General features: G+C 54.7%; 47 protein-coding genes and 1 other RNA gene (1 of these 48 cut by a window edge). 33 read left to right on the top strand and 15 right to left on the bottom strand.

Annotated features, from left to right (window positions below; all coding sequences use genetic code 11):
- Nucleotides 1-216: 216 nt before the first annotated feature.
- Nucleotides 217-581, bottom strand: a transfer-messenger RNA (tmRNA) gene (gene ssrA, locus B880_RS26085).
- A gap of 45 nt (nucleotides 582-626) precedes the next feature.
- Complete coding sequence (gene smpB, locus B880_RS0112835) at nucleotides 627-1,109, bottom strand: SsrA-binding protein SmpB (protein WP_017347825.1); 483 nt, start codon at nucleotides 1,107-1,109, stop codon at nucleotides 627-629.
- Between the two features lie 159 nt (nucleotides 1,110-1,268).
- On the opposite strand from smpB, the gene B880_RS0112830 reads away from it, so the two are divergent.
- Entirely contained in the window at nucleotides 1,269-1,703 is a 435-nt protein-coding gene (locus B880_RS0112830; protein ID WP_017347824.1) for a type II toxin-antitoxin system RatA family toxin, read from the top strand.
- Nucleotides 1,696-1,989: an RnfH family protein gene (locus B880_RS0112825; RefSeq protein WP_017347823.1), complete on the top strand. Its 294-nt coding sequence runs from the start codon at nucleotides 1,696-1,698 to the stop codon at nucleotides 1,987-1,989. Before B880_RS0112830 ends, B880_RS0112825 begins: the two co-directional genes overlap by 8 nt.
- An 81-nt stretch (nucleotides 1,990-2,070) precedes the next feature.
- Here the strand turns inward: B880_RS0112825 and bamE are convergent, their stop codons facing one another.
- From bamE to nadK, 3 genes are all read right to left on the bottom strand, one after another.
- Nucleotides 2,071-2,418 (bottom strand): outer membrane protein assembly factor BamE, encoded by a 348-nt coding sequence (bamE, locus tag B880_RS0112820; protein ID WP_017347822.1) that lies wholly within the window; start codon nucleotides 2,416-2,418, stop codon nucleotides 2,071-2,073.
- 188 nt (nucleotides 2,419-2,606) lie between these two features.
- Nucleotides 2,607-4,268: a DNA repair protein RecN gene (gene recN / locus B880_RS0112815; protein ID WP_017347821.1), complete on the bottom strand. Its 1,662-nt coding sequence runs from the start codon at nucleotides 4,266-4,268 to the stop codon at nucleotides 2,607-2,609.
- 83 nt (nucleotides 4,269-4,351) lie between these two features.
- Nucleotides 4,352-5,230 carry an NAD(+) kinase gene (gene nadK, locus B880_RS0112810; RefSeq protein WP_017347820.1) on the bottom strand — a complete coding sequence of 293 codons (879 nt, stop codon included), beginning with the start codon at nucleotides 5,228-5,230 and terminating at the stop codon, nucleotides 4,352-4,354.
- Between the two features lie 122 nt (nucleotides 5,231-5,352).
- On the opposite strand from nadK, the gene grpE reads away from it, so the two are divergent.
- A complete protein-coding gene (gene grpE / locus B880_RS0112805; protein WP_017347819.1) occupies nucleotides 5,353-5,934 on the top strand; it encodes a nucleotide exchange factor GrpE in 582 nt (193 codons plus the stop codon).
- Nucleotides 5,935-5,985: 51 nt separating this feature from the next.
- Here the strand turns inward: grpE and ung are convergent, their stop codons facing one another.
- Together ung and srmB are read right to left on the bottom strand one after the other, a co-directional pair.
- Nucleotides 5,986-6,669, bottom strand: coding sequence for a uracil-DNA glycosylase (gene ung, locus B880_RS0112800; protein ID WP_017347818.1), 684 nt, complete (start codon nucleotides 6,667-6,669; stop codon nucleotides 5,986-5,988).
- A gap of 166 nt (nucleotides 6,670-6,835) precedes the next feature.
- A complete protein-coding gene (gene srmB / locus B880_RS0112795; protein ID WP_017347817.1) occupies nucleotides 6,836-8,164 on the bottom strand; it encodes an ATP-dependent RNA helicase SrmB in 1,329 nt (442 codons plus the stop codon).
- A 136-nt stretch (nucleotides 8,165-8,300) separates the two neighbouring features.
- On the opposite strand from srmB, the gene trmN reads away from it, so the two are divergent.
- Entirely contained in the window at nucleotides 8,301-9,050 is a 750-nt protein-coding gene (gene trmN, locus B880_RS0112790; RefSeq protein ID WP_017347816.1) for a tRNA(1)(Val) (adenine(37)-N(6))-methyltransferase TrmN, read from the top strand.
- Here the strand turns inward: trmN and nadB are convergent.
- Entirely contained in the window at nucleotides 9,047-10,693 is a 1,647-nt protein-coding gene (gene nadB / locus B880_RS0112785) for an L-aspartate oxidase (protein WP_017347815.1), read from the bottom strand. The genes trmN and nadB overlap by 4 nt on opposite strands.
- A 409-nt stretch (nucleotides 10,694-11,102) precedes the next feature.
- Here nadB and rpoE point away from each other — a divergent pair, with 409 nt between their 5' ends.
- The 11 genes from rpoE (at nucleotide 11,103) to acpS (ending at nucleotide 20,479) form a co-directional block, all read left to right on the top strand.
- A complete protein-coding gene (rpoE, locus tag B880_RS0112780; protein ID WP_010257669.1) occupies nucleotides 11,103-11,681 on the top strand; it encodes an RNA polymerase sigma factor RpoE in 579 nt (192 codons plus the stop codon).
- Between the two features lie 26 nt (nucleotides 11,682-11,707).
- Nucleotides 11,708-12,364, top strand: a complete 657-nt coding sequence (rseA, locus tag B880_RS0112775) for an anti-sigma-E factor RseA (protein ID WP_017347814.1) — start codon at nucleotides 11,708-11,710, stop codon at nucleotides 12,362-12,364.
- A gap of 5 nt (nucleotides 12,365-12,369) precedes the next feature.
- Nucleotides 12,370-13,347 carry a sigma-E factor regulatory protein RseB gene (gene rseB / locus B880_RS0112770; RefSeq protein WP_017347813.1) on the top strand — a complete coding sequence of 326 codons (978 nt, stop codon included), beginning with the start codon at nucleotides 12,370-12,372 and terminating at the stop codon, nucleotides 13,345-13,347.
- On the top strand, nucleotides 13,344-13,808 hold the full coding sequence (gene rseC, locus B880_RS0112765) for a SoxR-reducing system protein RseC (protein WP_017347812.1): 465 nt from the start codon (nucleotides 13,344-13,346) through the stop codon (nucleotides 13,806-13,808). Before rseB ends, rseC begins: the two co-directional genes overlap by 4 nt.
- Nucleotides 13,809-14,013: 205 nt before the next feature.
- Nucleotides 14,014-15,813, top strand: a complete 1,800-nt coding sequence (gene lepA / locus B880_RS0112760; protein WP_017347811.1) for a translation elongation factor 4 — start codon at nucleotides 14,014-14,016, stop codon at nucleotides 15,811-15,813.
- 9 nt (nucleotides 15,814-15,822) lie between these two features.
- Nucleotides 15,823-16,797 carry a signal peptidase I gene (lepB, locus tag B880_RS0112755; RefSeq protein WP_017347810.1) on the top strand — a complete coding sequence of 325 codons (975 nt, stop codon included), beginning with the start codon at nucleotides 15,823-15,825 and terminating at the stop codon, nucleotides 16,795-16,797.
- Nucleotides 16,798-16,930: 133 nt separating this feature from the next.
- A complete protein-coding gene (rnc, locus tag B880_RS0112750) occupies nucleotides 16,931-17,611 on the top strand; it encodes a ribonuclease III (protein ID WP_017347809.1) in 681 nt (226 codons plus the stop codon).
- A 45-nt stretch (nucleotides 17,612-17,656) separates the two neighbouring features.
- Complete coding sequence (gene era, locus B880_RS0112745) at nucleotides 17,657-18,565, top strand: GTPase Era (protein WP_017347808.1); 909 nt, start codon at nucleotides 17,657-17,659, stop codon at nucleotides 18,563-18,565.
- 3 nt (nucleotides 18,566-18,568) lie between these two features.
- The gene (gene recO / locus B880_RS0112740; protein WP_017347807.1) at nucleotides 18,569-19,300 is read left to right on the top strand and encodes a DNA repair protein RecO; all 732 of its coding nucleotides are present in this window, start codon (nucleotides 18,569-18,571) and stop codon (nucleotides 19,298-19,300) included.
- Nucleotides 19,301-19,367: 67 nt separating this feature from the next.
- Complete coding sequence (gene pdxJ, locus B880_RS0112735; RefSeq protein WP_017347806.1) at nucleotides 19,368-20,099, top strand: pyridoxine 5'-phosphate synthase; 732 nt, start codon at nucleotides 19,368-19,370, stop codon at nucleotides 20,097-20,099.
- Nucleotides 20,099-20,479, top strand: coding sequence for a holo-ACP synthase (gene acpS, locus B880_RS0112730; protein ID WP_017347805.1), 381 nt, complete (start codon nucleotides 20,099-20,101; stop codon nucleotides 20,477-20,479). Before pdxJ ends, acpS begins: the two co-directional genes overlap by 1 nt.
- A gap of 63 nt (nucleotides 20,480-20,542) precedes the next feature.
- On the opposite strand, the gene B880_RS0112725 is transcribed toward acpS, so the two are convergent.
- Complete coding sequence (locus B880_RS0112725; protein ID WP_017347804.1) at nucleotides 20,543-21,379, bottom strand: MurR/RpiR family transcriptional regulator; 837 nt, start codon at nucleotides 21,377-21,379, stop codon at nucleotides 20,543-20,545.
- Nucleotides 21,380-21,586: 207 nt separating this feature from the next.
- Here B880_RS0112725 and yfhb point away from each other — a divergent pair, with 207 nt between their 5' ends.
- A complete protein-coding gene (gene yfhb, locus B880_RS0112720) occupies nucleotides 21,587-22,225 on the top strand; it encodes a phosphatidylglycerophosphatase C (RefSeq protein ID WP_026042624.1) in 639 nt (212 codons plus the stop codon).
- A gap of 73 nt (nucleotides 22,226-22,298) precedes the next feature.
- Nucleotides 22,299-22,799, top strand: a complete 501-nt coding sequence (gene tadA, locus B880_RS0112715; protein WP_017347802.1) for a tRNA adenosine(34) deaminase TadA — start codon at nucleotides 22,299-22,301, stop codon at nucleotides 22,797-22,799.
- 49 nt (nucleotides 22,800-22,848) lie between these two features.
- On the opposite strand, the gene mltF is transcribed toward tadA, so the two are convergent.
- Complete coding sequence (gene mltF, locus B880_RS0112710; RefSeq protein ID WP_017347801.1) at nucleotides 22,849-24,306, bottom strand: membrane-bound lytic murein transglycosylase MltF; 1,458 nt, start codon at nucleotides 24,304-24,306, stop codon at nucleotides 22,849-22,851.
- A 268-nt stretch (nucleotides 24,307-24,574) separates the two neighbouring features.
- Between mltF and purL the strand changes: the two genes are divergently transcribed.
- From purL to glnB, 5 genes are all read left to right on the top strand, one after another.
- Nucleotides 24,575-28,465, top strand: coding sequence for a phosphoribosylformylglycinamidine synthase (gene purL / locus B880_RS0112705; protein WP_017347800.1), 3,891 nt, complete (start codon nucleotides 24,575-24,577; stop codon nucleotides 28,463-28,465).
- Nucleotides 28,466-29,055: 590 nt separating this feature from the next.
- Nucleotides 29,056-30,483 carry a sensor histidine kinase gene (locus tag B880_RS0112700; RefSeq protein ID WP_026042623.1) on the top strand — a complete coding sequence of 476 codons (1,428 nt, stop codon included), beginning with the start codon at nucleotides 29,056-29,058 and terminating at the stop codon, nucleotides 30,481-30,483.
- Nucleotides 30,484-30,486: 3 nt separating this feature from the next.
- Complete coding sequence (gene qseG / locus B880_RS0112695; RefSeq protein WP_026042622.1) at nucleotides 30,487-31,134, top strand: two-component system QseEF-associated lipoprotein QseG; 648 nt, start codon at nucleotides 30,487-30,489, stop codon at nucleotides 31,132-31,134.
- Complete coding sequence (gene glrR, locus B880_RS0112690; RefSeq protein ID WP_036645935.1) at nucleotides 31,121-32,467, top strand: two-component system response regulator GlrR; 1,347 nt, start codon at nucleotides 31,121-31,123, stop codon at nucleotides 32,465-32,467. Before qseG ends, glrR begins: the two co-directional genes overlap by 14 nt.
- A gap of 77 nt (nucleotides 32,468-32,544) precedes the next feature.
- Nucleotides 32,545-32,883, top strand: coding sequence for a nitrogen regulatory protein P-II (gene glnB / locus B880_RS0112685; RefSeq protein WP_017347796.1), 339 nt, complete (start codon nucleotides 32,545-32,547; stop codon nucleotides 32,881-32,883).
- Between the two features lie 38 nt (nucleotides 32,884-32,921).
- Here the strand turns inward: glnB and hmpA are convergent, their stop codons facing one another.
- Nucleotides 32,922-34,106: an NO-inducible flavohemoprotein gene (gene hmpA, locus B880_RS0112680; protein ID WP_036645949.1), complete on the bottom strand. Its 1,185-nt coding sequence runs from the start codon at nucleotides 34,104-34,106 to the stop codon at nucleotides 32,922-32,924.
- Nucleotides 34,107-34,436: 330 nt separating this feature from the next.
- Between hmpA and glyA the strand changes: the two genes are divergently transcribed.
- Nucleotides 34,437-35,690, top strand: a complete 1,254-nt coding sequence (gene glyA, locus B880_RS0112675) for a serine hydroxymethyltransferase (protein WP_017347794.1) — start codon at nucleotides 34,437-34,439, stop codon at nucleotides 35,688-35,690.
- 34 nt (nucleotides 35,691-35,724) lie between these two features.
- On the opposite strand, the gene B880_RS0112670 is transcribed toward glyA, so the two are convergent.
- Nucleotides 35,725-36,789, bottom strand: a complete 1,065-nt coding sequence (locus tag B880_RS0112670; RefSeq protein WP_017347793.1) for a glycosyltransferase — start codon at nucleotides 36,787-36,789, stop codon at nucleotides 35,725-35,727.
- A gap of 169 nt (nucleotides 36,790-36,958) precedes the next feature.
- On the opposite strand from B880_RS0112670, the gene B880_RS0112665 reads away from it, so the two are divergent.
- On the top strand, nucleotides 36,959-38,104 hold the full coding sequence (locus B880_RS0112665) for a 3-phenylpropionate MFS transporter (RefSeq protein ID WP_017347792.1): 1,146 nt from the start codon (nucleotides 36,959-36,961) through the stop codon (nucleotides 38,102-38,104).
- Here the strand turns inward: B880_RS0112665 and csiE are convergent.
- Complete coding sequence (gene csiE, locus B880_RS0112660; protein WP_017347791.1) at nucleotides 38,075-39,346, bottom strand: stationary phase inducible protein CsiE; 1,272 nt, start codon at nucleotides 39,344-39,346, stop codon at nucleotides 38,075-38,077. The genes B880_RS0112665 and csiE overlap by 30 nt on opposite strands.
- A gap of 156 nt (nucleotides 39,347-39,502) precedes the next feature.
- On the opposite strand from csiE, the gene B880_RS0112655 reads away from it, so the two are divergent.
- Nucleotides 39,503-40,129, top strand: coding sequence for a DUF1007 family protein (locus B880_RS0112655; protein WP_026042619.1), 627 nt, complete (start codon nucleotides 39,503-39,505; stop codon nucleotides 40,127-40,129).
- Nucleotides 40,120-41,103: a nickel/cobalt transporter gene (locus B880_RS0112650; protein ID WP_017347789.1), complete on the top strand. Its 984-nt coding sequence runs from the start codon at nucleotides 40,120-40,122 to the stop codon at nucleotides 41,101-41,103. Before B880_RS0112655 ends, B880_RS0112650 begins: the two co-directional genes overlap by 10 nt.
- 70 nt (nucleotides 41,104-41,173) lie before the next feature.
- On the opposite strand, the gene suhB is transcribed toward B880_RS0112650, so the two are convergent.
- The gene (suhB, locus tag B880_RS0112645) at nucleotides 41,174-41,977 is read right to left on the bottom strand and encodes an inositol-1-monophosphatase (RefSeq protein WP_017347788.1); all 804 of its coding nucleotides are present in this window, start codon (nucleotides 41,975-41,977) and stop codon (nucleotides 41,174-41,176) included.
- A 126-nt stretch (nucleotides 41,978-42,103) separates the two neighbouring features.
- On the opposite strand from suhB, the gene trmJ reads away from it, so the two are divergent.
- The 5 genes from trmJ to sseB all read left to right on the top strand — a co-directional run bounded on the left by trmJ (nucleotide 42,104) and on the right by sseB (nucleotide 46,875).
- Nucleotides 42,104-42,844: a tRNA (cytosine(32)/uridine(32)-2'-O)-methyltransferase TrmJ gene (gene trmJ / locus B880_RS0112640; RefSeq protein WP_017347787.1), complete on the top strand. Its 741-nt coding sequence runs from the start codon at nucleotides 42,104-42,106 to the stop codon at nucleotides 42,842-42,844.
- A 159-nt stretch (nucleotides 42,845-43,003) separates the two neighbouring features.
- A complete protein-coding gene (gene iscR / locus B880_RS0112635; protein WP_026042618.1) occupies nucleotides 43,004-43,501 on the top strand; it encodes a Fe-S cluster assembly transcriptional regulator IscR in 498 nt (165 codons plus the stop codon).
- Between the two features lie 93 nt (nucleotides 43,502-43,594).
- Complete coding sequence (locus tag B880_RS0112630; protein ID WP_017347785.1) at nucleotides 43,595-44,758, top strand: IscS subfamily cysteine desulfurase; 1,164 nt, start codon at nucleotides 43,595-43,597, stop codon at nucleotides 44,756-44,758.
- A 44-nt stretch (nucleotides 44,759-44,802) separates the two neighbouring features.
- Nucleotides 44,803-46,089 carry an aminopeptidase PepB gene (gene pepB / locus B880_RS0112625; RefSeq protein ID WP_017347784.1) on the top strand — a complete coding sequence of 429 codons (1,287 nt, stop codon included), beginning with the start codon at nucleotides 44,803-44,805 and terminating at the stop codon, nucleotides 46,087-46,089.
- 18 nt (nucleotides 46,090-46,107) lie between these two features.
- The gene (gene sseB, locus B880_RS0112620) at nucleotides 46,108-46,875 is read left to right on the top strand and encodes an enhanced serine sensitivity protein SseB (protein WP_017347783.1); all 768 of its coding nucleotides are present in this window, start codon (nucleotides 46,108-46,110) and stop codon (nucleotides 46,873-46,875) included.
- A gap of 32 nt (nucleotides 46,876-46,907) precedes the next feature.
- On the opposite strand, the gene sseA is transcribed toward sseB, so the two are convergent.
- Nucleotides 46,908-47,753: a 3-mercaptopyruvate sulfurtransferase gene (gene sseA / locus B880_RS0112615; RefSeq protein ID WP_017347782.1), complete on the bottom strand. Its 846-nt coding sequence runs from the start codon at nucleotides 47,751-47,753 to the stop codon at nucleotides 46,908-46,910.
- 188 nt (nucleotides 47,754-47,941) lie between these two features.
- Between sseA and B880_RS0112610 the strand changes: the two genes are divergently transcribed.
- Together B880_RS0112610 and pbpC are read left to right on the top strand one after the other, a co-directional pair.
- Entirely contained in the window at nucleotides 47,942-52,801 is a 4,860-nt protein-coding gene (locus B880_RS0112610) for an alpha-2-macroglobulin family protein (RefSeq protein ID WP_017347781.1), read from the top strand.
- A 15-nt stretch (nucleotides 52,802-52,816) separates the two neighbouring features.
- Nucleotides 52,817-53,641, top strand: partial view of a peptidoglycan glycosyltransferase PbpC gene (pbpC, locus tag B880_RS0112605; protein WP_017347780.1) — the start only. The gene runs 1,500 nt beyond the window's last position; only the first 825 of its 2,325 coding nucleotides appear in the window; its start codon is at nucleotides 52,817-52,819; its stop codon lies beyond the right edge, outside the window.

Raw genomic sequence — 53,641 nt, 5'->3', positions numbered from 1 at the left:
CAGAAAGCGCGTCCGGAACGCTGGTCAGGAAAAAACAGAAACTGGCAACCGGAAGGTCCGGTAATGGAATCCGGAACGGGAAAAACAGGCAGCATAAATTAACTAAGGGTGCCAACTACCTTGACACTTACCGGACACAAAAAAGCCCGCATGACTCACGCCGTGCGGGCTTTTAGGACTTCATCATGTGACTCTGGTGTCACCGATCAAGAATTTTGGTGGAGCTGGCGGGAGTTGAACCCGCGTCCGAAATTACTACACCGTCGGCACTACATGCTTAGTCTAATCTTTGCATTCGCCGGTTAGCTGCGGACAGACACGCCACTAACAAACTAGTCTGATTATTTTTAACGCTTCAACCCCAGACAAGGCATCCACGCGATCTCTTTTGGGTTTGACCTCTCTTTGATCCCCGTCTTAAGAGCGGAAGCTAGGGAGAGAGGGCTCTTGGCAGGTTATTAAGCTGCTAAAGCGTAGTTTTCGTCGTTTGCGACTATTTTTTTGCGGCTTTTTACGAGGCCAACCGCCCCTCGGCATGCTCCTAGGGCTTCGCAAATCCCGTCGAATCCAGAATCAGCCCCAAGTAATGAAACTATAACAGAAAAAGGTGATGCTTTACCAGCGACTTAGCGGTTTGCCTTCTTCATGATGCGCGCTTTGTCGAGTTTCCATTCGCGTTCTTTGATGTCATCGCGCTTGTCGTGCTCTTTTTTACCTTTGGCAACGCCGATTTTGAGCTTCGCCCAGGCGTTTTTCCAGTACAGGGAGAGGGCAACAACGGTGTAGCCTTCGCGATTGACGCGGCCAATGATGGAGTCCAGTTCGCGCTGCTTCAACAGCAGTTTACGGTTGCGCGTTGGGTCGCAGACCACGTGGGTCGATGCGCCAATCAATGGCTGAATGGTGGAACCGAACAGATAAGCTTCGCCATCGCGCAGCAAAATGTAGCTGTCGCTGAGGTTGGCCTTGCCGGCGCGCATGGATTTAACTTCCCAACCTTGCAGTGAGAGTCCCGCTTCGAATTCTTCTTCAATAAAGTATTCATGACGGGCACGCTTGTTCTGGGCAATGGTGGCAGATCCGGGTTTGTGTGCTTTTTTCTTTGTCATAATGCGGCGTACTCTACATCACTTGAGCGGTTATCGCACCCCCAGTCCAGCGGGGCGGGGAGAAACGCGGTATTCTAGCACAACTGAAAACCCGGGGAATTTTTGTTTGATCGCTGAGAATGCTATCATCCAGCGGTTGTATCTTGAACAGGAACCATTATGGCCCAGATTAGCCGTTCAGCGCTGGTCCCTTACAGCGCTGAGCAGATGTACCGGCTCGTAAACGATGTCGATGCCTATCCGCAGTTTTTACCAGGTTGCACCGGTAGCCGCGTCCTTGACGCGACGGAAACGCAAATGACAGCATCAGTCGATGTCTCCAAAGCCGGCATCAGCAAAACCTTCACCACGCGTAACACCCTGACCGATAATCAGAGCATCCATATGCAGCTGGTTGACGGCCCGTTCCGTCAGTTGACGGGCGGTTGGCGCTTTGTCTCACTGGGTGACGATGCCTGCAAAGTAGAACTCAGCCTCGAATTTGAATTCACCAATATGCTGGTTGAGATGGCATTTGGTCGCGTCTTCAAAGAGCTGGCCAGCAGCATGGTTCAGGCGTTTACCCAACGCGCGAAAGAGGTCTACAGTGCCTGATATCGCGGTGGAAGTGGTGTATGCCTTGCCAGAGAAGCAGTATCTGCAAAGCGTAAAGCTGGAGCAGGGCAGTACGGTTGAACAGGCGATTGTGGCTTCAGGCCTGTTACGTCTGCGCAAAGATATCGACTTGAGCGTCAATAAAGTGGGTATTTACAGCCGTCCGGTCAAGCTGAGTGATGTGGTTGAAGAGGGCGATCGGGTGGAAATTTACCGTCCCCTGATTGCCGATCCGAAAGAGTTGCGTCGTCAGCGTGCTGAACGCTCGGCTAGCGAGAAAAAGTAACACCGCTCGCTGTCTGGCTATTATCGCCAGCTTCCACAACAAAAAAGGCGCCTTGAGCGCCTTTTCTACTGTGAGGGGCTATTAGCCCTGCACGTCGGTCAGATTCGGTTTGTTATCAATATTGGTTAACACACCGTTACCGTCGAAGGTCAGGGTCAGCGTCTGCTGAGTCACCTTCTCATGGCCTGGTTCCTGACGGAACACGTAGTACCACACGTTGCTACCGAACGGATCTTTCATCATCGGCGTACCCAGAGTATACGCGACTTGCTGTTGCGTCATGCCGGTATGCAGTTTTGCCACATCATTGGCGACCAGATAGTTCCCCTGATTGATATCCGGGCGATACACCACACGTTCCAGAGTTGAACACCCGGCGGTCATCATCAACATTACCACTGCCGCAGCAGTCAGCATTTTACAACGCATCTATACATTCCTTTTTCGGGGCCAAACGCCTCTGTGTACAGGCTGTTTTTTGCCATCAAATTCTGAACTCTGCCTGCGGCAGGCTTAGTACTCAGGCGACATAAGTTGCCGATGATAATAAACCTTTGCGCCATTGGAAACCTCTACAGAGCAAGCTTATGACCACGAGGCTGCAAAAAAGTGCGCTGTCAGGCCGCCAAAAGTTCTTTGGCGTTGGCCAATGTGTTGCGAGTGACTTCGCTGCCGCCCAGTAAACGCGCCAGTTCCTGCAGGCGCGCACGCTTATCCAGCGGCTGCATATGGGTTTCTGTCATTGCGCCGTCGGTCTGTTTGCTGACGAAGAAATGTTGATGTCCACAGCCTGCAACCTGCGGTAAGTGCGTTACGCACATCACCTGGGTGGATTCGCCCAGCTGGCGTAACATTTTACCCACTACCGCAGCGGTTGGGCCGCTGATACCCACATCGACTTCATCGAAGATCATCGCAGGGGTTTCCATTTTTTGCGCGGTAATCACCTGAATCGCCAGGGCAATACGGGAAAGCTCGCCCCCGGAGGCCACTTTGCCCAGCGGCTGCAACGGCTGGCCTGGGTTGGTGGTGACGAGGAAATCAATTTTGCTCGCACCCTCGGCGGTGATCTGTTCCGGGTTAAAGGTCAGTTCAATCGCAAACTGGCCGTGCGGCATGGAGAGGGTGTGCATACTCTGCGTAATCAGCTGCTGTAGCTCTTCAGCGAACAGGACGCGCTGCTCATGCAGCAGTTCTGCACTGCTGAGTGCCGCCTGATAGTGCTCGCTCACCTGGTGATGCAGGCTCTCCTGGTCGCTCTCATGCTGCGAGAGCAGCTCTGCTTCGGCCAGCAACTGCTGATGGTGCTCCGGCAGGGCTTCCGGCGTGACGTGGTGCTTGCGCGCCAGGGCAATCTGCCGGGAAATGCGCTGTTCGACTTCATACAGGCGGTTTGGATCGAGATCGAGGCGGTCGCAGTAGTGGCGCAGTTCATCACTGGCTTCGGAAAGCTGAATCGAGGCCTCTTCCAGCAGGTTCCACACGCCACCCAGTTTGTCATCCATGCCGGTGAGCTCTGCCAGCATCTGGCGCACGCTGTAAAGCAGGCTGCTGATGTTGCTGTCATCGCCATCTGCCAGCATCTGGAGGGCCTGCTGGCTGGTGGAGAGCAGCTGTCCGCTGTTGGCTAAACGCTTGAACTCTTCGTCAATCTGCTCATATTCACCCGGCTGCGGGGAAAACTCGTTGAGTTCTTTCAACTGGTACTGCAACAGCTCACGGCGTGCAGCGCGTTCCTGCGCCAACTGCTGGTGCTGAGCCAGGTCACGGCAGCTCTGGTGCCAGCTTTGATACTGGGCACGCATAGTGAGCAGCAGGGCATCATGGCCGGAGTAGGCGTCCAGCAGGTGTTTTTGGTGATCGCCTTTTAGCAGCAACTGATGGGCGTGCTGACCGTGAATCTGAATCAGGAGCTGGCCGAGATCGCGCAGCTGTGACAGCGGGACCGACGTGCCGTTGATAAAGCCACGGGATCGTCCATCGCTGCTGATCACACGGCGCAGCAGGCATTCACTGCCTTCATCAAGATGATTTTCCTGCAACCAGCGTTGGGCTGAAGGGGAAGATTTGAGGTTAAAGCGAGCGCAAATATCGGCCCGGCTGGCTCCCTGACGCACCATATCTGCTTCAGCGCGACCGCCCAGGCACAACCCGAGCGCATCAATAGCGATGGATTTACCGGCCCCGGTCTCCCCGGTGATGGCGGTCATACCCTGTTGAAAATCAATTTCCAGTTCGCGAACGATAGCAAAGTTACTGATGGTCAGTTGTGCCAGCATAAGTCACCTGTATGTAAAAACAGATATGGTTTTACATACAGTATAAACTGGTTTTTTATCCAGTAAAGAGGGCGCGCTGGGTTTTAGAACAATTTTTTTGACCAGCCAAGCTTAGAGCTTAGCGTGTTGAAATAATTGTAATTTTTCGGATGTATCAGATCGAGATGATGCGAGCTGCGTCTGATCAATACATCTTCCCCTTCCTGAATCGGCAGGGCTATCTGGCTGTCACAGCTGATTTCCAGGTCGCTTCTGCGGGTCGGGAAGCGCAGGCGAATGGTGCTGCTGCTGTTGATGACCAGCGGGCGCGAGGAGAGCGTATGCGGGAACATCGGCACCAGGGCAATCGCTTCCAGTGAAGGGGTCAGAATCGGCCCGCCAGCGGAGAGTGAATAGGCGGTTGAGCCGGTCGGCGTGGAGATGATCAAACCATCTGAACGCTGAGAGAAGGCGAAATTCTCGTCAATGTAGACCTCAAACTCAATCATGTGCGCCACTTTGCCGGGGTGCAGCACCACTTCATTGATCGCTGTGGCTAAACGCGGCGAGCAGTTGTCGCTGCCGACCTGTGCTTCAAGCAGGAAACGGCTTTCGACAAAATAGTTGCCCTGTAAGACGTCATCCAGCTGCTGTTGGGCATTGTCTGGATCGAGGTCGGTCAGAAAACCCAGATTGCCACGGTTGATACCAATCACTTTGATATCGTAGCGAGAAAGCACGCGAGCAGCGCCCAGCATGTTGCCATCCCCACCGACCACCACCGCGAGATCGGCCTTTTCGCCTATCTCTGCCAGCGTGCCGGTTTGTGCATCGCGCAGCGCCAACTCTTTAGCGATCTGCTTTTCGACAATCACTTGATAACCTTTGGAGGTCAGCCAACGCCACATCATTTCGTGGGTGGTTAACGCCGTAGGATGGCGTGGATGGCCAACAATACCAATGCAGTTAAAGTGTGTATTCATGGAGCGGATAGTCCTCAAAAGCCAAAACGGCCAGGCAATGTGATGGGTTCCCTTGAAACCGCCAGAGTGATCCCCATAATAAGCCAACCAGCGAGATGAATGTGCAAAACGCGGAGAAATTCATGAGTAGTAAAGAACAGAACACCCCAAACGAGCAAGTCTCTGAAGAAATTCAACAGGAACAGCAGGCACAAGTGGAAACCGAGACAGCCCCAGAGGTGGATCCGCGTGATGAGCGTATCGCCCAGTTAGAGGCTGAGCTGGCTCAGGCGCAAGGCGGAGTGCGTGATGCACAACTGCGCGCCCAGGCGGAAATCGAGAACATTCGCCGTCGTACCGAAATGGATATCGAGAAGGCACACAAATTCGCATTGGAGAAATTCTCTAATGAACTGCTGCCAGTGATCGATAGCCTTGAGCGTGCGCTGGAAGTGGCTGATAAAGACAATGAGCAGTTGGCCTCCATGCTGGAAGGCATCGAGCTGACGCTGAAAGGCCTGCTGGGTGCAGTGCGTAAGTTTGGTGTTGAAGTTGTTGGTCAGCCAAATGAGCCATTCAACCCGGAAGTGCATCAGGCGATTTCGATGATCGAATCTGCTGATGTTGCGCCAAACCACGTGCTGTTTGTCATGCAGCGTGGCTACACCCTGAATGGTCGTCTGTTGCGTCCAGCCATGGTGACAGTGGCGAAAGCCAAAGCCTGAGTGGTGTAAGATTGGTGATGACGGCCGCGCTTAGTCGCGGCCGTTTGCTTTTCAGCTTTCCGGTAACACCGGTGTCCAGTCAATCGGCTGCTGACCGGCAGATTGCAACAGCGCGTTGGTCTGCGAGAAGTGCTTGCTGCCAAAGAAACCGCGATGTGCAGAGAGCGGAGAAGGGTGTGGCGCCTGTAAAACATGATGGCGCTGGCGATCGATAATGCTGCCCTTTTTCTGTGCGTGCGATCCCCACAGCAGGAAGATCACGCCCTCGCGATGCTGATTAATCGCCGCGATAACGTTATCCGTGAAGGTTTCCCAGCCGAAACGCGCGTGTGAGTGCGCTTTGCTGGCCTCAACGGTCAGAACCGTGTTCAGCAGCAACACGCCCTGACGTGCCCAACTCTCAAGGAAACCGTGCTGCGGACGCTCGAAACCAGGAATATCCTGCACCAGCTCTTTGTACATGTTCTGCAGCGAAGGGGGAACGGCGACGCCCGGCAACACAGAGAAAGCCAAACCATGCGCCTGATTCGGGCCGTGGTACGGGTCCTGGCCGAGGATCACCACTTTGATGTCGCCGAGTTCGGTCAGACGGAAGGCATTAAACACATCTTTTTGCGGCGGATAGACGGTAATTCCCGCCTCGCGCTCGCGTGCCACCTGCTTCAGCGTCTCATTGAAATAGGGTTTCTCTTTTTCCACCGCCAGCACGTCGTGCCAGGTTAACTTGTCGGCCATCTCATGCTCCTGCCTGAAATTATGCTGTCTGGCTTAGCTGCCAGCTTGTGATGAAAATGGATGAAATCACGACCTGAAGTGAGATTCCACCCTTAAAGCCTGAATTTTGCCGCTTAAAGGCAAAAAAAATCGCCCAACAGGGGGCGATTTTTTATCTGGTGCGGTTTTATTCCGCACCCTCGTTCGATGGCGTCGAGCTGCTAGGCTTGCGGCGCTTACCGACGTTTTTGGTGTCGCGGTGGCGTTTTTTCACACGCGGTTTTTCCGCTTCTTTCTCTTTTTGCTCTTTACGCTTCGCCAGCACTTTTTTCGACGGTTTGCCGGTGACTTTCGCACTCTGCGCACGGGTAGTTGGACGCAGTTCATCAATGACGCGCATTTTCAGCGGCTCGTCGATGTAGCGGCCAATTTTTTGCATCAGCAGGTGGTCATGGGCTTCAACCAGTGAAATAGCGGTGCCTTTTTTACCGGCGCGGCCGGTACGGCCAATGCGGTGCAGGTAGGTATCTGCGGTGCGTGGCATATCGAAGTTGATGACGTGGGTCACATCATCGATATCGATACCACGCGCGGCGACATCGGTCGCGACCAGCAGGTTCACGCGGCCATCGCTAATGCGTTTAATTGCTTCGTTACGTTTGGCCTGCACCATCTCACCTTCGAGATAGCAGCTACGAATACCCGCTTCATGCAGCCAACCTACCAGTTCGTGCAGGCGCTCACGTTTACGTACGAACACAATGGTACGTTCCATTTCTGGTTGATTCAGCAGGTGAACCAGCAGTTTGGTTTTGTGTTCTACGTCATCAGCACGGAAATAGTACTGATTGATTTTTTTACGTTCGCGGCGGCTTGGATCAGCATCTACCGGGACCGGATCTTCCAGCAGGCGCTCGGCGAAATCTTTGATGCTGTCGCCTTCCAGCGTGGCAGAGAACAGTAATGTCTGTTTACGCCAGCGGGTTTCTGCCGCGATGGTTTCGATATCCTGGGCAAAGCCCATGTCCAGCATGCGGTCAGCTTCATCAAGGATCAGCGTTTCAACGGCGCGGCAGTCGAAGTTCTCTTCTTTGATGTATTGCAGCAGGCGGCCAGTGGTCGCAACCACGATATCCTGGTTTTCGCTGAAGACTTCAGCGTGGTTCATAAAGGCAACGCCACCGGTGATGGTTGCGATGTCCAGATGCGTGTGTTGCGCCAGTTCACGTGCGTGATCGGCTACCTGCATCGCCAGCTCACGGGTTGGCGTCAGGATCAGAATACGGGGTGGGCCGGATTTTTTACGCGGAAAGTCGATCAGGTGTTGTAGCGCGGGCAGCAGATAGGCCGCGGTTTTCCCCGTTCCGGTTGGTGCCGAACCCAACACGTCACGGCCCTCTAGCGCGGGCGGGATTGCAACAGCCTGAATCGCTGTAGGGCGCGTGAAGCCTTTATCCTGCAGAGCTTTCAGCAGGCTTTCGTCGAGTTCGAGTTCGGAAAAAGTGGTTACGGTCATGGTCTACCTCAGTTTGGGGCGCTGATTATAGACAGTTCAGCCACAATCTTCATCTGTTTGTGTTCGCAGGTGAAGGTGAATTCCCGTCTTTACCACGTTACACTCGCGGCAGTAAAAAATTCAATGGTAGTTACGCATGTCTCAGGACCAGCCGCAATCGCGGGCAATTTTAAGAAAAGATGGTTTCACTTTTAAGCAATTTTTTGTCGCACACGATCGTTGCGCCATGAAAGTGGGCACCGATGGCGTGCTGCTCGGTGCCTGGGCTCCGGTAGCTGGTGTGCGCAGTGTGCTGGATATTGGCTGTGGCAGCGGCCTGATCGCACTGATGCTGGCACAGCGCACGCCAGAAGCGGTGACCATTGATGCGGTGGAACTGGAAGCGAATGCGGCGAGCCAGGCGCAAGATAATTTTACGGCGTCGCCTTGGGCTAACCGCATGCAGGTGTTTCCTCAGGACATTGTCAGCTGGAGTGAGCAGTGCGAAAAACGCTATTCATTGATTGTGAGTAATCCGCCGTTTTTCACCCCGGGCACGGCATCAAGCAGCGTTGAACGCGATGCCGCTCGCAGTACCACTACGTTAGACCATCCCACGCTGCTGCGTTGTGCCGCCCAGTTAATCGAGGAGGAGGGATTATTTTGTGTGGTGCTGCCGGAAGATTCAGGAGAAGCGTTAATTACCCTGGCGCAGGAAGAGGGATGGCATCTGCGTTATCGCCTCGATGTTTCCCCCTATGTGCAGCGTCCGCCAAACCGCCTGGTGTTGGGCTTTTCACCCACGGCGGGCGAAACGTTGCTGGAACGTCTCGCCATTCGTGATGAAGATAAAAGCTATGCGGCAGACTGGTTGAGCCTGGTGCAGGACTTCTATCTGTTCCGTTAATGCTGCGGTTGCAAAATCGTCGGCAGCGCTTCGGGCAGCAAATCTGGATAGTCGCGGGTGTAGTGCAGCCCCCGACTCTCCTTACGATCCAGGGCCGAACGTACCATCAGCTCGGCCACCTGCACCAGATTGCGTAACTCCAGCAGGTTATTCGACAGACGGAAGTGCGCGTAGTACTCATCGATCTCCTGTTGCAGCAGCAAAATACGCCGCAGCGCTCGCTCCAGGCGCTTAGTGGTGCGCACAATCCCGACATAATCCCACATCAGCAGACGTAGCTCGTGCCAGTTATGCTGAATCACCACGCGCTCATCGGCATCATCGACCTGGCTTTCATCCCACGCCGGTAGCTGATCAACTTTGCTAACGTTGGGCAGCGTGCGCAGCAGGTCTTCTGCCGCTGACCAGCCATACACCAGACACTCCAGCAGCGAGTTGGACGCCATGCGATTCGCACCGTGCAGCCCGGTATAACTCACTTCGCCAATGGCATATAAGCCAGCGACATCCGTCGCGCCGTTCTGATCCACCATCACGCCGCCGCAGGTGTAGTGGGCGGCAGGCACCACGGGAATGGCATCACGGGTTAAATCAAAGCCAAAGCTCAGCAGCTTGTCGTAGATCATCGGGAAGTGGCTGCGCACAAACGCCTCGGGCTGGTGGCTGATATCCAGGTACATGCAGTCCACGCCGAGCCGTTTCATTTCATGATCGATAGCGCGAGCCACCACGTCACGCGGCGCGAGTTCACCGCGCGCATCAAAGTCTGGCATGAAGCGGCTGCCGTCCGGGCGTAACAGGCGTGCACCTTCACCACGCAGGGCTTCGGTCAGCAAAAAGCTCTGCGCCTGGGGATGGAACAGGCAGGTTGGGTGGAACTGATTAAATTCCAGATTGGCGACGCGGCATCCGGCGCGCCAGGCCATCGCAATCCCGTCGCCTGAAGCGACATCGGGGTTGGTGGTGTACTGATACACTTTGGCGGCACCGCCAGTGGCCAGCACCACAGAACGCGCACGGCAGGTCTCTACCTGTTCACGGTTGCGGTTCCAGATCCACGCCCCCACCGCGCGGCGCGGCCCCGGCAAGCCTAGCTTGTCAGAGAGGATTAAGTCGACGGCGTTAGTGCGTTCCAGAATACGGATGTTGGGATGGCTCAGCGCCTGCCCAACCAATGTGGTTTCGACCTCGCGCCCGGTGGCATCGGCGTTATGCAGAATGCGACGATGACTGTGGCCCCCTTCCTGAGCAAGGTGGTAGCGCATATCGCCACCGGCCTGGGGATCAAGGTCAAAAGAGACGCCGTTGTCGATCAACCACTGCACGCACTCCCGCGCGTGGCTGGCAATGAAAGAGACCGCCTGACGGTCACACAGGCCAGCCCCGGCGATCAGCGTATCTTCAATGTGCGATTCGATACTGTCAGTTTCATCAAACACCGCAGCAATGCCGCCCTGTGCATACAACGTCGAACCTTCGTTGATCTCTGCTTTGCTCAGCAGTAAAACCTGATAGTTAGCCGCCAGACGCAGGGCCAGAGAGAGGCCTGCTGCGCCACTGCCAACAATCAAAACGTCACAATCATAATCAGGATGAGTAGTCATAATGGTGTTTAATTTACTAAACAGTGATAGGGCGAGCATAAGCGTACTGGCGGGGGATGTGAAGTGCTTAGCGCACATTGTCAGCAAAAAGAAGCGCAATTCATGCCGCTACTGCCGTTATTCAGAAAGTTAATGTCATCTTTCATTCATCAGGGTTTTTTATATCAAACACTTTGAGTCAAAAGGGGATTTTGTGATGAAAAATTGCCCCGCATAAGGTACTCTGCCAGCAATTTGATGCTCAGGCCTGGCGCCCCTGATCGCGCACGGTGAAGTACAATGTAAGAGAATCAACAACAAGTTGTGCATCAACGTGAAACAGCAAAAAAAGGACGGAATTGAACTTTAGGCCAAAGGGCTACTCAAAGCGGATGCTTGCTCAGAAGTATCTGGATGTGCTGGCAGTTCAATTACGCGTAAAAAAGAGTTTGGGGAGACATTACCTCGGATGAGCGAGCAGTTAACGGATCAGGTTCTCGTTGAACGTGTGCAGAAAGGCGATCAGAAAGCGTTCAATCTTCTGGTCATTCGCTATCAACATAAAGTAGCAAGCCTGGTTTCACGTTATGTCCCGTCTGGCGATGTGCCAGATGTGGTGCAGGAATCTTTCATTAAGGCGTATCGCGCACTGGATTCATTCCGTGGCGATAGCGCGTTTTATACATGGCTGTACCGGATTGCTGTTAACACAGCAAAAAACTATCTGGTGGCCCAGGGGCGTCGTCCTCCTTCGAGCGATGTGGACGCGATCGACGCAGAAAATTTCGAGAGTGCGGGTGCGCTCAAAGAAATTTCGAACCCTGAGAATTTAATGTTGTCAGAAGAATTGAAACAAATTGTCTTTCGTACCATTGAGGCACTGCCGGAAGATTTACGCATGGCGATTACCCTGCGTGAGTTGGATGGACTAAGTTACGAAGAGATCGCCGTCATAATGGATTGCCCGGTAGGCACTGTACGTTCACGTATTTTCCGGGCACGAGAGGCTATTGATAATAAAGTTCAACCGCTTATCCAACGTCAGTGATAACGGCTACTGGAAGGGTTTAAGGCATGCAGAAAGAACAACTTTCCGCTCTAATGGATGGTGAAACTTTAGATAACGAGCTGATTTCAACGTTATCGAGGGATGTAGAGCTGCAACAGCAATGGCAGCGCTACCATCTGGTCCGCGATACAATGCGCGGCGATGTAGGTGAAGTTCTGCATTTTGATATCAGTGCGCGCGTGGCAGCAGCTATTGAGCTTGAGCCGGCACGCTCCAACGTGACCCCGTTGCTGCCCGAAGCACAACCGGAACCGTCACGCTGGGAAAAAATGCCATTCTGGCGCAAAGCACGTCCGTGGGCCGCACAGTTGACCCAGGTGGGTGTGGCTGCTTGTGTTTCACTGGCCGTGATTGTGGGTGTACAGCAGTACAACCAGCACGGTAGCACTCCAGGCACGGAATCTTCTGATTCCCCGGTGTTTAACACGCTGCCGATGATGGGCAAAGCATCGCCTGTTAGCCTGGGTGTTCCTTCTGCCGATGTTTTTGACACCAGCGGTACCACTCAGCAGGTGCAGGAACAGCGTCGTCGCGTGAATGCGATGTTGCAGGACTATGAACTGCAACGCCGTTTACATGCCGATCGTACGCAGATCGATCAGAATGCACCTCAGCAGGCACAAGCTGAAGTCCCTGGTAACCAGACCTTAGGTATACAGTAGCGGTAATGAAGCAACTTTGGTGCGCCGTAAGCCTGTTGGCAGGCAGCTTGTTGTGGTCCACTACCGCTTTGGCTCAGACGCCGCCGCCTGTTAGCGCGGCGCCTGATACCTCTGTGTTACTGCAACAGATGGAACAGGCGAGCCTGAATCTCAATTATGAGTTCGCCTACATCAACGTTAGCCGCGTTGGCATTGAATCCCTGCGTTATCGCCATGCGGTTATCAATCACCAGTCTTACGTTCAGTTACTGCAAATGGATGGGCCTCGACGCGAGGTGATTCAGCGCGGTAATGAAATCAGCTATTTTGAACCCGGCCTCGATCCCTTCTCACTGCCTGGCGATCATATTATCGATGCGTTGCCGTCTCTGGTCTTCGCGGATTTTAAACAGCTCTCCGCTAACTACGATTTCATCGCAGTGGGTCGCGCACGCGTTGCCGATCAAATGTGTGAAGTGGTGCGAGTGGTATCGCGTGATGGTACGCGCTACAGCTACGTCGCGTGGCTGGATATGGATACTAAGCTGCCGCTGCGCATCGATCTGCTCGATCACGACGGCGAAACGCTGGAGCAGTTCCGTGTCACCAGTTTCGCGGTGGATGAAGGCGTGCGCACTGTGATGCAGGGGCTGCAAAAAGCCAATCTTCCCCCGGTGCTCTCCGTCCCGCAGGGCGACAAAGTGTCGCTGGCGTGGCAGCCAGAATGGTTGCCTGCGGGGATGAAACTGGTGGCACAGAACCGCCGTGAAATTCCTGCGCTGAGTAAAACCGTGGAGTCGCGGCTCTACAGCGATGGCCTGTTTAGCTTCACCATTAATGTGACACCCGCCGATAAAAACAGTGTGACGCAGATATTGCGCACTGGACGTCGTACGGTGCAAACCGAAGTGCGCGATAATAGTGAGATTACCGTGGTGGGCGAATTACCACCCGCTACGGCCAAACATATTGCGGACAGCGTGAATTTGGGGTCACAACAATGATGAGAGAATGGGCCACCGTAGTGGCATGGCAGGATGGCGTAGCAACGTTACATTCGGAGGCGAAAACCTCCTGTAACAGCTGCTCGGCGCGCAAAGGTTGCGGCAGCGCGATGCTGAACAAGATGGGCCCCAAAGATGCGCATGTGATGACCATCAACAGCGATAAGCCGTTGCAGCCAGGACAGCGCATTGAAATCGGCATCCGTGAAAGCAGCCTGTTAGGTTCTGCGCTGCTGGTCTACATGACGCCGCTCATCGGCCTGTTTGTGGTTGCTGGCCTGTTTCAACTGCTGTTCCAGAGCGATCTGGCTGCTGCCTGTGGTGCCCTGTTGGGAGGCGTTGGCGGCTTTATTATCGCCAAAGGGTTATCCACACTTTTGGGTGATCGGGAAGCCTTTCAGCCGGTGATTCTCAACATCACCTTGCCGCCGGATGCACTCCGCATCGAGCCAGTCGAGTAGATTGCCAACAGGCCGCGAACTTCGCGGCCTTTTTCCTGCTGTAACCGGAAAAATCCATTGTGTTCCATTCTTTTATGCGCGGCGCTAACAGTGTAATATGCGTCGTCATTAATGGGCTGACAGGATTGTGGGTTAAGAGCGATCTTCCTGAATGTGTCTGTGCTCAGGTTTTTAACTGATAGTCTACGTGAAGATATTCATATAAATGAAGCACATACGAAATTTCTCCATCATCGCACACATCGACCACGGCAAATCCACGCTCTCAGACCGACTGATTCAAATTTGTGGTGGCTTGAGCGATCGTGAGATGGCTGCGCAGGTTCTGGACTCCATGGATCTGGAACGTGAACGCGGTATTACCATCAAAGCGCAGAGCGTAACCCTCGATTACAAAGCGTTGAACGGTGAAACTTACCAGCTCAATTTTATCGATACTCCCGGCCACGTTGACTTCTCCTATGAAGTTTCGCGTTCTCTGGCTGCCTGTGAAGGGGCACTGCTGGTGGTTGACGCAGGGCAGGGCGTAGAAGCACAGACCCTGGCAAACTGCTACACCGCCATGGAAATGGATCTGGAAGTTGTACCGGTACTGAACAAAATCGACCTGCCAGCCGCCGATCCTGAGCGCGTAGCCGAAGAGATTGAAGATATCGTCGGCATCGACGCGGCTGATGCTGTGCGCTGCTCGGCTAAAACCGGCGTAGGCGTGCCTGATGTGCTTGAGCGCCTGGTGCGTGATATCCCACCACCGGAAGGCGATCCAGAAGGCCCACTGCAGGCGCTGATCATCGACTCCTGGTTTGATAACTACCTCGGCGTCGTGTCTCTGATCCGTATTAAAAACGGTACGCTGCGTAAAGGCGACAAAGTCAAAGTCATGAGTACCGGTCAGACTTATAACGCTGACCGTCTGGGTATCTTCACGCCGAAGCAGGTTGATCGCAATGAACTGAATTGCGGTGAAGTAGGCTGGCTGGTTTGCGCCATCAAAGATATCCTCGGCGCCCCGGTGGGCGATACGCTGACGCTGCAACGCAATCCAGCGGATAAAGTTCTGCCTGGCTTTAAGAAAGTGAAGCCGCAGGTTTATGCGGGCCTGTTCCCGATCAGCTCTGATGATTATGAAGCATTCCGTGATGCGCTGGGCAAACTGAGCCTGAACGATGCCTCGCTGTTCTATGAGCCAGAGAGCTCAACGGCGCTGGGCTTCGGTTTCCGCATCGGCTTCCTGGGTCTGCTGCACATGGAGATCATTCAGGAGCGTCTGGAGCGTGAATACGATCTCGACCTGATCACCACAGCGCCAACGGTTGTCTATGAAGTGCTGACCACTGATGGTCAAACCGTGTACGTAGACAGCCCGTCCAAGCTGCCACCATTGAATAATATTGAAGAACTGCGTGAGCCAATCGCTGAGTGTCACATGCTGTTGCCACAGGAATATCTGGGCAATGTCATCACACTGTGCATTGAGAAACGTGGTGTTCAGACCAACATGGTTTACCACGGCAAGCAGGTTGCACTGACCTATGAAATTCCGATGGCAGAAGTGGTTCTCGACTTCTTCGACCGTCTGAAATCAACGTCACGCGGCTATGCTTCGCTCGATTATAATTTCAAACGTTTCCAGGCCTCTGACATGGTGCGCGTCGACGTAATGATTAACTCAGAACGTGTTGATGCGCTGGCGCTGATCACCCACCGCGATAACTCACAGTACCGTGGCCGCGACTTAGTGGAGAAGATGAAAGATCTGATCCCTCGTCAGCAGTTCGATATTGCGATTCAGGCGGCGATCGGCAACCACATTATTGCTCGCTCAACAGTGAAGCAGCTGCGTAAAAACGTCCTGGCGAAATGCTATGGCGGTGACGTCAGCCGTAAGAAAAAGCTGTTGCAGAAGCAGAAAGACGGTAAGAAGCGCATGAAGCAGGTAGGAAACGTTGAACTGCCGCAGGAAGCCTTCCTTGCCATTCTGCATGTCGGTAAAGACAGCAAATAAGGAATTGTAATGGCTAATATGTTCGCACTGTTACTGGCGTTAGCTACGCTGATCACAGGGATTATCTGGTGTCTTGATCGCTTTAAGTGGGCACCTAAGCGTCGTGCTAAACAGGCTGCTGCTCAGGCGCAGACGGGGAATAGCATTGACAGCAAAACCCTGGCAAAAGTCTCTGCTCAGCCTGGCTGGGTAGAGACAGCCGCTTCGGTGTTTCCGGTGCTGTTGGTGGTGTTCGTCGTGCGTTCGTTTATCGTTGAACCCTTCCAGATCCCATCGGGTTCAATGATGCCAACGCTGTTAATCGGTGATTTCATCCTGGTCGAGAAGTTTGCTTACGGCATTAAAGACCCGATCACACAAACCACGCTGATCCCTACCGGGCATCCACAGCGTGGCGATGTGGCGGTATTTAAGTACCCGAAAGATCCAAGCGTGGACTACATTAAGCGCGTTATCGGCCTGCCGGGCGATAAAGTGGTGTTTGACCCTATCAGCAAGACGCTGACGGTGAATCCAGGTTGTGGTGAAGGCCAGTCTTGCACCAGCGCGTTGCCAGTGACCTACACAAATATCGAGCCAAGTAACTTTGTGCAGACTTTCAGTGGCTTTGACGGCAATGAAAGCGGCAGCGGTTTTTATCAGTTACCACAAGGCGAAACCCTGCGCGGTGGTCTACGGTTAGGTACACGCAAAGAGACTTTAGGCACTGTTACTCATGACATCCTGCTGGTGAATGAAGCACCAAGCCAGCCAGGCATGTACTACCAGCAGCCAGGCCAGCCACAGTCAACGTGGGTGGTGCCGCAAGGTCAGTACTTCATGATGGGCGATAACCGTGACAACAGCGCAGACAGCCGTTATTGGGGCTTTGTGCCAGAGAAGAACCTGGTGGGCAAAGCGGTAGCGATCTGGATGAGCTTTGAGAAACAAGAAGGTAAGTGGCCAACCGGCGTACGACTGAGTCGTATCGGTGGTATTCACTAACAGCAATCCCGCTGCGGCGGGGTTAATCGGCTGGCTCCCTACGGGGAGCCACTGCACACTAAACAGCATGAGTTGGAAGGTCAGCCCTGTTTCGTATGCAGAGTAACAGACGTACAAAAAGAACTGGAATCGCATGAATCCCATCCTGATTAATAAGCTTCAGCGTAAACTGGGCTACACTTTTACTCATCCGGAATTGCTTCAGCAGGCTCTGACTCACCGCAGTGCCAGCAGTAAACATAACGAGCGTCTCGAATTCCTGGGTGATTCCATTCTCAGCTATGTCATTGCCAATGCGCTCTATCATCGCTTCCCACGTGTGGACGAAGGGGATATGAGCCGTATGCGTGCCACTTTGGTGCGCGGGAATACCCTGGCGGAGATGGCACGAGAATTTGACCTTGGCGAATGTCTGCGCCTTGGCCCCGGTGAGCTGAAAAGCGGCGGTTTTCGTCGCGAGTCGATTCTGGCGGATACCGTTGAAGCACTGATTGGCGGTATTTTCCTCGACAGCAATATTCAGCAGGTCGAGCAGTTGATCCTCAACTGGTATCAAACTCGCCTTGATGAGATTAGCCCAGGCGATAAACAAAAAGATCCCAAAACCCGTCTGCAGGAGTTCCTGCAGGGGCGCCATTTGCCGCTGCCTTCTTATCTGGTGGTGCAGGTGCGTGGTGAAGCCCACGATCAGGAGTTCACCATTCACTGCCAGGTCAGTGGCATGGTTGAACCGGTAGTTGGCGTTGGTTCAAGCCGACGCAAAGCAGAGCAAGCCGCAGCGGAACAAGCGCTGATCAAACTTGGTCTCGAATAGCTAAATCGCAGCGCCTGAACAGGCGTTGAAAAAGTCAGGACTCGAATGAGCGAACAAGAAGTAACCTATAGCGGCTTTGTCGCGATTGTTGGCCGACCTAACGTTGGCAAATCCACTTTACTGAACCAGTTACTGGGGCAGAAAGTGTCGATCACATCGCGTAAACCGCAGACCACGCGTCACCGCATTATGGGTATTCACACGGAAGGGGCCTATCAGGCCATTTATGTGGATACACCAGGGCTGCACATGGAAGAGAAGCGCGCCATCAACCGTTTGATGAACCGTGCCGCCAGTAGCTCCATCGGTGATGTTGAACTGGTCGTATTTGTGGTAGAAGGCACGCGCTGGACACCCGATGATGAAATGGTGTTAAACAAGCTGCGTGGCGGCACCGTGCCGGTCATCCTGGCGATCAACAAAGTCGACAACATTCAGGATAAGAGCATCCTGTTGCCACATCTGCAGTTCCTTAGCCAGCAGATGGACTTCCTCGACATCGTGCCTATTTCTGCGGAAAGCGGCCAGAACGTGGATACCATTGCCCAGATCGCGCGTAAACATTTGCCGCAGTCCGAGCATCACTTCCCGGAAGACTACATCACCGATCGCTCTCAGCGCTTTATGGCTTCTGAGATCATCCGTGAAAAACTGATGCGCTTCCTCGGTGCAGAACTGCCGTATTCTGTCACGGTTGAGATTGAGCAGTTTGTCTCTAACGATCGCGGCGGTTACGACATCAATGGTCTGATTCTGGTGGAACGTGAAGGCCAGAAACGCATGGTGATTGGCAACAAAGGGGCCAAAATCAAAACCATCGGTATTGAAGCGCGTCGCGACATGGAAGACATGTTCGAAGCGAAAGTGCATCTTGAGCTGTGGGTCAAGGTCAAATCCGGCTGGGCCGACGATGAACGTGCGCTGCGCAGCCTGGGTTACTCTGACGAAGGCTAATTGATGGAAGGCTGGCAACGGGCGTTTGTGCTACACAGTCGCCCCTATAGTGAAACCAGCCTGCTGCTCGATCTGTTCAGCGAAAGCGACGGACGCGTGCGGGTGCTGGCCAAAGGTGCCCGGGCACGACGCTCTCAGCTTAAAGGTACGCTGCAACCGTTCACGCCGCTGCTTGTCCGTTGGGGTGGGCGCGGTGAAGTTAAAACCCTACGCAATGCCGAAGCGGTTTCCCTCGCACTGCCTCTCAGCGGCATCACTCTCTACTGCGGACTCTACGTCAACGAACTGCTCTCACGCGTGCTTGAGCAGGAGATCCCGTTTGGCGAACTGTTCTTCGACTATCTCCACTGCCTGCAAGGCCTTGCGTCCACCAGCGGATCGCCAGAACCGTCGCTACGGCGTTTTGAACTGGCGTTGCTCGGACACCTTGGCTACGGCGTCGATTTCCTGCACTGCGCCGGTAGCGGTGAGCCGGTTGCCGACAACATGACCTACAGCTACCGTGAAGAGAAAGGGTTTATTGCCAGCCTGGTCGTAGGGCAGCGCAGTTTTACCGGCAGTGAACTCCAGGCATTGGCCAGTCGTCAGTTTAACGACGTAGCCCAGCTACGCGCTGCTAAGCGCTTCACGCGTATGGCACTCAAACCCTATCTGGGCGGTAAGCCACTCAAAAGCCAGGAGCTGTTTCGCCAGTTCGTGCCGAAAAAAACGCCAGCCGGGCCGAAAACCTCCTGATCGCCATACCACCGCCAGACGTGTCGCGCTACACTGCGTGCAATACTGAACAATACAGAGGATTGTCATGGCTGAGTTGCTGTTAGGGATCAATATCGATCACATCGCTACTGTGCGTAACGCGCGTGGCACCAGTTATCCGGACCCGGTACAGGCGGCGTTTATCTCTGAGCAGGCCGGGGCTGATGGCATTACCGTACACCTGCGTGAAGATCGTCGTCACATCACCGATCGTGATGTTCGCATCCTGCGCGACACCATCCAGACGCGGATGAACCTCGAAATGGCAGTCACCGATGAGATGATTGCGATTGCCTGTGAAATCAAACCTCAGTTTGTCTGCCTGGTCCCTGAAAAGCGCGAAGAAGTGACCACCGAAGGTGGCCTCGACGTGGCGGGCCAGCAGGAAAAAATTAACGCCGCAGTGCAGCAGTTGAGCCGTGCGGGCATTTTGGTTTCTCTGTTCATTGATGCCGAAGAGCGTCAAATTGAAGCGGCAGTGACCAGCGGTGCGCCTTATATCGAAATCCATACCGGTGCCTATGCCGAAGCCGCCGAAGGGCTGGAACGTGACGCTGAACTGGCGCGCATTCGCCACGCAGCAACCTTTGCCGCCAGCCGCGGTTTAAAAGTGAATGCGGGCCACGGCCTGACCTATCACAATGTGCTGCCGATTGCCGCACTGCCGGAAATGCATGAACTGAACATTGGTCACGCCATTATTGGTCGTGCGGTGTTTAGCGGCCTGGCAGAGGCGGTGAAAGAGATGAAGCAGCTGTTACGGGAAGCGCGTCGCTAATGGCTATCCTTGGGCTGGGCACCGATATTGTTGAAATTGAACGTATCGCCGGAGTGATCGAACGTTCAGGCGATCGCCTGGCTCGAAGGGTCTTAAGTGATGCCGAGTGGCAGCAGTACCAGAGCCACCGGCAGCCACTGCGTTTTCTGGCGAAGCGTTTTGCCGTCAAAGAAGCGGCAGCCAAAGCGTTTGGCACCGGGATTCGCGGTGGTCTCGCCTTTAACCAGTTTGAAGTCTACAACGATGAGCTGGGTAAGCCCGGCCTGCGTTTCTTCCACCACGCTGCGGAAGTGGCCCAGCGCCTTGGCGTGAATCACGTCCATGTGACGCTGGCGGATGAGCGGCATTACGCCTGTGCCACGGTGATTATTGAGTCTTAATCACCGCATCTTGCCGTTATCTCCCACCTCCAGCCAAACGCCTTTGGCTGAAGGTTTATTTTTTTACAGGTTGTTCACCAGGTTTTGGCTGTGGCGAATATGGCTGGCGGCCCGTTCAGGATCTTGTTGCACCAGCGCCATAAACAGCAGATCGGTCAATGCCAACTGCGCGGTGGTGGATGAGATGGCGGCGCTGCGGTTGCTCTGCTCTTCTGCCACGGTATAGAGGCAGTGGCTGGCAATCTGTTGCAAGGAATTCGGCGTAAATCCCGTAAACGCCAGTACTGAAGCACCAATCTGTGCCGCTTCCTGCGCGGCCAGGTTAATCTCACGCCGTTCGCCGGTATAGGAGATGGTCAGCAACACATCGCCATGGCGCATCGCCTGCACGCTGGCAAGCAGGGCGTGCATATCTTGCTCGGCCACGGCATTGATGCCAATTTTCATCAGCTTCCACGAAAAGTCTTTCGCGACCAGGCCAGATCCGCCCATGCCCGTCAGTAAAATGCGGTGGGCATTCTTGAGCAGATCCAACACTTCCATCAGGCGCTCTTCGCTGTTGATATCCAGCGTCGCGCGAATGGCAGACAGTTTTTCTGTCAGTAATTTTTCTCCGACCACTTTTAACGGGTCGTCGCTCAGAATGTGGTTGTGTACCGTGATCGCGTCTTTATCCGCTAACGACTCGGTCAATGCCAGCTTCAATGCCGGGAAGCCGCGATAGCCTAACTTTTGCGCGAACTTAACCACGCTAGACTGACTCACGCCGGAAACCTCTGCCAGGCTTTGTGAGCTCAGATTACGCGCCTCATCGGGCTGCGACAGTAAGAAGTCCGCCAGACGTCGCTCATTCAGGGTCAGGCGGGGATAAAGCTGGCGTATACGCAGGAGTGAACTCATCAGAATCCTCATTCCAAAATGCCTCCATCATGGAGACAAGAGTAAAGCTGACTGGCCAGGCTGTGTAGATTCCTGGTCAGCCCAACCAGAAGAAAACGTGATGCCGGGTAATTCTAATCTCTGGAATAAAAAATGACAGGTTTCCTCTCTCTTTGTGATGGCTACACTGTGTAATGAAGGCATGAAAAGAGAAAAAAGAGGTGTTTTTTGACAAAAGGTACGCAACGACGCGTGGTGTTCTTCGATCTGGATGGCACCTTACACCAGCAGGACATGTTTGGCACTTACCTGCGCTATTTATTACGTCGCCAGCCATTAAATCTCCTGGTTCTGCTGCCATTGCTGCCCGTAATAGGAGCCGGACTGCTGCTGTGGGGGCGAGCCGCGCGCTGGCCAATGAGCCTGCTGCTGTGGGCGGTGACGTTTGCTCACAGCGAAAAGGCCCTGGTGCGAAAAGAGGCGGAGTTTGCCCGCTGGTTCCGCCAGCGCGTAACGGCGTTTCCCGTGGTGCAGCAACGGCTGATTGATTATCTGCGCAGCGAGGATGCGGATGTCTGGCTGATCACCGGCTCGCCGCAGTCTCTGGTGCAGCAGGTCTACTTCGACTCGGCGTTTTTACCTCAGGTCAACCTGATTGCCAGCCAAATGACGCGCTTTGCCGCGGGCCGGGTGCTGTCATTACGCTGCCTTGGACATGTAAAGGTGGCGCAGCTTGAAGCGCGGATTGGCACGCCACTCCAGCTTTACAGTGGCTACAGTGACAGTAAACAGGACAACCCGCTGCTGTTCTTCTGCCAACATCGCTGGCGCGTGACGCCGCTGGGTGAACTTCAGCAGCTAGAATAGTGCGGACAGGCTTCGATTCTGCGAACGGTATCGCTATAATGCGCCGCTTTTGACGGGCGAGAGAACGCACACTATGCAGCAACACGATGAACACTGGATGCGCCATGCGCTAAAACTTGCCCAGCGCGCCTGGGATGAGGGCGAAGTGCCAGTGGGCGCAGTGCTGGTGCAGGGCGATCGCGTTATTGGCGAAGGCTGGAACCGTCCTATTGGTCAGCACGATCCCACCGCCCATGCGGAGATTATGGCGCTGCGGCAGGGCGGCAAAATTCTGGAAAATTACCGCCTGCTGGATACCACGCTGTACGTCACGCTGGAACCCTGCATCATGTGCGCTGGCGCCATGGTGCACAGCCGCATAACCCGGTTGGTGTATGGTGCCAGTGATGAAAAAACCGGCGCTGCCGGTTCCCTGATCGACATTCTTGGTCACCCGGGCATGAACCATCAAATCGTGCTGGAAGGTGGCCTGCTGGCACCGGAGTGTGCCGGCATGCTGAGTGATTTCTTCCGCCAGCGGCGTGAACAGAAAAAGGCGCTGCGGAAACAGTTGCGCGAACAGGAAGACGAGTAAAACAAGACGTGTTAGTTAACAGAAGAGGGCATTACGCCCTCTTTTTTGATCAGTTCATTGCCAGCTTCGGCTCTACCGCAGGGTATCCCTGCGCCAGTTCAGCATCTTCCGCATTACGCTGCGCCAAACGCTTATCCTGCTCTTGCAGATAGCCCACCAGGCTTATCTGGTACTTACGGATGTTCTCTACATAATTGTAGGCTTCATGGCCGCGAGCATAGCCGTAGGAGGTCTGCGTGTAGTAGCGCTTCTGGCTTAGCATCGGCAGACGCAGTTTGACGTCCGCCCAGCTATCCGGGTTGCCACCCTGTTTTGCCGTCAGCTTGCGCGCATCCAACATATGGGCATACCCCATATTATAAGAGGCGAGGGCAAACCAGATGCGCTCATCATCCGGAATGGTGGAGGGCACTTTTGCCATCATCCGCTGCAAATACTCACTCCCGCCGCGAATGCTCTGCTCCGGGTCGAGGCGATCGCTCACCTGTAAGCTATCGGCGGTATTGCGCGTCAGCATCATCATGCCGCGCACCCCGGTGGGTGAGGTGGCCTGCGGGTTCCAGTGCGACTCCTGATAAGAGATAGCTGCCAGCAAGCGCCAGTCCAGACTGCTGGAGTACTTCTGGAACAGGGACTGAATATTAGGCAACGTATTGTCAATGGCACGCAGGAATGTGCGGGTATCGACGTAATCAAACGTACCAACGTGGCCTAAATACTTCTCATCCAACCGCGCCAGTGCGCCTTCTTCACCCATCTGGCTAAAGAAATCCAACATTGCGGCATTGAGGCTGTCATCACTGCGCTGCGGCAGATACCAGGTAACGGGTTCTTCATCACTGATATCAAAAGCCACCGCTAAGTTGGGATGAACCCGCTGCAGCAGTGCAATGGTGACAGAGTCGCCAACGGTATAGTCAAGCTTACCGTCCGCAACAGCTTCCAGCAGGGACTTCTGCCCCATATCGGTCGAAATGGCCCAATCCAGATCGGGATACTGCTTATCTTTCGCCTCTTTGAGGTTAGTAAGATAGGCCGAACCCGAAGGGACAATCAGCCGACCTTTGAGGTCGCCAAAGTTTTTCGGCCTGGCTTTATCAACGCGATAGACCAACTGCTGCGAGACCGAGTAGTAGCTCGGGCCACTTTGGTAGTGCGACAAACGCTCATTATTATAGATAAGCCCTGCCGCCAGCACGTCGGCCTTGCCGTGATCCAGGTCGTCAAACAGATCACCAATGTTCGGGCGCACGGTGACCTGGAGCTTGACCCCAAGATAATCAGCAAAGCGTTTTGCCAGTTCGTAATCCATACCCGCCGGAAGTTTATTCACGGTGTAGTAGGTCAGTGGCGAATTTATCGTGCTGACTCGCAGCACGCCTCGCGCACGTATTTGGGATATCGCATCTTTGCCGCCCCCGTACCACGGGATGGCAGGCCACAGTGCCAGCGCGAGCAGCACGGTGATCAGACCGATGATCAGATAGTTTAATTTCAGGCGTTTCAAATAGTTATCTCTCTATGGCGCTCAGGCCTCTGTCCTTTACAGGCAGTATTAGTCTTCTTTCGGCTCCCAGAGCGACGGGCATTTTGCGCAACAAAGCGGCATAGAGCAACTTTAAAAGCAAGAATTGTTCAATTTTCAGTCGAATCCGGATCGCAATTAAATGTGCGCAAACGGTTTCGTCGAGGCGGGTGATTCTCTATAATACTGCCCGTTTTCCCTGTTGCGCCCAATGAAGCGCCGCCCGGCGCTTCGAAGACGAGAGATCTTAATGATGGAAATTCTGCGTGGTTCGCCCGCTCTGTCAGCATTTCGTATTAATAAACTGCTGACCCGCTTTCAGGACGCTCACCTTCCGGTGAGTGATATTTACGCCGAGTACGTCCATTTTGCCGATGTCAGTGCACCGCTCAACGCTGACGAAAAAGCCCGACTACAGCGTCTGCTGAAGTATGGCCCCTCTCTCGCGGAACATGCCCCTCAAGGGCGTTTGCTGCTGGTAACGCCACGTCCTGGCACTATCTCACCCTGGTCTTCAAAAGCCACAGACATTGCCCACAACTGCGATTTACCGCAGGTTCGCCGCATTGAACGCGGTCTGGCGTTTTACGTCCAGGCACCGCAGCTGAGCGAAGCTCAGTGGCAGTCACTGGCGACACTGCTGCATGACCGCATGATGGAAGTGGTGTTCCACGACCTGGCTGATGCTGAAAAACTGTTTGCCCACCACGAACCCCAGCCGCTGAAAAGCGTGGATATCCTGGGCGGTGGCCGTCAGGCACTGGAGCAGGCGAACGTCGCGCTCGGCCTGGCACTGGCAGACGATGAGATCGATTACCTGCTGGCAGCCTTTGAAAAACTCGGGCGCAACCCGAACGATATCGAGCTCTACATGTTTGCCCAGGCAAACTCTGAGCACTGTCGTCATAAAATCTTCAACGCCGACTGGATCATCGACGGTGAAAAACAGCCGAAGTCGCTGTTTAAGATGATCAAAAACACCTTCGAGCAGACGCCAGACCACGTCCTGTCAGCGTATAAAGACAACGCTGCGGTCATGGAAGGTTCTGAAGTGGGCCGTTTCTACCCGGATGCGGCTAAAGGTGAATATGCGTTCCATCAGGAAGACGCACATATCCTGATGAAAGTAGAAACCCATAACCACCCGACCGCCATCTCCCCATGGCCAGGTGCCGCGACCGGTTCCGGTGGCGAAATCCGTGATGAAGGTGCAACCGGACGTGGCGCGAAACCAAAAGCCGGTCTGGTCGGTTTCTCCGTTTCTAACCTGCGCATCCCTGGTTTTGAACAGCCGTGGGAAGAAGATTTCGGCAAGCCAGATCGCATTGTAACCGCGCTGGATATCATGACCGAAGGCCCACTGGGCGGTGCAGCATTCAACAACGAATTTGGTCGTCCAGCCCTGAACGGCTACTTCCGTACCTATGAAGAGCGCGTAGAGAGCCATAACGGCGCTGAACTGCGTGGCTATCACAAGCCAATCATGCTGGCTGGCGGTATCGGTAATATCCGTGGCGATCACGTGCAGAAAGGTGAAATCACCGTTGGCGCGAAACTGATCGTGCTGGGTGGCCCGGCGATGAATATCGGTCTGGGCGGCGGTGCAGCCTCTTCAATGGCGTCTGGTCAGTCGGATGCAGATCTGGACTTCGCGTCAGTACAGCGTGATAACCCAGAAATGGAACGTCGCTGTCAGGAAGTGATCGACCGCTGTTGGCAGCTGGGCGAAGACAACCCAATCCTGTTCATTCACGATGTGGGTGCAGGCGGCTTGTCCAACGCGATGCCAGAGCTGGTGAGCGACGGTGGCCGTGGTGGTCGCTTCAATCTGCGTGACGTGCTGAGCGATGAGCCAGGCATGAGCCCGCTGGAAGTGTGGTGTAACGAATCTCAGGAACGTTACGTTCTGGCGGTTTCCCCAGAGAAACTGGCTGAGTTCGATGCACTGTGCCAGCGTGAGCGCGCACCTTATGCAGTTATCGGTGAAGCCACCGAAGAACTGCACCTGTCACTGGCTGACAGCCATTTCGACAACACCCCAATTGATATGCCGCTGGACGTGCTGCTGGGCAAAACGCCGAAGATGACCCGTGATGTGGTTACTCAGCAGGCGCAAGGCGCTGAGCTGAAGCGTGATGGCATCACCGTAGCGGATGCGGTTAACCGTGTGCTGCATCTGCCGACCGTGGCAGAGAAGACCTTCCTGATCACTATCGGTGACCGTACCGTTACCGGTATGGTGGCTCGCGATCAGATGGTTGGCCCATGGCAGATCCCGGTAGCGAACTGCGCCGTGACCACCGCAAGCCTCGACAGCTATCACGGTGAAGCCTTCGCACTGGGCGAACGCGCGCCAGTGGCACTGCTCGACTTCGCCGCTTCTGCGCGTCTGGCCGTGGGTGAAGCACTGACTAACCTGGCAGCAACGCAAATCGGCTCCCTGAAGCGCGTGAAGCTCTCCGCGAACTGGATGTCAGCTGCGGGCCACCCAGGTGAAGATGCGGGTCTCTACGAAGCGGTTAAGGCCGTAGGTGAAGAGCTGTGTCCGGCACTGGGCATTACTATTCCAGTGGGCAAGGACTCCATGTCCATGAAAACCCGCTGGCAGCAGGGCAATGAAGAGCGTGAAATGACCTCGCCATTGTCACTGGTAATCACCTCATTTGCCCGTGTGGAAGATGTTCGCCGTACCGTAACGCCAGAGCTGCAACCGCAGGCAGATAACCTGCTGCTGCTGGTTGACCTTGGCAACGGGGCTAACACCCTGGGTGCAACCGCGCTGTCTCAGGTTTATCGTCAGTTGGGCGATAAGCCAGCAGACGTGCGTGATGCGCAGCAACTGGCTGGCTTCTTCAACGCCATGCAGGCGCTAGTTGCCGAGCAGAAACTGCTGGCTTACCACGACCGTTCAGACGGTGGTCTGTTGGTCACGCTGGCAGAGATGGCCTTTACTGGTCACTGTGGCGTTGAAGTTGATATCGCTGCCCTGGGCAACGATGCGCTGGCAGCACTGTTCACTGAAGAACTGGGTGCTGTTATTCAGATCAACGCAGCGGATCGTGCCGCAGTAGAGCAAGTCTTCGCGGACCACGGTCTGGCGGCTTCGGTACACGTCATCGGTTCAGCCCAGCCGGGCGATCGTTTCGTGATCCGTTCGGGCGAGAACGCGGTGTACAGCGAAAGCCGTACCACACTGCGTACCTGGTGGGCAGAAACCACCTGGCAGATGCAGCGTCTGCGTGATAACCCAGCCTGTGCCGATCAGGAACACGAAGCGAAGAAAAACGACAACGATCCTGGCCTCAACGTTCATCTGACCTTTAAGCCAGAAGAAGATGTTACCGCGCCAATGATCGCCACTGGCGCACGTCCGCGTGTCGCCGTGCTGCGTGAGCAAGGTGTTAACTCCCACGTTGAGATGGCAGCAGCCTTCCACCGTGCGGGCTTTACCGCAGTAGACGTTCACATGAGTGACCTGCTGGCGGGCAAACGCGGTCTGGAAGAGTTCCAGGCGCTGGTTGCTTGCGGTGGCTTCTCTTACGGTGACGTGTTGGGTGCCGGTGAAGGTTGGGCGAAGTCGATTCTGTTCAACAACCGCGTGCGTGATGAGTTTGAAAACTTCTTCCATCGTCCGCAGACGCTGGCGCTGGGCGTGTGTAACGGCTGCCAGATGATGTCGAACCTGCGCGAGCTGATCCCAGGCAGCGACCTGTGGCCACGCTTCGTCCGTAACCAGTCCGAGCGTTTTGAAGCGCGCTTCAGCCTGGTTGAAGTGGCTGCTAGCCCGTCACTGCTGCTTGATGGCATGGCCGGTTCACATATGCCAATCGCTGTTTCTCACGGTGAAGGCTTTGTGGAAGTGCGCGATGGCGCACATCTGGCGGCGCTGGAGAGCAAAGGTCTGGTTGCACTGCGCTTTGTTGATAACTTCGGTAAAGTCACTGAAACCTATCCAGCGAACCCGAATGGCTCGCCAAACGGTATTACCGCGGTGACCAACGAAAGCGGTCGCGTGACCATCATGATGCCTCACCCGGAGCGAGTGTTCCGTACCGTGAGCAACTCGTGGCACCCGGCAGAGTGGGGCGAAGATAGCCCGTGGATGCGTATCTTCCGCAATGCACGTAAGCAGCTTGGCTAAGCCTTAACGCTTGAAAATCATGCCAGTCAGTAACATGACTGGCATTTTTTTTTGGCCGAGACCAAGGGGTTTTCGCTGAAGTGTCGCCATTGTTGGTTTTTAGCGACAATCCCAGAGAGTGCCTGTCTCCAATTGGAGACATTTAACTTGTTGAAAAGTAATTGCTTGTCAAAATAGCGTTGTTTGTGTCGCAAAATAGAGACACTTTTTACGACGCAAATCGGTCGTAATCAGTGCCACTTGATAGCAACTTACTGAAAGTAAATAAATTTTAAAAAGTGGCACGCTATTTGCTATACTCAGTTCGTGGCTCATTCGCCTTGTCTATGATTGCCCCGCTCACTGCGGAGAGCTCATAAAACCTGAATGACGCACCAAACGGAGCCTGCCGTCCACCAAACCGATAATCGCTTGCTTTGCAACGTTATCAAGCATCGGACGTAACGTTGAGTTAGGCTCCACCTTTTCTCTCACGGCGCTACGGCGACGTGCCAACGGCAGGCCATTGCGCCTGCCGTTCTCTTTTCTACTATCTTCCCTTGCCAGAGTTGGTTAGCATCCGCACAGCACGGTTAAGCGAGAACCTCTCTGTGAAAAAATGGCGTCTCTTTCCTCGATCCCTACGTCAGCTGGTGTTGATGGCCTTTCTGCTGGTGTTATTGCCGCTGTTAGTGCTGGCCTGGCAGGCGTGGGAAAGCCTCTCGGCACTCAGCGATCAGGCGGCTGATACCAACCGCAATACCTTCACCGATGTGCGGCGCAGCGAAGCAATGGCGCGCACGGCGCTGGAACTGGAGCGCAGCTACCGTCAGTACTGTGTGCTGGGTGATGAAACGCTGGCAAAGCTCTACCAGACTCAGCAAATCCGTTACAGCCAGATGCTGAGCACCCACAGCGCCAGCTTGCCGGAGCTCAAAGCATTTGCGGTGTTACAGCAAACCCTGCCGCAACTGGCACAGCTGCACTGTGAAAACGGCAACCCAGGCGGTGAGGCCGCAGAGGCGCTGGATAAATTCTCCGCCACCAACACCCAGATGGTGCAGGAAACGCGTGATGTGGTGTTCTCCCGTGGCTTGCAGTTGCAACGTGAAATTGCCGATCGCGGTCAGTTCTTTGGCTGGCAGGCGTTGATCCTGTTTGTCATCAGCCTGTGTCTGGTGTTGCTGTTTACCGGAATGATTATCGGCCCGGTCAAACAAGTCGAACGGATGATCAACCGTCTGGGAGAGGGGAAAGCCATTGGGCAAAACAGCCGTTTTCGTGGCCCGAGAGAGCTTCGTTCGCTGGCACAGCGCATCATTTGGCTGAGCGAACGCCTGGCCTGGCTGGAAACCCAGCGGCATGAGTTTTTGCGCCACCTGTCCCATGAGCTGAAAACCCCGCTCGCCAGCCTGCGCGAAGGCACGGAACTGCTGGCGGATGAAGTGGTGGGGAGCCTTAATGGCGAGCAGAAAGAGGTCGTCACGATTCTGGATAACAGTAGCCGCCACCTGCAACAGCTGATTGAACAGCTGCTGGAGTACAACCGTAAACTGATGGATGGGCCGATCAGCCTGCAAACCATCAATCTCGATGAACTGCTGGAAGAGGTGATTCGCGCCCACGCTTTGCCAGCGCGCAGTAAACAGATGCAAACCCACATCGATTTCGCCGCCAGCCACTGTCTGGCAGAGCCTACGCTATTAATGCGGGTACTGGATAATCTCTACTCTAACGCCGTGAACTATGGGGCTGAATCCGGTAACATCTGGCTGCGTAGCCAACTATCAGGCAACAAAGTATCGATTGAAGTGGCCAACAGTGGCACCCCGATCCCCGTGACCGAGCGCGATATGATTTTCGAGCCCTTTTATCAGGGAAGTCAGCAGCGCAAAGGGCCGGTAAAGGGCAGTGGCCTTGGGTTAAGCATTGCGCGTGACTGTCTGCGGCATATGCAGGGCGACCTGAAACTGGTTGACTGTAAAGACGCCGATGTCTGTTTTCGTATTGAATTAAACGCCACAGCCGGAAAACCCTGACGAATGAGAATGGTCATGCCCCTATTGCTGAGCGCTTTGCTGCTCAGCGCTTGCAGTACGACTAAGGTGCCTTCGGTTGCCAGCGATAGCCACAAAGTGGCCGAACCGGTATTACAGCTGCCCGACTACCTCGCCACTGATTGCCGGGATGTCTGGCACATTGAAGCCGCCTCGGCGATGAGCAATCCCCTTTACTGGTTAAGAGCGATTGACTGCGCTGACCGTCTGTCGCCGGCAGATGCGCGGGCGGAAGCCCACGGCTGGCCAGTAGAGAGCTGGTCCCGCGCCTTTAAGCAGGGCATTTTATTAGCGAATGGCAATGTCACACCGCCCGAACGGCGCGATTTTGTCAACGCACTCGACAGCTACAGCACCGAATTCCCCAGCCAGGTTCGGCCGTTAATCCAACTCTGGCGCAGCCAGCAGGCCGCACAGCTAGAGCTAAGCGAAACCCGTACCCGGGCGTTTAAGCTGCAACAGGGCAGTGACGGGCAGCTGGAGCAGCTACAACAGCAGTTGAGCCAGTCACGCCAAGCGCAGGCAGAGACGCAGCGTAAGCTGCAACGGCTGGCTGACATTGAACGTCAGCTCTCATCCCGTAAATCACCGGATGCCAGTGACAGCACGCACGCAGCCCATGAGGAGCCATAAAGTGAAACACTCGGCACGTCTGTTACTGGTGGATGACGATCCTGGGCTACTCAAACTGCTGGGCATGCGACTGAGCAGTGAGGGGTTTCAGGTAGCGACGGCGGCCTCAGGGCCAGAAGCACTGCGGCTGATCGCCCGGGATCGTGTTGATCTGGTGATCAGCGATCTGCGCATGGATGAAATGGATGGGCTGGCGCTGTTTGCTGAAATTCAGCAGCGCCATGCAGGACTCCCTGTAATCATTCTCACCGCGCATGGTTCGATCCCGGATGCGGTGGCTGCAACGCAACAAGGGGTGTTCAGCTTCCTGACCAAGCCGGTAGACCGCGATGCACTGTATAAGGCGATTGATGAAGCCTTATCCCTGCGAGCACCGCAAAATGACGATCGCTGGCGTGCTGCAATTGTCACGCGCAGCCCGCAGATGTTGCGGCTGTTGGAACAGGCGCACATGGTGGCGCAATCGGATGTCAGCATCCTGATTAACGGGCAAAGCGGAACCGGCAAAGAAGTGCTGGCACAGGCGATTCATGCCGCCAGCCCGCGCGCGGCTCAGCCTTTTATTGCCATTAACTGTGGGGCGCTGCCGGAACAACTTCTTGAATCAGAACTGTTTGGTCATGCGCGTGGCGCGTTTACCGGCGCGGTCAGCGCGAGGGAAGGGCTGTTCCAGGCCGCCGAAGGGGGCACCTTATTCCTCGACGAGATTGGCGACATGCCACAAAGTTTGCAGGTAAAACTGCTACGCGTGTTGCAGGAGCGTAAAGTGCGCCCGCTGGGCAGCAATCAGGACTGTGATATCAACGTCCGGATTATCAGTGCGACCCACCGTGACTTGCCCAAAGCCATGGAAAAAAAGCAGTTCCGTGAAGATCTCTATTACCGGCTTAACGTGGTTAACCTGCGCATTCCGGCCTTGCATGAGCGTACGGAAGATATTCCGCTGCTGGCTAACCATTTACTGCGTCAGGCTGCGGAAAAGCATAAGCCGTTTGTACGCAGTATCTCCGCCGATGCGATGAAAAGACTGATTTCCGCCAGTTGGCCGGGCAACGTCCGTCAGCTGGTGAACGTGATTGAGCAGTGTGTGGCCTTAAGTTCCTCTCCGGTGATTGGGGATGCGCTGGTCTCGCAGGCGTTGGCAGAAGAGAACAGTGCATTGCCGACGTTTGTTGAGGCACGTAACCAGTTCGAGCTGAACTATTTACGCAAGCTGCTGCAAATCACCAAAGGTAATGTCACACATGCGGCGCGTCTGGCTGGACGAAACCGTACGGAGTTTTATAAGCTGCTGTCACGCCATGAGCTAGACGCCAGCGACTTTAAAGATTAGGCTGCAACGCTGCCAAACACACTTATACTTATTCGGAACCCCATCCGGGCACGGAGGGAGCGAGAAAAGGGTCTGTCATGAAAAAGATCGATGCAATTATCAAACCGTTCAAGCTGGATGATGTGCGCGAAGCACTTGCTGAAGTAGGCATCACCGGTATGACCGTTACCGAAGTGAAAGGTTTTGGTCGCCAGAAAGGCCACACTGAGCTGTATCGCGGTGCGGAGTACATGGTCGACTTTCTGCCAAAAGTAAAAATCGAAATGGTAGTGGGTGATGACATCGTAGACACCTGCGTTGAAACTATCATGAAAACTGCGCAGACCGGCAAAATCGGTGACGGTAAGATCTTTGTCTTTGATGTCGCTCGTGTGGTGCGTATCCGTACCGGCGAAGAAGATGAAGAGGCGATCTAAAGCCTTCGCCCGCAGCTGCCAGGCTGCGGGCGGCTCAGTTACACCACTTTATGTGGACCAAACACTTCGTAGTGAATGCGTTCTGCTGCCACGCCAGCATCACGCAACTGACCGGCAACAAACTGCATAAACCCTAGCGGTCCGCACAGATAGAACTGCTGATTTTCACCGGCAATGGCTGCGGAAACCTGACTTAAATCCATCAATCCTTGCTGATCAAACCGACCTGAGTCGTTGATTTCCGGTGTGCGATACCAGATGTGCTGGCTAAAGTGGGCCAGATTTTTTCCGGCTTGTGTCACTTCCGCCGCGAAGGCATGTTGCTGCCCATTTTCGCTGGCATGTAACCAGGTTACCGGGGCGGCATGGTGCTGTGACGCCAGCTGATGCAGCATGGCCAGCATCGGGGTTTGTCCAACGCCAGCGGAGATCAGCGCGACGGGAGTTTGAGCATCCACATCAAGGAAAAAGTCGCCGTGCGGCGCAGCCAGCTCAACTACATCACCCACTTTTGCCTGTTCATGCAGCCAGCCAGACACCGTGCCCGCAGACTCATGTTTAACCGCAATGCGGTAGTTGCGCCCATTCGGCGTGGCCGTCAATGAATACTGGCGGATCTGGCGGTTCGCCATGCCTTCTGCCTGCACATACAAAGAAAGGTACTGACCTGGACGATAATCGACCACAGCCGCACCGTCTACCGGCGTCAGTTCGATGCTCTTAATCACGCTGCTCTGATCGGTAATCGCACTGATGCGGAATTCGCGTGTCCCGCGCCAGCCGCCGTTTGCCGTTTCAGACTGATGATAGATGCTCTCTTCGCGCTGAATGAACACATCGGCCAGCACACCATAAGCACGGCCCCATGCTGCCAGCACTTCTTCGCCGGGGTCCATCAGTTCCTGAATGGTTGCCAGTAAGTGTTCACCCACCACCGCATATTGCTCAGGCTTGATATTCAGGCTGGTGTGCTTCTGGGCAATTTTTTCAACCGCAGGCAATAACACCGCCAGGTTCTCAAGGTTACTGGCATACGCGGCGATGGCATTGAACAACGCTTCACGTTGATCGCCATTGCGCTGATTGCTCATGTTGAACACATTTTTCAGCTCAGGGTGATGTGACAGCAAACGATCATAAAAATGGCGAGTCAGCTCCGGTCCAACCGCCGCAACGGCAGGCAGGGTGGATTTTACGGTGGCAATAGTTTGAGCATCTAACATCGGCGTATCCTGTTTTTTAAACATGTATTTTAAATGCATGTTATGCCTGTCGCATTGGGTTGTAAATAACCGGATAGTTAGCAAGGGGACAAAAGCGGCAACTTTTACGGCCACTGAAAGCAAAAAAAGGCGGTTCCATCGGGGGAAATACCATGAAATTCAGGGCGGGAAAAAAAGGATGAAACCCGCGTGGCGAAAGGGTGCCAATCGTTTGCGCAAAAAGAGTGTCAGGGTGCTACCTTCACTGCCCAAAACGGTTTACACTGTGTGCCTTCGCCCTCGCGGGCCATTATTACCGTTACAGAAAGTTAGCTGAGTCAGGAGATCCGGATGTTAAAGCGTGATATGAACATTGCCGATTATGATGCCGAGTTGTGGCAGGCGATGGAGCAGGAGAAAGTGCGTCAGGAAGAGCACATTGAACTGATTGCTTCAGAAAACTACACCAGCCCGCGTGTAATGCAGGCGCAAGGTTCACAGCTCACCAACAAATACGCGGAAGGGTATCCGGGCAAACGCTACTACGGCGGCTGTGAGTATGTTGATATTGTTGAGCAACTGGCTATCGACCGTGCAAAAGCGCTGTTCGGTGCTGACTTTGCTAACGTGCAGCCACACTCTGGTTCACAGGCTAACTTCGCGGTTTACACCTCACTGCTGGAGCCGGGCGACACCATTCTGGGTATGAACCTGGCACACGGCGGCCACCTGACTCACGGTTCTCCGGTAAACCTGTCTGGTAAGCTGTACAACTTCATCCCTTACGGCATTGATGAAACCGGCAAAATTAACTACGACGAACTGGCTGAGCTGGCAAAAACTCATCAGCCTAAAATGATCGTTGGCGGCTTCTCTGCATACTCAGGCAAAGTTGACTGGGCAAAAATGCGTGAAATCGCAGACAGCGTAGGCGCTTACCTGTTCGTTGATATGGCACACGTAGCGGGCCTGGTTGCGGCAGACGTTTACCCGAACCCAGTTCCACACGCACACGTTGTCACCTCTACCACCCACAAAACCCTGGCGGGTCCACGTGGCGGCCTGATCCTGGCACAAGGTGGTACTGAAGAGTTTTACAAGAAGCTGAACTCTGCGGTGTTCCCAGGCGGCCAGGGCGGCCCACTGATGCACGTGATCGCAGGTAAAGCTGTTGCCTTCAAAGAAGCGCTGGAACCTGAGTTCAAAACTTTCCAGCAGCAGGTGACTGTGAATGCGAAAGCGATGGTAGAAGTGCTGCTGGCACGTGGCTACGACATCGTTTCTGGTGGCACTGAAAACCACCTGTTCCTGATTGACCTGGTCAGCAAAGGTCTGACCGGTAAAGATGCTGATGCTGCCCTGGGCCGCGCCTACATCACCGTGAACAAGAACAGCGTTCCAAACGATCCTAAGAGCCCGTTCGTCACCTCTGGTGTGCGTATCGGTACGCCAGCCGTTACCCGTCGTGGCTTCAAAGAAGCTGACGTACGTGAACTGGCTGGCTGGATCGCTGACGTGTTGGACAACATCAATGACGAAGCGATCATCGAAAGCACCAAGCAGAAAGTACTGGCAATCTGTGCTCGTCTGCCAGTGTATGCCTGATAACTGCTGACGTTTGCCTGAATGAAAAGCCTCGCTAAGCGAGGCTTTTTTTTATGCGCCGGATATAGAGATCTTCATGAAACTCTCTGATGCTGGCTTTAATGGTTTCAGCTCCAGGAAGGTCGGTACGATTGGGTAAAGAGGCCAGAATCATGGCTAATTGTTTAGCGTCATCAATGGTAAAAAACTCACCGTTTACTTTTTCTGCAATGATATCTTTCGGGCCACCACAATCCGATGAGATGCAGTAAATTCCTCGGGACATTGCTTCAACTAATACCATGCCAAAACCTTCAAAACGGGAGGTTAATACCAGGCAGCTTATTTCATTAATCTGCTTCTCAATATAATCCCAAGGCTCTTCCTGCCATCCATGCCATGTGATGTTATTATCTATACCCCATTCTGTTGCTTTATTTTGGCATGTCACTTTGTCTTTCCCATCGCCAATAACGTCCAGAGACCATGGGATACATAATAATCGCAATGCTTCAAAAAGTGTTTTTAATCTTTTTTCTTCTTCATAGAGTATCCGACCAACATACAAAATTTTGAGTTTTTTTGGCCTTCCAATTGTGATCTCTGATGGCTTAACAAAATTATATATCAGGTCGATGTCATTTTTTCGTGCACCCAACGCGATTAACTGTGTAGCGACTTCATTACTAATGGCTAAATGACGATGGGCCATAGTCAGGTAGCCCGGTCTATATTTCAAGTTTGGTGGGCTATGCATCCATGAATACAGGGTGATATTCAGGCATGACATCTTAATTGCCCATCCTGCGATATGACACTCTCTGGTGCCTAACGCTATTAATATATCAGGTCGGTTTTTTTTAATAAATAAAGCCAGTTTTACAATGTGGAAATAACAATTCAGTTTTTGATTCTTGCTTATTTTTTTACTGTAGTAGCATTCCAGGTTGTTAATCCATGTGTTTGACGTCGGCTTTTCACCATTGTGGAAAAAGTAGAGTGAGCTATTAAATTCTGGATCTTCATTAAGGGTATTGATAAAAAAGCGGGTTACATTTTCTAAACCACCATGCCCTGATCTGACCTCTGAAAGCACCAGCACACGTTTGATATTTTTCATTTTTTATTTCACCTATGATTAGCAGAGAAATTGTACGTTTTTTTTCTCTTCTCAAAGCTAAGCCAGGTCTTGTTTTTGTCTGTTAAAGAGTTAGCGTCTTTTTATTTTAAATATTCTTTTATTTTATTTACCTTTCTGACAAAGTAGCTGCTCCATCGTCGGAGGGATAATGATACTCAAATCAGCAAGATGGCTCGGTCTGAGCTACTTCACCTACTTTTTTTGCTACGGCATTTATTTACCTTTCTGGAGTGTCTGGCTCAAGGGCAGCGGACTGGATGCGGAGAAAATTGGCCTGCTGCTCGGCTGCGGCATGGTGGCGCGGTTTGTGGGGAGCCTGCTGCTCTCCTCCCAGGTAAAAAATCCTTCACAACTGATTACTGTCCTGCGGGCACTGGCGTTGATGACCTGCCTGTTCGCCGTGGGGTATTGGATCGGTCAGCAGTGGTTATGGCTGCTGCTGGTAATGGTCGGTTTCAACCTGTTTTTCTCACCGCTGGTGCCGTTGACCGATGCATTAGCCGCGACCTGGACCCAGCAAATCGGCCTGGTGTATGGCCCGGTGCGCCTGTGGGGATCGCTGGCATTTGTCATTAGCTCAGCACTCACCGGAATGCTGGTCAGCGCGTACTCCTCGCAGGCGATTCTGGTGTTATTAAGCGCTGGGTTATTAGCGATGCTGGCGGGCATGTTGATACCGCCCGCAACCAAACCCCAGGGGGAGGAACGGCAAAGCGGTGCGGTGGGCTGGCAAGCCTGGCGTGAACTGCTACGGGAGAGTGCGGTCAGGCGCTTTATGCTTTGTGTCACCCTGATGCAGGGCGCCCATGCGGCATACTATGGCTTTAGCGCCATCTGGTGGCAGGAGCAGGGCTACTCCGCGACGGTAGTGGGCTACCTTTGGTCACTGGGCGTGGTGGCTGAGATTGTGATTTTTGCCCTGAGCCACCGGCTGTTTCGTCGTTGGACCGCACGTGACTTACTGCTCCTCTCTGCCGTCTGCGCACTGATTCGCTGGACATTACTGGGTTCAAGCAGCGCACTGCCGTTGTTGATTGTGGCGCAGATTCTCCATTGCGGAAGTTTCACCGTGTGCCATCTGGCGGCGATGCGATTTATCTCATCACGTCAGGGTGCTCAGGTTATTCGTTTGCAATCACTCTATTCGGCGCTGGCAATGGGCGGTGGGATTGCGGTGATGACCATGATTTGCGGCGTCCTGTTTACCCATCTACAAGGCCATCTGTTCTGGGTCATGGCATTGGTGGTACTGCCAGCGCTGTTTTTACGACCGCGCGTAGCCAGAATCCAGTAACTGGCGGATGTGCATTTGCTGTTCATCCGTCAGCGGCACTTGTGCCAGGATCAGCGGCGGCGAGTAGAGCGGCAGTGACGTCATATAGGGCGTCACCACCAAATCTATCTCATCGGGCGCGCCCTGTTGCTGGAAATCACCGAGATCCTGGTAGCGCAGGGTAAACGGCAGTAAAGTGATGTCGCGAATCTGCCTTTCCAGCGCCCGCTCCGCTTCCGCGTCCTCGTGCGTGAGTAACAGGACCTGCTTTTCCTGCAAGGCGTTATCCTGCATCAGCCAGGCACCAAAAATCACTGCGACCAGGCTAACTTCCTCTTCACTTAAAGTGACCTGATAGCCAGCTTCAAAGGCCTGTAATGCCACCTGGGTGGTACGCAGTAATCGGGGGTAAAGCTGTGCCACATCTAATGCCACGCTGTTATCAATGCCAATCGCAAAGTAGCTACGATCCAGTGCCTGCGCCAGGTGGGTATAGAGCTGTTGACGAAGTTCACCGCGCTGCTTAAACAGCGTTCCCGCTTCCTGCTCAAAGTGTGCTATCAGCCGGGTTACCGCCTGCCGCAGTCGCACACCGCACGGGTGTTGCAGTGAATCGGGGCCGGGAGCGTGCATCAACGCAAACAGCAGCGTGCCGAAATCGGTTTCACCCTCACCAGGTACCAGGTGGCTGCGTTTCTGCCAGTGACGTACCACATCTTCAGCGGCATTACGCTCGGGTTTTTGTGCCAGCCACTGCTGCTGCGCCGCGCTAAACAGCGGGGTGTGGCGCTGGCACAGGACAAACTTGAAATAGAGTTGCAGAAACACCTGGTCCCGCTCGTTAAATTCCCGCCCCAGCCGCAGCTCGCAATGGTGAATTAATGCCTGCAAATTGGTGTCGTCATACAGCGCTTTTTCCACTTTTAACAGCTTCAGACGCTGGCGTAATGGGGTACTAAACGCCTGGCAAACAAACTCCCGCGACAGGCGTAGCGCACGTCGTAAAGCATGGATCAGGCATATCCGGCGGTTAAGCTCAGTGCCATGAATGCGCAGGCTGCCATCCACCATCTGATGTAGCTCCAGTTGGTAAAAGCGCTGTATTTCTTCGCCCACGGCAACAATATCCTCACGCGCAACACCGGTATCAACTCTGTTGATTTGGCAGAGTTTTTCCGGGGTGAGAACGGGAGCGGGCAGAAACAACAGTAACAACAGATGGCAACGGCGCTGGGAACGGGTGAAGAGCGGTGAGGCACTCATCAAGGCGAAGTATCCAGCAGGTCGATTTGTGCTAAGAATAGCCAGGGTGCTGAAATACCGCATTAACCGTCTGGTTTTTTATGCCGGGCTTTAATCCGGGTCACATTTTTTGTTACGTTAGGCGCCTTTCTGCTTCGCTGGCGGTTCAATAACATGATGAATAAGATTTTACTGGCTCTGCTGATGTTCACTCCCGTTGCCTGGGCGCATCCGCACAGTTTCATCGATATGCAAACCGAACTGGTGAGCAAGGACAATCATTTTTCCGGATTGAAAATGACCTGGACGATGGATGAGATTACCTCGGCAGACCTGCTGTATGACGCGGGCGATGCTAAACCCGGATCGGTGGTGTGGAAGAAACTGGCGGCAGGCGTGATGGCGCGGGTGCTAGGGCAGCACTACTTCTCTGAAATCTGGCAGAATGGCCAACGGGTAAAATTCCACGATTTGCCGAGTGAATATAACCTGTCACGCCAGGGGGCGAAAGCGGTGCTGGAGTTTATCTTACCGTTGGCGGAGCCGCCTTCGTTACAAGGGGCGCAGCGCTTTCAAATCCTGACTTACGATCCCAGCTACTTTGTCGATATGTACTACGACAATGTCAAAGCACTTACGCTGCCTGCCGATCTCCAAGCGCGTTGCAGTTTTGATCTCCATACGCCAAAACCCAATGACTCGCTGAAGCAATATGCCTTATCACTGGATAAAGCAGATGCGCCACCGGAGACCATGGATCTTGGCCGCCAGTTTGCTCAGACGGTAACCCTGACATGTCATTAATTAACGTTATTCCCATCACGCGGCGCTACTGGCCGGTGACGCTGTTCCTGCTGCTGTTACTGCTCTCGGGTATTGCGCTGTGGTATTTCTGGACGCCCCTGCTGATGCAGACCATTGTCTGGCAGGCACAGCTTAACCGCGAAATGACGCAACTGCTCCAGCGCGTTGCAGAACATCCGCATCAGGCGGGCGTTACGCTGATGCTGTTTAGCCTGGTGTATGGGGTCTTACATGCGATGGGGCCAGGGCATGGCAAAGTGGTCATCTCCACTTTTCTTGCGACGCATCCCGCACGGCTAAAAACCAGCCTGAAGTTAACACTGCTTGCTGCGCTGGTGCAGGGTGGCGTTGCCATTGTGCTGGTGACCGTGATGTTGGTGCTGCTGAAAACGTCTTCCCGCCAGCTACATCTGAGTAGCTACTGGTTAGAGAAGGGCAGCTATTTGCTGATCGCGGCGCTGGGGGTATGGGTTTCAGTGCGTGCGTTACGTAGCTTAAAAACGTTGCTCCAGCCGCCGCCAAAACTCACCATCCATAGCCTGCGTCCGGTGCATCAGCATGATGCAAACTGCGGTTGCGGCCACGCTCACTTACCGAGTGCTGAACAAATTGCGCAGGCGGTCAGCTGGAAGACCCAACTGTTGCTGGTGTTCTCCATGGGACTGCGTCCCTGTTCCGGTGCCATCATGATGCTGCTGTTCGCCAAAGTGATTGGCGTTTACTGGTGGGGCGTGGCGTCAGCGGCGATTATGGCGCTGGGAACGGCGGTGACGGTGTCTGCGGTTGGGTTGCTGGTCCATCGCTCGCGGGCTTTAGCGCAACGTCTCGGGCAGCGTAGTGAAGGGCAGGGCGCAAAATGGCTACTGCCGCTGTCCGGATTACTCGGTGGCATTATTCTGCTGGTGGCGGCATTTATTCTGTGGCAAAGCGCCACGCCGGGAATCGGTGGCGGGATCAGTCCGCTGGGCATTTAAGCGGTTAACGGCACAAAAAAAAGCCCGCCTGCTCATGACGAGCGGGCGGGCTTTTTCATTCCTGAGGAGATTAACGCTTCAGCGCATCGCTCAGTTCATCACGCATAGAGGCCAGCATAGCTTTAACCACACGTGGGTTACCGGCAACGATGTTACCAGACATCATGTAGCTGTGACCGCCAGTGAAATCAGTCACCAGGCCGCCAGCTTCACGCACCAGCAGATCGCCTGCGGCGAAGTCCCACGGCTTCAGGCCAATTTCGAAGTAGCCATCGACGCGGCCAGCGGCTACATACGCCAGATCCAGCGCGGCAGAACCGGTGCGACGGAAATCAGCACACTCAGTGAACAGTTTGCCAACCACATTGATGTAGCTGGTGGCGTGCTGTTTCAGTTTGAACGGGAAACCGGTAGCGATGATGGTGCCATCGAGATCGCGAGCAACGCTGCCACGCAGACGGAAACCATTGAGCTGTGCGCCCTGACCACGTACGGCAGTGAACAGTTCGTTGCGCATTGGGTCATAAACCACAGCCACTTCGGTGCGGCCCTTGATGCGGACAGCAATAGAAACAGAGAAGTGTGGCAGGCGTTTAATAAAGTTGGTGGTGCCATCCAGTGGATCGATTACCCATTGAATATCCTGATCTTCACCTGACAGGTCGCCGCTCTCTTCCGTTACAATCGAGTGTTTTGGATAAGATTTACGGATCACTTCAATGATCAGACGTTCTGCGTCACGGTCAACATTCGTTACGAAGTCGTTGCTGCCTTTCTGGCTGGCTTCGACAGCGTCCGGGGTTTCATAATTCTTGGCAATTAAATTTCCGGCCTTGCGCGCTGCGCGCACGGCGATGTTGAGCATCGGATGCATCGGTATCTCTCACTGGATGTTAAAGAACGGGGGAAACAAACGGCGCGGAGTATAACAGCGCGTTCGGTAAATGTCCTGCTTTTATGTTAGCATCGCGCCACAAATTTCTGACAACAACTCCTCACTATGCTGCAAAACATTCGAATCGTGCTGGTGGAAACCTCTCACACCGGCAACATGGGCTCCGTCGCCCGTGCTATGAAAACCATGGGCTTAACTAACCTTTACCTTGTGAATCCGTTGGTTAAACCAGACTCCCAGGCCATCTCTCTCGCGGCAGGTGCCAGCGATGTGATTGGTGAAGCCAAAATTGTTGATACGCTGGATGAAGCCATTGCAGGTTGTGCATTGGTGGTTGGCACCAGTGCTCGCTCTCGTACACTGCCGTGGCCGATGCTGGATGGCCGCGAATGTGGTGTGAAAAGCGTAGAGGAGGCTGCACAGGCTCCGGTTGCTCTGGTATTTGGTCGTGAGCGCGTCGGTCTGACCAATGACGAACTGCAAAAATGTCATTACCACGTCGCCATTCAGGCTAACCCGGACTACAGCTCGCTGAACCTGGCGATGGCCGTACAGGTGATTGCCTACGAAGTGCGTATGGCATGGTTGCAGTCGCAGGAGCAGGGCGAGAAGAAGCCCGCCTTTGACGAAACCCCTTATCCATTGGTGGACGATCTGGAGCGCTTCTACCAGCATATGGAACAGATGATGTTAAAAAGTGGTTTCATTCGTGAAGGAACTCCAAGCCAGGTCATGAGCAAACTGCGCCGTTTATTCACCCGTTCGCGCCCGGAAAGAGACGAGCTGAACATCCTGCGCGGCATGTTATCGTCGTTTGAAAAGCGTAAAGGCAGCGATAAAGAGTAGGAAATCAGAGGGTTAATACCTGAGTAAACCGCTCGGTTAAATACTTGAGTAAATTAGTCAGATAAATAGTTGACCAAATTACTCAGGAATGACAAACTGCAGCCATCTGTTTACAAATGAAACCCTCCGATAACCGGACGCTGACCGAGGCCGTATGCTATGAGACTGACATCCAAAGGACGTTATGCTGTAACCGCTATGCTTGATGTTGCACTTCACTCGCACGAGGGACCGGTGCCGTTAGCAGATATCTCTGAGCGTCAGGGCATTTCGTTATCTTATCTGGAGCAGTTATTCTCACGTTTACGTAAACACGAGCTGGTTGCCAGCGTACGTGGTCCAGGCGGTGGTTACCTGCTGGGTAAAGACTCTGCCGCCATCGCGGTGGGTGAAGTGATCACCGCTGTCGATGAATCAGTTGATGCCACCAAATGCCAGGGCAAAGAAGGCTGCCAGGGCGGCGAGCGCTGCCTGACTCACGTGCTGTGGCGTGACCTGAGCGTGCGTATCAGCGAATTCCTGAACAACATCACGTTGGCTGAACTGGTGAATAACCAGGAGATCCTGGATGTGGCCGATCGTCAGAATATGAATGACAACCGTCGTTTCCAGAACAATCGCGTTCACGAAATCAACGTCAATCTGCGCGCCTCTTAATCACCTCTTGCTTTGCGGCCTTTCCTGCTAAATACGGGAAAGGCCGAATCATGCTATAAAGACGTATGCATTCAGATACGGAGCTTTAGCGCAATGAAATTACCGATTTACCTGGATTACGCCGCCACCACGCCGGCCGATCCGCGTGTGGCCAGCAAAATGATGCAGTTTCTCACGCTGGATGGCACCTTCGGTAATCCAGCTTCGCGCGGGCACCGTTTTGGCTGGCAAGCAGAAGAGGCGGTTGACGTTGCGCGTAACCAAATCGCTGAGTTGCTCAATGCCGACCCCCGCGAAATCGTCTTTACTTCCGGTGCCACCGAATCTGACAACCTTGCCATTAAAGGTGCCGCACATTTTCACCGCGCTCGCGGTAATCACATCATCACCAGCCAGATCGAACACAAAGCGGTACTCGATAGCTGCCAGCAGCTCGAACGTGAAGGGTTTGACGTCACCTATTTAGCACCAGAGGCGGACGGCACGATTTCAACTGCCGCAGTCGAAGCGGCATTACGCGCCGATACCATTCTGGTTTCCCTGATGCACGTTAACAACGAAACCGGCGTGATCCACGATATTGTGGCGACCGGGGAACTGTGTCGTGCGCGCGCAATCTTATTCCATGTTGATGCGACGCAGAGTGTCGGTAAGTTGCCGGTCGACCTCGGCGTTTTGCCGGTTGATCTGATGTCGTTCTCCGCCCATAAAATCTATGGACCGAAAGGGATCGGCGGGCTGTTCGTACGCCGTAATCCGAAAGTGTCTCTTGAGGCGCAGATCCACGGTGGCGGCCATGAACGCGGTATGCGTTCCGGCACGCTGGCCGTGCATCAGATTGTTGGCATGGGCGAAGCCTTTCAGATTGCCCGTGAAGAGCAAAGCGCTGAAATGGCAAGGCTGGCACAGCTACGCTCGCGCCTGTGGCAGGGATTAAGCCAACTGAAAGGCGTCTCTCTCAACGGGAATTTTGAACAGAGCGCGGCCAACATCCTCAATGTCAGTTTTGCCGATGTTGACGGCGAATCACTGATCATGATGCTGAAAGACCTGGCACTGTCGAGCGGGTCGGCCTGTACATCCGCCAGCCTTGAGCCTTCCTATGTCCTGCGGGCGATGGGCGTCAGTGATGCACTGGCTTACAGTGCGTTGCGTTTCTCTTTGGGGCGTTTTACCACCGAAGAGCAAATTGATTATGCCGTAGCCCTGGTACAAAAATCGGTCACTCGCTTACGTGAGCTGAACCGCGCGCAATAACCCGATTTGGCTGGAAAAAACCATAAAATCTACGGAGCCACGCGATGACAACTGAATCAATGAACATCACCCTCAGCACCCAGCCTGCCGATGCGCGCTGGGGCGAAAAAGCCCTACTGAGCAGCAATGAAACAGGTTTCACGCTGCATTTAACCGACAATGACGCCAACGGTCGCATTCAGCGCGCTGCGCGTAAACTGGATGGGCAAGGGATCCGTCATGTCACCCTGAGCGGTGAAGGCTGGGACCTGGAGAAGTGCTGGGCCTTCTGGCAGGGCTATCGCTCACCAAAGGGCAAGCGTCAGGTTAACTGGCCGACCCTGAACGACGCCGATCAAGCCGAATTTGACCGCCGCTGGCAGGCGATTAACTGGGTGCGTGACACCATCAATCAGCCTTCTGATGTGCTCGGTCCGGAAGAGCTGGCGCACAGCGCCATTGACCTGATCACCGCTGTTGGCGGCGAGAACGCGAGCTATCGCATCACGAAAGGCGAAGATCTGCGTGAACAAGGCTACCTGGGTATCCATACCGTTGGGCGCGGTTCAAGCCGTCCGCCAGTGTTCCTGGCGCTGGACTTCAACCCTACTGGCGATGAAAATGCGCCGGTTTATGCTTGTCTGGTGGGTAAAGGCATCACCTTTGATACCGGCGGTTACAGCCTGAAGCAGAGCAGCTTTATGGATTCCATGAAGTCTGACATGGGCGGTGCTGCGACGGTGACTGGCGCACTGGCCCTAGCGATCTCGCGTGGCCTGGACCGTCGAGTGAAACTCTACCTGTGCTGTGCCGATAACATGGTGAGCGGTAACGCCTTCAAACTGGGCGATATCATCCATTATCGTAACGGTAAGTCGGTAGAAGTGATGAACACCGATGCAGAAGGTCGCCTGGTACTGGCAGATGCGTTAATTGACGCCAGCGAGCAGAACCCAACGCTGCTGATCGACGCTGCTACATTGACCGGCGCGGCGAAAACAGCCCTCGGCAATGATTATCACGCCCTGTTTACCTTCGATGACGTGTTAGCACAGTCGTTGCTGGGCAGCGCGACCAGTGAGAACGAGCCTTTCTGGCGTCTGCCACTGGCAGAATTCCATCGCAGCCATCTGCCTTCCAACTTTGCCGATCTCAACAACATCGCCAGCCCGGCACACAGTGCAGGGGCCAGCACCGCTGCGGCATTCCTCTCGCACTTCGTCAGCAAATACCAACAGGGCTGGCTGCACATTGACTGTTCTGCGACCTACCGTAAAGGTGCGGTGGATCAGTGGTCTGCGGGTGCTACCGGTCTGGGCGTGCGTACGCTGGCTAACCTGTTGTTGAAATAAGGCTAAGCGGAACCGAGCATGAGTAATCGTCTGGAAGAAGTATTAGCGCTAGCGGCCACGGAACCGGCACACCGCCCGGAGTTTTTCCAGCTGCTGCTGGAATCAGATGCCTGGGTGCCGGGTGAATCCACCAGCCTGACGCTGGATGCCGCCACCCCGGTGGATCTGCAGCACTGGGAAAAAGAGGATGGTAGCAGTGTGATTCCCTTCTTCTCTTCGCTGGAAGCAATGGGTGAAGCCATCAGCCAGGAGCAGGGTTATCTGCGCCTGCCGGTGCGCACCTTGTTTGAGATGACGCAGGGCCAGGCCCTGTTTCTAAACCCTAAGTTGCCGGTCGGGAAAGAGTTTTCGCCGGGAGAAATTGCACACCTGCTAGGAGAAGAGGGCAGCGCCCTGAGCCAGCAAACCGTGCTGGAAGGCGGGCAGGCGCTGTTGTTGTCTGAGGTGGCCGAACCGCCAGCACAGATGATCGATTCGTTGACGCAGTTGTTCAGTAAATACAAGCAGGTGCGTCGTGCTTTTGTTGCCAGTATTCGTGAAAGCGCCGATCAGCCCGCCAACCTGCTGATTGGCATTGAAGCGGATAGCGATATCGATGCGATTATTCAGGCGGCAGGCAGCGTCGCTACGGATACGCTGGCAGAAGATGAACCGATTGATTTGTGCGAGATACGTCTGGACGATAAGGGCGTGAGCCACTTCTTTACTGCCCACCTCACGCCGTTCTATGAGCGTCGCTGGGGCAGTTTCATGCGCGACTTTAAAGGCAGCCAGCGCATTATCTGATTGCGGTGCGGCGTTGGCCGCACCTGCTTTAATCAGGGAGCAATCGGTAAATCTTTGCGGCTACCCCACTCGCCCCAGGAGCCGTCATACAGGCTCACCTGGCGCGCACCCAGCGCGGTCAGCGCCAGAATCACTACCACGGCGGTCACACCGGAACCGCAACTCGCCACGACCGGTTGCGTAATATCAACACCGGCATCGCTAAACAGTTGGTGCAGTTCCCCATCGGCTTTCAGTTGGCCGTTCTCCACCAGGCTATTCCACGGCACGTTAAAACTGTTGGGAATATGGCCACGCAGCAGCCCCGGACGCGGTTCATCAACCTCGGCATTAAACCGGTTAGCCGCGCGGGCATCAATAATCTGCGCACCGCCTTCATGGCTAATCAGCAGCACATCATTCAGGCTCTTGATAGGGCTGATTTCTGGCTGGCTCGCCTCAAACTCCGCTTGCTCAAGCGCCACCGGACCGGTAGCCAGTGGCATACTCGCTGCCTTCCACGCGGCGAGCCCGCCCGCCAAAATTGACACCTGATCAACACCGAAATAGCGCAGCATCCACCAGGCGCGCGGTGCCGAGAACAGATTGCCTTCGTCGTAGACCACCAGATGTTTTTCGCTGCTGACGCCCAGTTCACGCATCGCCACGGCGAAACGCTCCGGACGCGGCATCATATGTGGGTAGGGGGAGTTGTGGTCGGAAAGGGCTTCAATATCAAAGAAAGGTGCATCGGCCAGATGCGCTGCCAGATACTCCGCCTGAATATCCCGCACTTTCTCCTGCCCTGGCGGCAGCATTCGGGCATCAAGGATCTGCAAATTTTCATCTGCGGCGTGTTCTTGTAACCATTCGACAGAGACAAACAGGGGCGTGGTCATGACAACCTCTTGATCAGATATATTTCCCCCAGTCTCCAGAATTGGAACGCGCATCTCAAGGGAATCATTGCTTAAATGCCGTAGTTGATGTGAAATTAAGCAGTTTTCACAATCACACTTCATGTATTGGGTGGCTTTAAAGCCAGGGAGAAACCATGAACATGCCACATAGAAAGTGGTGGTCCGGCATGCTGCTGGGCTGCACGCTATTCGGCGCTGCGCCAGCGCTACTACAATCAGCCTCTGCTGCTACAGCGCCTGCGGTTAGCGTGAATAAGCCGCTGACCATTATCGATCTCTCTGAATTACAGCTGGATGGAGCGGCAGCACTGGTCCTGACATTCAGCACACCGTTGGATGCACAGCAGGATTTCAGTCGTTACGTTCAGCTCACCGATGATGAACGAGGCAAAGTCGATGGCGGCTGGGAGCTTTCCAGCAACGGCAAAACTCTGCGTTTTCGTCATCCCGATCCGGCACGCAAATTTACCGTGCAGGTTGAAGCTGGATTAAAAGCCGCTGATGGCAACCTGCTGGCACAGCGCTTCAGCCAGAAAATTGAGACCCGGGATATTCAGCCCATGGTGGGCTTTGCCAGCCGTGGCTCGCTCTTGCCGCTGCGCCTGACGCAGGGGCTGCCGGTGTTGGCTTTGAATGTACCAAATGTCGATGTCGATTTCTTCCGCGTGCGCGGTGCTGCTCTGGCCGATTTCCTTGCGCAGTGGGGCTACAGCAACAACCTCTCGACCTGGGCCTCACAAGGTTTGCTGAAAAATGCTGATCTGGTTTACAGCGGCCGCTTTGATCTCAACCCGGCGCGCAATACGCGTGAGAAGCTGCAACTGCCATTGACAGATATCGCGGCGTTGAAACAGCCGGGGGTTTACCTCGCGGTAATGAAACAGGCGGGAACCTACAATTACAGCCTGCCTGCCACACTGTTCACCCTGAGCGACATCGGCCTGTCGCTGCATAACTTCCCCACCCAGCTTGAACTGTTTAGCCAAAGCCTCGCCAGCGGTGCGCCGCTGCAAGGGGTCAATATCCAGTTACTGGATGCCAAAGGGCAGCAGTTAGAGAGCGGAAGCACGGGCAGTAATGGCCATCTGCGCTTAGCACAGCAAGCGAAAGGCAAGCTGCTGCTGGCAACACAAGGCGATCAAACCTCACTGATTGATCTCAGCCGGCCAGCGCTGGATCTGGCAGAATTTGCCGTCACCGGCCCGCAGGGTTTTGATAAGCAGTTATTTATGTTTGGCCCACGCGATCTTTATCGCCCGGGTGAAACCGTCATCGTTAATGCCTTATTGCGTGACGCCGATGGCAAACCCTTGCCCGCTCAGCCGGTAAAAGCCGAAATTGTCCAGCCTAACGGCGAGGTCTATCGCACCTTTGTCTGGCAGCCCGATCAGGATCTCTATCAACAGCGCTTTGTGTTGCCAGAAGCGGCGATGACCGGTGACTGGAATCTGCGGGTGAATACCGGCGACAACCTGCCAAGGCTGTGGACTTTCCACGTTGAAGATTTCTTGCCAGAGCGTATGGCACTGACGTTAAAAAGCAGTGAGGTGCCGTTAGAGCCGAAAGAGGATGTGGATTTTGCGGTGAGCGGCCGTTATCTCTACGGTGCGCCAGCCGCCGGTAACAGCCTACAGGGGTTACTGTTCTTGCGTCCGGCGCGTGAAGCGGTGGCGAACTTGCCTGGCTACCAGTTTGGCGATATCAACGAGCAGGGGCTGAAACGTACGCTGGATGAAGTCGACACCAAACTTGATGCGCAGGGCAACGCACAGCTCGCAGTGGAGAGCCAGTGGGGGGATGTGCATTCACCGCTGAATCTTACGTTACAGGCCAGCCTGCTGGAAACGGGAGGGCGTCCGGTAACGCGCCGCGTGACTCAGGCTATCTGGCCTGCCACGGCACTGCCCGGTATTCGCCCCTTGTTCGACAGTGCGGCCATCTATGATTACCGCAGCGACAGCTACCACGATGAACCGACGGTCCCGGAGAACAGCCTTGCGGAGTTCGATGTGGTTTACGCCAATAGTCAGGGAGAAAAACTGGCCGCAACGGATCTGCAAGTGCGGTTAATTCATGAACGCCGTGACTACTACTGGAGCTTCTCGGACAGCGAAGGCTGGCAGTCACGCTTTGACCAAAAAGACCTGACCGAAGATGAGCAGAAGATTACCATCCCGGCGGGCGGCAGCACCAAAGTCAGCTTCCCGGTGGAGTGGGGCAGCTACCGTCTTGAGGTACAGTCAGGGGAGAAGATCGTCAGCAGCGTGCGTTTCTCCGCAGGCTACAGCTGGCAGGATAACACCAACGGTACTGGCGCATTACGCCCGGACCAGGTCAAGCTGAAACTGGACAAAGCTAACTACCAACCGGGCGACACGGCTCAGGTGCAGATTGAAGCCCCGACGGCGGGCAAAGGCTACCTGATGGTGGAGTCCAGTAGCGGAACGCTTTGGTATCAGCCCATTACGCTGCCCGCTGGCGGCAGCACCATCGCGGTGCCGATCGACAGCAGCTGGCACCGTCACGATCTCTACCTGAGTGCGATTGTGATCCGTGAAGGGGATAAAACCAGTGGTATGACGCCAAAACGTGCCGTTGGGCTGTTACATCTTCCGATGAGCAGCGAAGCCCGCAGGCTGACACTGGCGCTGGACGCACCGGAAAAAATCCGTCCCGAACAGACCGTGAAAATCAAGGTTAAGGCCAGCCGCAGTGGTGGCACATTGCCACAGCATATCAACGTGCTGCTCTCTGCCGTTGACAGCGGCGTGCTCAATATCACGGAGTATAAAACCCCAGATCCGTGGGAAGCCTTTTTTGGGCGTAAACGTTACAACGCCGATCAGTATGACGTTTACGGACAGCTGATTGAGGGCGGTGGGCGTCTGGCCGCGCTGCGTTTCGGCGGTGATGGCGATGCAGATGCAATCACGCGCGGCGGTAAAGCCCCGGTCACGCATGCCCGCATTGTGGCGCAACAGCTACAGTCGGTTAGCCTCGATGCCAACGGCGAAGGCACGCTGGAATTACCGGTTCCAGCCTTTAACGGTGAACTCCGCCTGATGGCGCAGGCATGGAGTGACGATACCTTTGGCGTGGCCGAGCGCAAAATGGTGGTTGCCGCACCGCTGGTCAGTGAACTGGCGACCCCACGCTTCCTCGCCGCAGGCGATAGCGCAACCCTGGCGCTGGATCTCTCCAACCTGACCGACCTGCCACAAACGCTGAAAGTGGAGGTTAACGCCAGCGGATTAATCGCACTGACGGGTGCCGCCAGCCAGAGTGTGACGTTGGCAAAAGGGGCGCGTACCACTTTGCAAATCCCGGTTAAAGCACAAAACGGTTTTGGTGAGGGTGAGGTACAGGTAAGTGTCAGTGGCCTTAATCTGCCGGGTGAAAAAGTGAATCCCAGCAAGCAGAGTTGGAAAATCGGGGTGCGCCCAGCCTGGCCTGCACAGACGTTGAGCTTTGACGCGGTGATTGACGCCAATAAGCCTTGGTCGGTGCCAGCCGCGGCATTTAACGGCCTGGAAACCACCAGCCTGACGGGCAAGCTGGCGCTAAGCAACCGGCCACCGCTGAACATCGCCAGCTATATCAAAGCGCTGTATGCCTATCCTTACGGCTGTCTGGAACAGACCGCCAGCGGGATCTGGCCGTCGGTCTTTACCGATCATGCACAGCTAAGCGCGATGGGGATTAAAAGCGGCAGCGATGCGTCTCGTCGGGCGGCGGTTGATACCGGGATTGCGCGCCTTGCCGGTATGCAGCGTAGTAACGGGAGCTTTGGCCTGTGGAGTAATGAAAGTGAGGAAGAGTTCTGGTTGACGCCATACGTCACCGACTTCCTGCTGAGTGCCAGCCAGGCGGGTTACAGTATCCCGGATGGGGTGATCAGTCAGGCCGACAGCCGTATGCTGCGCTACTTGCAGGAGCCCACACAGATTGATACGCAGAATGGCGACAATGCCGATGCTTATCGTTTCAGTGTGCAGGCCTACGCCGGTTTAGTGCTGGCTCGCCAGCAGCAGGCTCCGCTAGGTGCTCTCCGTGTGCTGTATGACAAACGCGACAAGGCGAAATCCGGTCTGGCGCTGATGCAGCTGGGCGTGGCGCTCAAGCTAATGGGCGACGAACCGCGAGCGCAAGCCGCGTTGGCGCAGGGAGCTAGCTTCGAACGTCCTGAAAACCTGTGGCTGGGTGACTATGGCAGCCCGGTGCGCGACCAGGCTTTAATGATCGCGCTGCTGGCGGAAAACCATTTGCTGCCAGACGTGCAAAATCAGCTGCTGTTTAGCCTCAGCAAACAGCTGCATGGCAAACAGTGGTTCTCCACTCAGGAGAACAATGCGCTGTTCCTCGCTGCCCGGACGTTACAAACCGGCAGTGGCGAAGCCTGGCAGGCAACGCTGGCGGGGCGCGAACAGCCCATTAGCGCGGAGGCGGTAGCATCGGTTGGGCTCAATGGGGATCGCCTGTTACAGGGGATCAGTGTGGCGAGTCAGGGGCAGAAACCGCTGTATGGCGATCTCACCGTGGTGGGCTATCCGAATACGCCTCCGCCAGCACAAAGTCAGGTATTGAAAATCAGCCGTGAGATGTTCGATCTCAAAGGTAAACCGGTCAATTTTGCCGATCTAAAAAGCGGTGAACTGGTGGTGGTACGCCTGAAAGTGTCGGCGGATCGTCGAGTGGCGGATGCGCTGGTGGTGGATATGCTGCCTGCGGGACTGGAGCTGGAAAACCAGAACCTGTCTGACAGCAGCGCCAGCCTGGGTGACAGTGCGGATGCCTTGCAGGAGAGCCTTGGGGATATGCAACAGGTCGACATCAAGCATCTTGAATTCCGCGACGATCGATTTGTGGCGGCCCTGGTGGTGGATGAGTATCGTCCTGCTACGCTGCTTTACCTGGCGCGTGCAGTGACACCGGGCACCTATCACGTACCGCCTCCGCAGGTAGAGTCGATGTATGCGCCAGAGTGGCGTGCGACTGGGACAACACCGGAGTGGCTGCATGTACGTTAATACGACTTCGCAGTTGTGAGGTCGGTAAACACGCGCTGGCGGTGGCGTTATGCGCTACTGCTGGCACCGCTTACGCTCTGTCTGGTGATGGTGCTGCTCGATTGGCTGTTTCCACTGCCGCTCCAGCAGGTACAGCCTGCACGGGTAGTGGTGGCCGAAGATGGCTCCCCGCTGTGGCGCTTTGCCGATGAGCACGGCGTCTGGCACTATCCGGTAACGCCCGAGGAGGTGGCACCTGCTTACCTCCAGGCGCTGCTGACCTATGAAGACCGCTGGTTCTGGCAGCATCCCGGCATCAACCCGTTTTCGATTGCGCGTGCTGCATGGCAAGATCTCAGCCACGATCAGGTGATCTCCGGTGGCAGCACGTTAACCATGCAGGTGGCACGCCTGATCGATCCGCAACCACGAACGCTGCAAGGCAAAGCGGTACAGGCGTGGCGAGCGTTGCAACTGGAGTGGCACCTGTCTAAGCGCGATATTCTGACGCTCTACCTCAACCGCGCCCCTTTTGGCGGTACGGTAGAGGGCGTCGGGGCGGCGAGCTGGAGCTGGCTGGGTAAGCCGCCGTCACAGCTCACCAAAGGTGAAGCCGCTTTACTTGCCGTGTTGCCGCAGGCGCCGAGCCGTTTACGGCCCGATCGTTGGCCTGAACGTGCGCAGGCAGCCCGAGACAAAGTGCTGGACCGGCTGGCGCAATATCACGTCTGGTCCGCGCAGGAAGTCGCCGAAGTGCGGCAGGAACCGGTCTGGCTGCCGCCACGTCAAATACCGCAAATGGCACCTTTGTTAGCCCGTCGTCTGTTGACGCAGTCTCCTGACAACAAAATCGTCTCGACT

The sequence above is a fragment of the Pantoea sp. A4 genome (assembly GCF_000295955.2).
Lineage (GTDB): Bacteria > Pseudomonadota > Gammaproteobacteria > Enterobacterales > Enterobacteriaceae > Pantoea > Pantoea multigeneris.
The sequence above is the reverse complement of the archived record's forward strand: the minus strand, read 5'-3'. Positions and strand labels throughout refer to the sequence as shown.

What these genes read in the sequence shown, in the direction of transcription:
- rpoE (WP_010257669.1), top strand. Translation starts at nt 11,103, where the DNA reads ATGAGCGAGCAGTTAACGGATCAGGTTCTCGTTGAACGTGTGCAGAAA.
- rnc (WP_017347809.1), top strand. Translation starts at nt 16,931, where the DNA reads ATGAATCCCATCCTGATTAATAAGCTTCAGCGTAAACTGGGCTACACT.
- B880_RS0112830 (WP_017347824.1), top strand. Translation starts at nt 1,269, where the DNA reads ATGGCCCAGATTAGCCGTTCAGCGCTGGTCCCTTACAGCGCTGAGCAG.
- bamE (WP_017347822.1), bottom strand. Translation starts at nt 2,418, where the DNA reads ATGCGTTGTAAAATGCTGACTGCTGCGGCAGTGGTAATGTTGATGATG.
- glnB (WP_017347796.1), top strand. Translation starts at nt 32,545, where the DNA reads ATGAAAAAGATCGATGCAATTATCAAACCGTTCAAGCTGGATGATGTG.
- B880_RS0112670 (WP_017347793.1), bottom strand. Translation starts at nt 36,789, where the DNA reads ATGAAAAATATCAAACGTGTGCTGGTGCTTTCAGAGGTCAGATCAGGG.
- rseB (WP_017347813.1), top strand. Translation starts at nt 12,370, where the DNA reads ATGAAGCAACTTTGGTGCGCCGTAAGCCTGTTGGCAGGCAGCTTGTTG.
- ung (WP_017347818.1), bottom strand. Translation starts at nt 6,669, where the DNA reads ATGGCCGACAAGTTAACCTGGCACGACGTGCTGGCGGTGGAAAAAGAG.
- sseA (WP_017347782.1), bottom strand. Translation starts at nt 47,753, where the DNA reads ATGACCACGCCCCTGTTTGTCTCTGTCGAATGGTTACAAGAACACGCC.
- srmB (WP_017347817.1), bottom strand. Translation starts at nt 8,164, where the DNA reads ATGACCGTAACCACTTTTTCCGAACTCGAACTCGACGAAAGCCTGCTG.
- rseA (WP_017347814.1), top strand. Translation starts at nt 11,708, where the DNA reads ATGCAGAAAGAACAACTTTCCGCTCTAATGGATGGTGAAACTTTAGAT.
- B880_RS0112610 (WP_017347781.1), top strand. Translation starts at nt 47,942, where the DNA reads ATGCTGCTGGGCTGCACGCTATTCGGCGCTGCGCCAGCGCTACTACAA.
- trmJ (WP_017347787.1), top strand. Translation starts at nt 42,104, where the DNA reads ATGCTGCAAAACATTCGAATCGTGCTGGTGGAAACCTCTCACACCGGC.
- B880_RS0112725 (WP_017347804.1), bottom strand. Translation starts at nt 21,379, where the DNA reads ATGAGTTCACTCCTGCGTATACGCCAGCTTTATCCCCGCCTGACCCTG.
- iscR (WP_026042618.1), top strand. Translation starts at nt 43,004, where the DNA reads ATGAGACTGACATCCAAAGGACGTTATGCTGTAACCGCTATGCTTGAT.
- recN (WP_017347821.1), bottom strand. Translation starts at nt 4,268, where the DNA reads ATGCTGGCACAACTGACCATCAGTAACTTTGCTATCGTTCGCGAACTG.
- acpS (WP_017347805.1), top strand. Translation starts at nt 20,099, where the DNA reads ATGGCTATCCTTGGGCTGGGCACCGATATTGTTGAAATTGAACGTATC.
- csiE (WP_017347791.1), bottom strand. Translation starts at nt 39,346, where the DNA reads ATGAGTGCCTCACCGCTCTTCACCCGTTCCCAGCGCCGTTGCCATCTG.
- glrR (WP_036645935.1), top strand. Translation starts at nt 31,121, where the DNA reads ATGAGGAGCCATAAAGTGAAACACTCGGCACGTCTGTTACTGGTGGAT.
- grpE (WP_017347819.1), top strand. Translation starts at nt 5,353, where the DNA reads ATGAGTAGTAAAGAACAGAACACCCCAAACGAGCAAGTCTCTGAAGAA.
- B880_RS0112650 (WP_017347789.1), top strand. Translation starts at nt 40,120, where the DNA reads ATGTCATTAATTAACGTTATTCCCATCACGCGGCGCTACTGGCCGGTG.
- B880_RS0112655 (WP_026042619.1), top strand. Translation starts at nt 39,503, where the DNA reads ATGAATAAGATTTTACTGGCTCTGCTGATGTTCACTCCCGTTGCCTGG.
- B880_RS0112630 (WP_017347785.1), top strand. Translation starts at nt 43,595, where the DNA reads ATGAAATTACCGATTTACCTGGATTACGCCGCCACCACGCCGGCCGAT.
- glyA (WP_017347794.1), top strand. Translation starts at nt 34,437, where the DNA reads ATGTTAAAGCGTGATATGAACATTGCCGATTATGATGCCGAGTTGTGG.
- era (WP_017347808.1), top strand. Translation starts at nt 17,657, where the DNA reads ATGAGCGAACAAGAAGTAACCTATAGCGGCTTTGTCGCGATTGTTGGC.
- trmN (WP_017347816.1), top strand. Translation starts at nt 8,301, where the DNA reads ATGTCTCAGGACCAGCCGCAATCGCGGGCAATTTTAAGAAAAGATGGT.
- nadK (WP_017347820.1), bottom strand. Translation starts at nt 5,230, where the DNA reads ATGAATACACACTTTAACTGCATTGGTATTGTTGGCCATCCACGCCAT.
- rseC (WP_017347812.1), top strand. Translation starts at nt 13,344, where the DNA reads ATGATGAGAGAATGGGCCACCGTAGTGGCATGGCAGGATGGCGTAGCA.
- hmpA (WP_036645949.1), bottom strand. Translation starts at nt 34,106, where the DNA reads ATGTTAGATGCTCAAACTATTGCCACCGTAAAATCCACCCTGCCTGCC.
- purL (WP_017347800.1), top strand. Translation starts at nt 24,575, where the DNA reads ATGATGGAAATTCTGCGTGGTTCGCCCGCTCTGTCAGCATTTCGTATT.
- sseB (WP_017347783.1), top strand. Translation starts at nt 46,108, where the DNA reads ATGAGTAATCGTCTGGAAGAAGTATTAGCGCTAGCGGCCACGGAACCG.
- tadA (WP_017347802.1), top strand. Translation starts at nt 22,299, where the DNA reads ATGCAGCAACACGATGAACACTGGATGCGCCATGCGCTAAAACTTGCC.
- nadB (WP_017347815.1), bottom strand. Translation starts at nt 10,693, where the DNA reads ATGCTCGCCCTATCACTGTTTAGTAAATTAAACACCATTATGACTACT.
- pdxJ (WP_017347806.1), top strand. Translation starts at nt 19,368, where the DNA reads ATGGCTGAGTTGCTGTTAGGGATCAATATCGATCACATCGCTACTGTG.
- qseG (WP_026042622.1), top strand. Translation starts at nt 30,487, where the DNA reads ATGAGAATGGTCATGCCCCTATTGCTGAGCGCTTTGCTGCTCAGCGCT.
- B880_RS0112665 (WP_017347792.1), top strand. Translation starts at nt 36,959, where the DNA reads ATGATACTCAAATCAGCAAGATGGCTCGGTCTGAGCTACTTCACCTAC.
- lepB (WP_017347810.1), top strand. Translation starts at nt 15,823, where the DNA reads ATGGCTAATATGTTCGCACTGTTACTGGCGTTAGCTACGCTGATCACA.
- suhB (WP_017347788.1), bottom strand. Translation starts at nt 41,977, where the DNA reads ATGCATCCGATGCTCAACATCGCCGTGCGCGCAGCGCGCAAGGCCGGA.
- pepB (WP_017347784.1), top strand. Translation starts at nt 44,803, where the DNA reads ATGACAACTGAATCAATGAACATCACCCTCAGCACCCAGCCTGCCGAT.
- smpB (WP_017347825.1), bottom strand. Translation starts at nt 1,109, where the DNA reads ATGACAAAGAAAAAAGCACACAAACCCGGATCTGCCACCATTGCCCAG.
- lepA (WP_017347811.1), top strand. Translation starts at nt 14,014, where the DNA reads ATGAAGCACATACGAAATTTCTCCATCATCGCACACATCGACCACGGC.
- recO (WP_017347807.1), top strand. Translation starts at nt 18,569, where the DNA reads ATGGAAGGCTGGCAACGGGCGTTTGTGCTACACAGTCGCCCCTATAGT.